Genomic DNA, 57,671 nt, shown 5'->3' on the forward strand with positions numbered 1-57,671 from the left:
CGAAAACCGGACCCTGTGTCCGGTTTTTTTTCGCCTTAATTCAACAAGTTAGCGTACCAACGCGGTTCACAAACATTCTTATTCCTATTAATTTTCATTTATTATTCAATTACTTAGGTTTGACAGGCTTGGTCATCAGGCTCAAACTTCCCTGTATTGGCACACTTCGACAGGGCAGGAACCCCAATGAAAGGCGACATCAGCGTCATCCAGCATCTCAACAAGATCCTCGGAAACGAGCTGGTCGCAATCAACCAGTATTTCCTGCATGCGCGCATGTACGAAGATTGGGGCCTGAACAAACTCGGCAAGCACGAGTACAAAGAATCGATCGACGAAATGAAGCACGCTGACAAACTGATCAAGCGTATTCTGTTTCTCGAAGGTATTCCCAATGTTCAGGACCTGGGCAAGCTGCTGATCGGCGAGCACACCAAGGAGATGCTCGAATGCGACCTGCGCATCGAGCAGAAAGGCCTGATCGACCTGAAGGCGGCCATTGCCCACTGCGAAACAGCAGGTGACTTTGGTTCGCGTGACGTCCTGGAAGATATCCTGGAGTCCGAAGAAGAGCATATCGACTGGTTGGAAACCCAGCTGGGCTTGATCGACAAGATCGGTATCGAAAATTACCTGCAGTCGCAGATGGGCGAAGAATAAGACGCCCAACACAAAAAAACCCGCCAATGGCGGGTTTTTTTATAAGCGCATTTTTACGCTTCGGCAGCCTTCGCCTTGGCAGCGGCATCCTTGATCAGGGTCTGCAGCTCACCCTTTTCGAACATTTCCAGCACGATGTCGCTACCGCCGACCAGCTCACCACCGACCCACAGCTGGGGGAAGGTTGGCCAGTTGGCATATTTGGGCAGGTTGGCGCGAATTTCCGGGTTCTGCAGGATGTCGACGTAGGCGAACTTCTCGCCGCAACCCATCACTGCCTGGGAGGCACGGGCCGAAAAGCCGCACTGCGGCGCATTCGGCGAGCCCTTCATGTAAAGCAGAATGGTGTTGTTGGCAATCTGCTCTTTGATCGTTTCGATGATATCCATGTAGCACCTCGGCTTGACTTTCCGACACGGGCGTCGGCACGGTGACGCATTGTAACGGAAAGCCGAGCTGCATGCTCGGCCTTGCCAAAGCTCAAGCGGCTTCCACGTGCACTGGAACGCCATTGAGCGCAGCATTGCCGCAGACCGAGTCGCGCAGCAGCTCGTCAGTGAGATCGTTGGCGCTGACGCCGGGCTGTGCCTGGGCGGTCTGAAGGCGCACACCGTAACGACCATGCCCGAAGCCATGGGGCAGGCTTATCACCCCTGGCATCATGCTTTCGCACGCCTGTACCTGCACCTGCACCGCCCCTGCTCGCGAGCTGACCCTGACCTGCTGGCCATCCTGCAGTTGGCGCTGGCGCAGGTCATCGGGGTGCATCAACAAGTGATGGCGCGGTTTCCCTTTGACCAGCCTGTGATAGTTGTGCATCCAGGAGTTGTTGCTGCGTACGTGACGCCGCCCTATGAGCAGCAGTTGCCCGGTTTCTGGCGGCGCCTGCCGGGCCAGGCGCTGCAGGTCATCGAGCAGCACACGCGGCGCTGCCTCGACGGTTTTGCTCGCCGTGCCCAGGCGATGGGCAAGGTTGGCCTGCAAGGGGCCCAGGTCCAACCCATGAGGGTGTGCATCGAGGGTTTCGAGTGACAGCTGCCAGGGCGTCGCCTGTCCATAACGCCCACCGCGCAAGGCTTTGTCGATCATCTGCGCTGGCGCTACGGTCGGCGGCAGCTCACGTCCGGCACGGCGCGCATACGCCTTGGCCAGGCCGACGAAGATTTCCCAGTCGTGCAGGGCGCCCTCGGGCCTGGGCAGAATCGCTCGGTTGAACCGGCTCACATTGCGGACCGCCAGCAGGTTGAAGGTGGTGTCGTAGTGATCGTTTTCCAGGGCTGAAGTCGATGGCAGGATCAGATCGGCATGGCGCGTGGTTTCGTTGATGTACAGGTCGATACTGAGCATGAAGTCGAGCGCCGACAGTGCCCTGTCCAATTGCCGCCCGTTGGGCGTCGACAGTACGGGATTGCCCGCGACCGTGACCAGGGCGCGGACCTGCCCCTCACCCGGGGTCAGCATCTCCTCGGCAAGCGCCGCCACCGGCAGTTCTCCGGCGTACTCTGGCAGGCCCGAGACCCGACTCTGCCAGGCGTTGAAGTGGCCACCCGAAGTGCTCGCCACCACGTCCACCGCAGGTTCGGTACACAGTGCCCCGCCCTTGCGATCAAGGTTACCGGTGACCAGGTTGATCAGTTGCACCAGCCAGTGACAGAGCGTGCCGAACACTTGGGTCGATACCCCCATACGCCCGTAACACACCGCCTTGTCGGCGGCGGCGAAATCACGCGCCAACTGGCGAATGGCCTGCGCCGAGATGCCGCACAGGCCGCTCATGTCCTCGGCCGTCATGGGAGCCAGGGCGGCGCGGACATCGGCCAGCCCGGTAATCGGCAGATGCGAGCCGCGTGTCAGGCCCTCCTCGAACAGGGTATTGAGCAGCCCGCACAACAAGGCCGCGTCGCCGCCCGGCCGAATGAATAAATGGTTGTCTGCGATGACCGCAGTTTCAGTGCGCCGCGGATCGATCACCACCAGACGTCCGCCCCTGGCCTGCAAGGCCTTGAGGCGTTTCTCCACATCCGGGACCGTCATGATGCTGCCATTCGAGGCCACGGGGTTGCCGCCCAGTACCAGCATGAAATCGGTGTGGTCGATGTCCGGAATCGGCAGGAGCAGCCCATGGCCATACATCAGGTGGCTGACCAGGTGCTGGGGCAGTTGGTCCACAGATGTGGCGGAATAGCGATTGCGGGTCTTCAACAGCCCTAAAAAGTAGTTGCCATGGGTCATCAACCCATAGTTGTGCACACTCGGGTTGCCTTGATACACGGCAACCGCATTATTGCCGTGGGCCTGCTGCACGCGCCAAAGGCGCTCGGCGGCCAGCTCAAATGCCTCCTCCCAGCCAATCGCCTGCCACTGGTCGCCCACGCGCCGGTGGGGTTGGCGCAGCCGGTCAGGATCATTCTGGATATCCTGCAGTGCCACCGCCTTGGGGCAGACATGGCCGCGGCTGAAGGGGTCCTGAGGATCGCCTTTGATGGACTCGATCCGGGCAGGTTCGCCAGGCGAGTGGCTCAGCACGATGTTCAAACCACAAATGGCTTCACACAGGTGGCAAGCACGGTGGTGCAGGGTACGGGTCATGGCCGCATGCCTCATTGTCTTGATGGCTCGACTATGAACTCAGCCTTGTACAGGAGCCAGCGTGCTTCGCGGTGTGAATTGGTCTTTATCACTCATACAGCAGGCCCTGCCCGTTTGCCAATGTGCCCTCAAGCCGTGTACAAACAGCCGTAGCAAATAAAACACAGCGATACAGTGCCCTGCGAAACCCCTTGCAACATCGCCGGGGGTGCCAAGCGGTTTCACCCCTTGGTTTCAGGCGACATTTAATTATAGTATTGCGCCTTTCCCTATTCGTCCGCCCCGTGCGGCTTACGCCGCAGGTCACCGCCGTTGTCAAAAAAAACCGCACGGTCGGCCTGCATACTGTTGCAGATAAGGTAGTCAATCATGAGCGCTAGGCACTTTCTCTCCCTGCTGGACTTCACCACCGACGAATTGCTCGGGGTGATCCGCCGCGGCATCGAGCTGAAGGACCTGCGCAAGCGGGGCGTGCTGTTCGAGCCGCTGAAGAGCCGTGTGCTGGGCATGATCTTCGAAAAATCGTCGACCCGCACCCGCGTGTCGTTCGAAGCCGGGATGATTCAGCTTGGCGGCCAGGCCATTTTCCTGTCCCCGCGCGATACCCAACTGGGCCGGGGCGAGCCGATCGGCGACAGCGCCATCGTCCTGTCGAGCATGCTCGACGTGGTGATGATACGGACCCACGCCCACAGCACCCTGACTGACTTTGCCGCCAAGTCCCGCGTACCGGTGATCAACGCCCTGTCGGACGAGTCGCACCCCTGTCAGCTTCTGGCCGACATGCAGACGTTCCTCGAGCACCGTGGGGCAATCGAGGGCAAGACCGTCGCGTGGATCGGCGACGGCTTCAACATGTGCAACTCGTACATCGAAGCGGCCCGGCAATTCGGTTTCCAGCTGCGCATCGCCTGCCCCGAGGGATATGAGCCCGACCCACGGTTCCTGGCCATCGGCGCTGAGCACGTGCAGATCGTGCGCGATCCCCGTGAAGCGGTAAAAGGTGCTCACTTGGTGACCACCGACGTCTGGACTTCCATGGGCCAGGAGGAGGAAACTGCTCGTCGCCTGGCGCATTTCGCGCCGTACCAGGTCACCCGCGACATGCTCGACCTGGCAGCACCCGACGTCTTGTTCATGCATTGTCTGCCCGCCCACCGTGGCGAGGAAATCAGCCATGATCTGCTCGATGACCCCCGTTCGGTCGCCTGGGATCAAGCTGAGAACCGTCTGCATGCACAAAAGGCACTCCTGGAATTTCTTGTCGAACCGGCTTACCACCACGCATGAGTCAACCTCTACTGCTCAACCTGCGCAACCTTGCCTGCGGCTATGGCGACCAGCGCATCGTCCAGAACCTGAACCTGCATCTGAATGCAGGCGACATTGGCTGCCTGCTGGGCTCGTCCGGCTGCGGCAAGACCACGACCTTGCGAGCCATCGCAGGTTTCGAGCCGGTGCACGAAGGCGAAATCCAACTGGCCGGCAACGTCATTTCCAAGGCCGGTTTCACCCTGGCGCCGGAGAAGCGCCGCATCGGCATGGTGTTTCAGGACTATGCCCTGTTCCCCCATCTGACGGTGGCGCAGAACATCGCCTTCGGCATCGCCAAGCACCCGCGCCAGGCGGCGGTCATCGACGAGATGCTGGACCTGGTCAAGCTGGGTGGGCTTGGTGGCCGTTACCCTCACGAGCTGTCCGGCGGCCAGCAGCAGCGGGTGGCACTGGCACGGGCGTTGGCGCCAGAGCCGCAATTGCTGCTTCTGGACGAGCCGTTTTCCAACCTTGACGTGGAGCTTCGTCGCAGGCTCAGCCACGAGGTGCGGGATATCCTCAAGCAGCGCGGTACCAGCGCCATCCTGGTCACCCATGATCAGGAAGAAGCCTTCGCGGTCAGCGATCAGGTTGGGGTGTTCAAGGAAGGCCGGCTTGAGCAGTGGGATACACCCTACAACCTGTACCATGAACCGCAGACACCTTTCGTGGCCAGTTTCATCGGCCAGGGCTATTTTATCCGTGGCCAGATGACCAGTGTGGAAGCCGTCAGCACCGAGCTGGGCGAGCTACGAGGCAACCGCGCCTATCGCATGGCTGCCGGCAGCTCGGTGGATGTGTTGCTACGTCCGGATGACATCGTGCATGCCCCCGACAGCCCGTTGCGCGCAGTGATCGTGGGCAAGAGTTTTCTCGGCGCCTCGACCTTGTACCGCCTGCAACTCCCCACCGGCAGCCAGCTCGAAGCGATCTTCACCAGCCATGTGGATCGTCAGCCAGGAGAAGAGGTGGGCATCGCAGTAAAAGCCGATCACTTGGTGGTGTTTCCGGTGCCAGGCAGCATTGCAACCCAGACGGTGCAGCAGGCAACAGGCGTTCGTCGCCACAGTGGGCCGAACTGACGCCAGGCCCGGGCTACGTCTTGAGCGGGCCCGCTACCGGCTCAACCCGAGCAGGTAGCAAGGATGAATGGGCATCACGTTCTGCCAATACTGGCAAAGGTGGCCTGGGTATGCTCGGCCAGGGTCGTTGCCGCCAGTTCCACCTCCAGCCCACGTCGTCCGGCGCTCACATGGATAGTCGCAAAACGCTGCGCCGCCTCGTCGATGAAGGTGCGCAGACGTTTCTTTTGCCCTAGCGGGCTGATCCCACCTACCAGATAGCCTGTTGCCCGCTGCGCCTTGACAGGGTCGGCCATCTCGCACTTTTTCACCCCCGCCGCATGCGCCAAGGCCTTGAGATCAAGGGTACCCACCACAGGCACCACCGCTACCAGCAACTCCCCTTTCTCGCTACAAGCCAGCAGCGTCTTGAATACCTGCTGCGGGTCCAGGCCGAGCTTATCTGCAGCTTCCAGTCCATAGGACGCTGTCTTGGGATCATGCTCGTAGCTGTGAACGTGATAGTGCGCGTGATGCTTTTTCAGCAGGTCCAGAGCGGGCGTCATACGAAGTTCCGGTGTAAGACAGATCGGCAGCTACTTTAGGTCAATTCCCACATTCCAGCCAAGAAGCCCGTGCGCCCCGCTCTACGATGGGGCATCACGCTGGTGGCCGTTGCCCAAAACGTGACTGACCGTTCACTTTCGACCTTTGACATCAGCGTTTCTTGTCTATATTTTTTCGTTTCTGAATGCCGGGGGTGCACCTTCACGGTGCACCTCATATCCGCCCAGGACCATCCGGAAGGTCCGGGCCTTGCTGTCGAGCCCCGCGCGACTCACAACAAAAACAACGAGGTCATACATGACAATTGCCCAAGGCCAACCCACGCTGTCCAGTCAGTGCCTGGCCGAATTCCTCGGTACTGCGCTGCTGATCTTCTTCGGTACCGGCTGCGTCGCCGCGCTCAAAGTCGCAGGCGCAAGCTTCGGACTCTGGGAAATCAGCATCATTTGGGGGGTGGGAGTCAGCATGAGCATCTACCTCACCGCCGGGATCTCCGGTGCACACCTGAACCCTGCCGTCAGCATCGCGCTGACCCTGTTCGCCGGCTTCGAGCGGCGCAAGCTGCCTTTCTACATGCTTGCCCAAGTGTGTGGTGCCTTCTGCGGCGCGGCGCTGGTCTACACCCTCTATAGCAGCCTGTTCTTCGATTTCGAACAAGCGCACGCCATGCTGCGCGGTAGTGAATCCAGCCTGGACCTGGCAGCGGTTTTCTCGACCTATCCCCATCCTTCCTTGTCTACGGCGCAAGCGCTGCTGGTGGAGGTGGTGATCACGGCGATCCTCATGGCCGTCATCATGGCCCTGACCGACGATAACAACGGCCTACCCCGCGGCCCGATGGCGCCGCTGCTGATCGGCCTGCTGATCGCGGTGATTGGCAGTGCCATGGGGCCCTTGACCGGCTTTGCCATGAACCCGGCACGCGACCTGGGCCCGAAAATCATGACGTTCCTGGCAGGCTGGGGCGAAATCGCCTTTACCGGCGGCCGAGATGTGCCTTACTTCCTGGTGCCGATATTCGGCCCTATCATCGGCGCCTGCCTGGGTGCTGCCACCTATCGTGGCTTGATTGCCCGCAATTTGCCCGCAGCTCCAACGTCCACGCCTGCGGCAAGCGATGGTCGCCAAGGCGATACGCAAGTCAACTGAGCACGGCAGACAGACCCGCCACGACCCCTATTTTGCAAGGCCAACACCATGACAGACACTCAGGACAAGCAGTACATCATCGCCCTGGACCAGGGCACCACCAGTTCGCGTGCGATCATCTTCGACCGCGACGCCAATGTGGTCGGCACCTCCCAGCGTGAGTTCGTCCAGCATTATCCGCAGGCAGGTTGGGTCGAGCACGACCCCATGGAAATCTTCGCCACCCAGAGTGCGACCATGGTCGAAGCACTGGCCCAAGCTGGCATCAGCCATGCCCAGGTCGCGGCCCTGGGCATCACCAACCAGCGCGAAACGACCGTCGTCTGGGACAAGGAAACCGGCCGCCCGGTATACAACGCCATCGTCTGGCAATGCCGGCGCAGCACCGAAATCTGCGCCCAGCTCAAGCGCGACGGCTTTGAGGACTACATTCGTGAAACCACGGGTCTGGTCACCGACCCGTACTTTTCCGGTACCAAGCTCAAGTGGATCCTGGACAATGTCGACGGCGCCCGGGAACGCGCCGAGCGTGGCGAGCTGCTGTTCGGCACCGTCGATACCTGGCTGATCTGGAAGTTTTCCGGCGGCAAGGTGCATGTCACCGACTACACCAACGCCTCGCGAACCCTCATGTTCAACATCCACACGCTGCAGTGGGATGAAAAGCTGCTCGACATCCTGGGCATCCCTGCGCAAATGCTGCCAGAGGTGCGCTCCTCTTCCGAGGTCTATGGGCATACCAAAAGTGGCATCGCCATCGCCGGCATCGCCGGGGACCAGCAATCGGCCCTGTTCGGGCAGATGTGCGTGGAACCGGGGCAGGCGAAGAACACCTATGGCACTGGTTGTTTCCTGCTGATGAACACGGGCGACAAGGCCGTCACTTCCTCCCATGGCCTGTTGACCACCATCGCCTGTGGCCCGCGCGGTGAAGTGGCCTATGCCCTGGAGGGGGCCGTGTTCAACGGCGGCTCGACGGTCCAGTGGCTGCGCGATGAACTGAAGATCGTCAATGACGCGTTGGATACCGAGTACTTCGCCAGCAAGGTCAAGGACAGCAATGGCGTCTACCTGGTGCCTGCCTTTACCGGCCTTGGCGCCCCCTACTGGGACCCTTATGCCCGCGGCGCGCTGTTTGGCCTGACCCGCGGCGTCAAGGTGGATCACATCATCCGCGCAGCACTGGAGTCCATCGCCTACCAGACCCGCGACGTGCTCGATGCAATGCAGCAGGACTGCGGCCAACGCCTGTCCGAACTGCGGGTTGACGGCGGCGCGGTGGCCAACAACTTCCTGATGCAGTTCCAGGCCGATATCCTCGGCACGTGCGTCGAGCGCCCCAAGATGCGCGAGACCACGGCGCTGGGTGCAGCCTACCTGGCGGGCCTGGCTTGCGGTTTCTGGAGCAGCCTGGACGAATTGCGCAACAAGGCGATCATCGAGCGGGAGTTCAGCCCGCAACTGGATGAAGCGCAGAAAGAGAAGTTGTACGGTGGCTGGAAAAAAGCCGTCGATCGCACCCGCGATTGGGAAGAACACGACGCCTGATCACCGTAGGCAACGGCGCAGTCCGCTCCATGGCCTGCGCCGGATCCACCCTTCGGACGCCACGCTGGTCGTCATCCCCGTCCTACGGCATCATTGCAGCATTTGTCAGGCTGCTCCGAAGGACGTCCATGAATTTGCCTCCACGCCAACAACAAATCCTCGAACTGGTCCGCGACCGCGGCTACGTCAGTATCGAGGAAATGGCGCAGCTGTTCGTCGTTACCCCGCAAACGATCCGCCGCGACATCAATCAACTGGCAGAGCTCGACCTGTTGCGCCGTTACCACGGGGGCGCAGCCTACGATTCAAGCGTCGAGAACACGGCGTATGCCATGCGCGCCGACCAGATGCGTGATGAAAAGCAGCGCATCGCCGAGGCTGTCGCTCGGCAGGTGCCCGATCATGCCTCACTGTTCATCAATATCGGCACCACCACCGAATCCATCGCGCGTGCCTTGCTCAACCACAGCCAACTGAAGGTCATCACCAACAACCTGCACGTCGCCTCCATCCTGGCGGCCAAGGATGACTTCGAGGTCCTGGTGGCGGGCGGTACCGTGCGCCGTGACGGCGGCGTCGTAGGCCAGGCCAGTGTCGACTTCATCAATCAGTTCAAGGTCGATTACGCCCTGGTCGGTATCAGCGGCATCGATGAAGACGGGAGCCTGCTGGATTTCGACTATCAGGAAGTGCGCGTATCCCAGGCGATCATTGCCAATGCTCGGCAGGTGATCCTGGCAGCGGACTCCAGCAAGTTCGGGCGCAATGCCATGGTGCGCCTGGGCGCCATCAGCCTGGTCGACTGCCTGGTGACCGATCAGACCCCAACCCCTGCCCTGGTCCAACTGCTCAATGAACACAAGGTGCGTGTCGAAGTGGTTTAGGTTGTCTCTACAGGCGCTGCAACCGTGGGTGCGGCACAAGCCCGCGCCCCTACGGGCTTTTTTCGTTAATGTTCATTTGCTTGTCACCTGATCAGTATTTTCTATGAATACGGACTGGCGAGTCGCGTTCGCTTGCGCTAGTATTTTCGGAAACGAACATAAATGTTCACTTTCGATACAAATTGCTCCAGGAGACCTCCCCTGTGTCCCAGCCCGATTCGACCAGCGCTCCCGTCGCCGATTGCTATGACCTGGTGGTGATAGGCGGTGGCATCAACGGTGTGGGCATCGCCGCCGACGCTGCCGGCCGCGGCCTGAAAGTCTTTCTGTGTGAAAAGGACGACCTGGCCCGGCACACCTCATCAGCCAGCAGCAAGCTGATTCACGGTGGTCTGCGCTACCTTGAGCATTACGAGTTTCGTCTGGTACGTGAGGCCCTGGCCGAACGCGAAGTCCTGTTGGCCAAGGCACCGCACATTGTTAAGCCCATGCGCTTCGTGCTGCCCCACCGCCCCCATCTGCGCCCTGCCTGGATGATCCGTGCTGGCCTGTTCCTGTACGACCACCTGGGCAAGCGCAAGCGCCTGGGCGCCTCGCGCAGCCTGCGATTTGGCGCGGGCTCCGCGCTCAAGCCGGCCATCACCCGCGGTTTCGAATATGCCGACTGCTGGGTTGACGACGCTCGCCTGGTGGTCCTCAACGCCATGGCCGCCCGTGAACATGGCGCGCATATTCACACCCAGACACTGTGCCTGGGCGCCAGGCGTGTCGGCGCCATCTGGGAAGTGGATGTGCAGCACGCCGACGGCAGCACCCGGATGGTGCGGGCCAAAGGGCTGGTGAACGCCGCCGGCCCATGGGTTGCGCAGTTCATCAAGAACGACCTGAAACTGGACGCTCCTTACGGCATTCGCCTGATTCAGGGGAGTCACCTGATCGTCCCCCGGCTGTATGAAGGCGAGCACGCTTACATTTTGCAGAACGAAGACCAGCGCATCGTTTTCTGCATCCCGTATCTTGATCGTTTTACGCTGATCGGCACCACTGACAGTGAATACACAGGCGACCCTGCCAAGGTAGCGATCACCGATCAGGAAACCGACTATCTGCTGAAGGTGGTCAACGCCCACTTCAATCACCAGCTGCAGCGCAGTGACATCTTCAGCACCTATGCAGGCGTTCGCCCCCTGTGCAATGACGAGTCGGACAACCCGTCGGCCGTTACCCGTGACTACACCTTGGCACTGTCCGCCGCCCACGGTGAAGCCCCCCTGCTCTCGGTCTTCGGTGGCAAGCTCACCACTTACCGCAAGCTGGCCGAATCGGCCATGGCCGAACTCAAGCCATTCTTCAGCCAGATGGGCGGCAGTTGGACGGCCGAAGCAACCCTGCCGGGCGGCGAGGACATGACCACGCCCCAGGCACTTGAAGAAGCCTTGCTTGCTCGGCATACCTGGCTCGCCCCGGCCATTGCCCAGCGCTGGGCACGCACCTATGGCAGCCGCGTCTGGACACTGTTGGCAGGCGTCGAAGGCCCGCAGGACCTGGGTCAGGCCATTGGTGCGGGGCTCTTTGCCCGCGAGGTGGATTACCTGTGCGAGCATGAGTGGGCAACCTGCCTTGAAGATATCCTGTGGCGTCGTACCAAGCTTGGGCTGTTTACCACGGAGGCGGAACAGAACACCCTCGCCCAGTACCTGAAAAAGGCAACGCAGCGCAGCCACGCCGCCTGACCCAGGTGCGCCGCCTGTCAGCCCATGCTCACAGGCGGTTGTAGGCCTCAATGGCGAGCTCATGGTAAAGCGCCTGCTCCTGGGCATCGAGTTCAGCCTTCAAGGCAGCAGCTTGCTGTAGATAGACCTGCTCCCCGTGCTCGCCGGCGGTGCGCTCGGCGGCCTCGAGCCGTTCGTGAAACGGTGCCGCCAGCGCCTCGAAACGTTCGCGATAATAGCTGCGCACAAACGACTGCCAGAACTCGCGTTGCGCCAGCGCTGCTGCCAGCACATCCAGACTTTCACCCGCCAGTACCCGGTCTCCGGCCAGCCTGACCTGCCGACTGATGACGTCGCTGAATTCCGGGTAGTTCATGTAGCTCGGCTGAGCCGGCAACCCCAAGCGACTCGCCAGATTGACCCGATAAGCCAGGTACACTTCGATGTCATCCACCATCGCATAGGGATCGCGTCGCATTTGCTCGATGTGCCGAGCGGCAATACTGTCCACCTGGTCCAGGCGGTACAGCGAACGGCCAAGTCGCAAGAGTTCGCGCTCAGTCTGCCCGGCACTCGTCCCAGCCGTATGCATGGCGATATGCGCCCTCACCTCCAGTTGACTGAGCAGCAGCAACAGACGGTCATCGCAGGTTTGCGGACCTTGGGTCTGCAAGTAGACCGATTCGCGGACATCCGTACTTTCAGCACACAACTCCAGGATGTGCCATATACGTGCGCGGTAGTACTGCGGCCGTTCGTCAAAATCGTCAGACTCGGCAAAGTCGGCGAGGAACCGGAACAGATCGGCCGACCCCTCATCGTCGAGCAAGGCGCTCCAGATGCGTTCATACCGATGGCGTATCTCTGGCTTGGCCGGCCCAATCCAGCTGTCTCGCAGTTCGTTGTCAACGGACACTCGGGCATGGTGGCGTGGGGCGCGTGAGCCCTCGTTTGCAGTGGCGAGTGCTTGCTGACTGGCTTCGTCCAACGGATTGTCGTGCAGGGACAGTTGCTGGATGCGGTCTCCAAGCGCGCGCAGGTGCTCGTTGACCTCACGAATCTGGTTTTCACGGATGTCCATCAGGCCGCGCCACAGCACTTGATGGGGCTGCGGGGGGTTCAACAGGCCCGTGTTGCGCAGTGAAATCGCACGCAGATGACGCAGGGCAGACAGGTTCGGTACGCGGCCGATCGGATTACCGCTCAAGCTGATGTGTTCAAGGTGGGTCAGCCCGGTCAGCACCGTGTCACTGTCGGGTTGCAGTACGATCCGATTGTCATCAAGGCGCAGTGTGCGCAACTGCCCCAGACCGCTGAGTCCTGTAGGCAGCTGCGTCAACTGGTTGCCGCGCAAATCGAGCACCTGCAAGTGCGGGAAGCGTCTGAGAAAGGCATCGCTGACATAGGTAAGCGCCAGGTTGCGCAAGGCCAGTTGCCGCACGTGATTGAAATCGATGTCACCAGGCAGGTCAGGTAGCGTGCCTACCTGCTCGCCCTCTAGACGCAGCACATACTCATCATTCTCGGACGCGACCGTCTTGCGTCGCCAAGCGCGACGAATGTGGGTGGCCACCCTGCGTCGGCGGCGCCGATCAATGAAGCCATTGCCCTGGCGCTCCCAGGAGGCGAGGGACTGACGCAGACGTTCCAGTCGCCCTTCGAGATCGCTCAGGTGGTCCCAAAGGTTCACGTCGCGCTCGATCAATTGCGCCAGATAAGCGTCCATCTGGTCATCGGTCAGTGTCGGGTAAATGCGGCGTATGCCCCGACGCAGTGCTTGCCGACTGCTCTCGCCCCGCCCGCTGAGGGGATAACCGACACGGCCATCCTGGAGTCGGCGAGGCGGATTGAAGCGACCACCCAGCGCCGTCATCCCCAGCGACTGGGCCGTCTTCCCACGGTCGGCAGCCGCCCTATGCAGCAGATCTGCCCCTAATTCGGCTGTCGTAACCGATGGGCCGCCGAAAGCGGTTTTCTGGGTTTCATCCAGGGTCTGCAGCAGGCATGCCAGCAGCCCTTGGTCCCGGGCCTGGATAGGATGTGCTTGCAACTGATATCCCCCGATGGTCTGCACGATCACCTCGGTGCGCTGTGCATCAGCCGGGCCGTGTGAGACCACTAGCTGGCCCTGAGCCTCCCCCAAACGCACCTCGATACGTGTTGACACGGGCCATGGCGATGTTTCATCGATCAGCGCCAGTGCCAGGCGCAGTGTGTCCAGGTTGGCGGCATGCTCATGCTCGAGCCCCAACAACGCGCGATCGATGCGGCTTTCACGCAAAGCCCAACGCGCTCGCTCAGCAAGCGGCAGGGGTACCTTGCCGCTCATCAGCGTCGCCAGTTGTTCGGTGGTGGCGCACTCCACGATTTCTTGCGCCAGTGGCACTGACAGGCCGGTGAAGTCGCGAGTGAGCGTATCCACGCCAACGCCTGGCTCGCCCACTGAAAGTGCCAGCGCTTGCTCGACCAACAGCTCGGAGGTCGGCCCTTGGCTATGCAGCAGGTGCCGTGCCTGCGCTTCCCTGAGCCGTGCTGGCGCCGGCTCCTCGTGTAAACGCAAGCTGCGCAAGTGTTCAGGCGACAGACCCGTGACCTGCATCAGCACGTCGGCATCCAGGTTGGATACCTGCTCAAGATCGGCGCCAAAACTGCGCATCAATTCACCCGGATGCTCCAGGCTGTGGGCCGACGCCGGCATCTTTTTCAGACGCAACCCCCTGTTGGCCACCCTCACCGGCGTGAGGCCGTCGACCAAACCGATGCGCTCTAGCGCGCCGCCGATCGTAGACTGCGCAGCCCCAAGCACTGCGCCCGTGGCCACGACCTGCGCCACATTGAACACATGGGCCAGCGCTTGCTGCCTGTCGCCTATCTGCCAAGCCTCGTAACCGTCGTAGACTTCGCGCGCGACGTCTACGGCTGCCGCTACGAACAAAACTTCGCCCAAGCCGGGAACGAACTGCGCGGCCAGGGTGAGCGCATCGAGCCCTGCCCCTTTCAAGGCGTCGATGCGCTCGTGCCGCTCAAGTTGAGTCAAATCGCCCGTAGGGACGGCCAGCACCCGGGCATCGTCGATCATTGTATTGAGCAAGCGTTTACGCAGGCAGGCAAAGACAGAGCCTTTTATTGCGAAATGGCGACCATCGATGGCGAGCGGTGTAGATCCACCAGAGGATTTGTTCAATTGCGCCAACTGGGCCAGGAACGCAGGCTGCTCGCGCTGGGCGATCAAGCTGACGAAATACCGTCTATATTGACGCTCACGCAGCCGCTTGCCGAGGTGCTCGTAAAATCCAGCCCAGTCCGCATGCCGCCCGATGGGCTCGGCCGGGTCATCGGAAAACCAGCTTATCAAGCCGTGCATGGGCCCATTGGCCGCTGCGCGAAGCTCAATGACCAGGCAACGCTGAACGGGCTTGCCTAGGACAAATAGCTCGAACGGCTGGAACCCCTGAGTCACGGCCGGTACGGTCGGCTTCTGGGCTATCAGTGGCAGAAGTGCCAGGTAGTCTTGCTCGGTCAACTGCCCTTTGAGCCTGGCCATCCTGACTGCAACATCGAGTGCCGCACGTAGACGCTCCTCGAAAATCTGTTCTACCGCACGCTGCCCAAAATCGGCGGGTGCTGGGGGGCGCGCCTTGGGGAACAAGCACGTACGCAGCTGCTGCTGGTACTGCCCGCCCAGGTCCAGCTGCCGGCAGAGCCGAGCAAACGCTTCGAAGGAGAGCGGCAATACAGTGCCGTTTGCCTCTTGCAAGTGAGCGCGCCGGTGCAGGCCGGGAAAGGTCTCGCTTTCATGAAAGTTGTGCAGCGCGGCCACCAGCAGCGACTCTTTGCTGTAAAGCGCTCTCATGGGTGTCTGCAGTCGAGGCGCGGCACTGGGTATCGCAACTTTGTCATGCAGCACCACCTGGGCGGTGTCTACATTCACCTCACCCAAGCCCCTGGCTCGCAGCGCCTCCTGAAGTAATGGGCGGGCAAAGGTCTCTAGCCCAGGCAACGTTTTCAAACGCGCCCTGACCGCCTCGCTCGACAACTGTTCAAGATCGAGCGCCCGGTGGAATGTGCTCAGCAGGTCCGGATCAGCGCTGGTCAGCCAAGCCGGCAACGCCTTCGCCACACATGCATCAACGGAAAGATGAGGTAGTGCGTTATCTGCCACAAATCTTCCTCTGGTCTGGAAAATGGCGTAGCAGAACATCGGGCTGTCATGGGCAGGTGTTACATATGGCTGGGTACACAAGCATGAACACTCATTCGGATAACCGAACATGAAATTGAAGGTCATTCGAATTTCCGACTCTGTTGAAAAACTCGAATTAGTCGAACAAGGCTAACGCCCTCGCTTTCAGCGGGGCTAACATGCTTCACGGACCTTGGCACGACTTCTGCTCATATCCATCAACCGGATGCAACAGCTGCCGTATCCGTTGAACGAAAGAGTCCGCCAACGGCTCCATAAAAAAAACAAACACGTCGAGGAAAATTTGATGCGTATCGTTCGTCAATTGCTGGGCGCCGCCATCGCGGCTGCTGTAATCGCTTCGCCGGCCATGGCCGAAGAACTCACCGGCACCCTGAAGAAGATCAAGGATTCAGGCACCATCACCTTGGGCCACCGCGACTCCTCCATCCCGTTTTCCTACCTGGCCGGCAAGCCAGAGCCTGTAGGCTATTCCCACGACATCCAGCTGGCCGTCGTCGAGGCCCTGAAGAAGCAACTGGGTACCGACATCAAGGTCCGCTATAACCTGGTCACTTCCCAGACCCGCATCCCGCTGGTGCAGAACGGCACCGTCGACCTGGAGTGCGGCTCCACCACCAACAACGTCGAGCGTCAGCAGCAAGTCAGCTTCTCGGTGGGTATCTTCGAGGTTGGCACCCGTCTGCTGACCAAGGTCAAAGACGGTCAGCCGGCCTACAAGGACTTCGCAGACCTGGCTGGCAAGAACGTAGTGACTACCGCAGGCACGACCTCCGAGCGCATTCTCAAGGCCATGAACGCCGACAAGCAGATGAAGATGAACGTGATCTCCGCCAAGGACCACGGTGAAGCCTTCAACATGCTCGAGAGCGGCCGCGCCGTGGCCTTCATGATGGATGACGCGCTGCTGGCTGGCGAAATGGCCAAGGCTCGCAAGCCGTCGGACTGGGTCATCACCGGTACGCCGCAATCCTATGAAATCTACGGTTGCATGGTGCGCAAGGGTGATGAGCCCTTCAAGAAGGCCGTGGATGATGCGATCGTTGGCTACTTCAAGTCCGGTGAAGTCAACAAGAGCTACGACAAGTGGTTCCAGCAGCCAATCCCGCCAAAAGGCCTGAACCTGCAATTCCCGATGAGCGACGAGCTCAAGAAGCTGATCGCCGAGCCGACCGACAAGGCGGCAGACGAGAAGAAATCCTGACCCCCAGCCTGGAGCCTGCCGCGCTGCAAGGCGCGAATTAAACCGGCAGGCTCCCCGTTAGTGTCTAACCTTTCATCCGAGGGCAGTTTGCCCTCGGAAGCTGGAAGGTGCCCGTGAAACAATCGTCTGAGGGGAAATCCCGATGAATTACAACTGGGACTGGGGCGTATTCTTCAAGTCCACTGGCGTGGGCAGCGAAACCTATCTGGACTGGTACATCACCGGCCTGGGGTGGACCATCGCCATCGCCATTTCCGCCTGGATCATCGCCTTGCTGCTGGGGTCGATCCTGGGCGTGATGCGTACCGTGCCTAACCGGCTCGTTTCCGGTATCGCCACCGCTTACGTCGAGCTGTTCCGCAACGTGCCTTTGCTGGTGCAGCTGTTCATCTGGTACTTTCTGGTGCCGGACCTGCTGCCAGAGGGGCTGCAGGAATGGTTCAAGCAGGACTTGAACCCGACCACGTCGGCCTTGATCAGTGTGGTCGTGTGCCTGGGCCTGTTCACCGCCGCACGGGTGTGCGAGCAGGTTCGCACCGGCATCCAGGCCCTGCCACGTGGCCAGGAATCGGCAGCGCGGGCAATGGGCTTCAGCCTGTCGCAGATCTACACCAATGTGCTGCTACCACAGGCCTTCCGCATCATCATCCCGCCACTCACCTCCGAATTCTTGAACGTGTTCAAGAACTCCTCGGTGGCTTCGTTGATCGGCCTGATGGAACTGCTGGCGCAAACCAAGCAGACCGCCGAGTTCTCGGCCAACCTGTTTGAAGCGTTCACCTTGGCCACGTTGATCTACTTCACCCTCAACATGGGCCTGATGCTGCTCATGCGCGTCGTCGAAAAGAAAGTGGCGGTACCTGGCCTGATCTCTGTAGGGGGCAAGTAAATGGACCTGGATTTCAGCGAAATCATCCCCGCCCTGCCCGCCCTTTGGGATGGCATGGCCATGACCCTGCAACTGATGGTGATGGGCGTCATCGGCGGCATCGTGCTGGGCACCCTGCTGGCGCTGATGCGCCTGTCGTCGAATAAACTGCTGTCCAGGTTGGCCGGCGCCTACGTCAACTATTTCCGCTCGATCCCCTTGTTGCTGGTGATCACCTGGTTCTACCTGGCGGTGCCGTTCGTGCTGCGCTGGATCACCGGGCAGGACACGCCGGTGGGGGCCTTCACCTCCTGCGTGGTCGCCTTCATGATGTTCGAGGCGGCCTATTTCTGCGAAATCGTGCGTGCCGGTGTGCAATCGATCTCCAAGGGCCAGATGGGCGCGGCCCAGGCATTGGGCATGACTTATGGCCAGACCATGCGCCTGATCATCCTGCCCCAGGCCTTCCGCAAGATGACGCCCTTGCTGCTGCAGCAAAGCATCATCCTGTTCCAGGACACGTCCCTGGTCTACACGGTAGGCCTGGTCGACTTCCTCAACTCGGCACGCTCCAACGGCGACATCATCGGGCGCTCCCATGAGTTCCTGATCTTCGCCGGCGTCGTGTACTTCATTATCAGCTTCTCCGCTTCGTGGCTGGTCAAGCGCCTGCAAAAAAGGATCACCGTATGATTTCCATCAAGAACGTCAACAAGTGGTACGGGGACTTCCAGGTGCTGACCGACTGCAGCACCGAGGTCAAGAAAGGTGAGGTGGTGGTGGTGTGCGGGCCTTCGGGGTCGGGCAAGTCCACCCTGATCAAATGCGTGAACGCGCTGGAGCCTTTCCAGAAAGGTGACATCGTGGTCGACGGCACTTCGATCGCCGATTCCAAGACCAACCTGCCCAAACTGCGCTCGCGCGTGGGCATGGTCTTCCAGCATTTCGAGCTGTTCCCCCACCTGACCATCACCGAAAACCTGACCATTGCCCAGCGCAAGGTATTGGGCCGCAGTGAAGCCGAAGCCACCAAGAAGGGCCTGGCCCTGCTCGACCGCGTCGGCTTGAGTGCCCACGCCAAGAAGCACCCCGGGCAGTTGTCCGGCGGCCAGCAGCAACGGGTCGCCATTGCGCGAGCATTGTCCATGGACCCGATCGTCATGCTGTTCGACGAGCCCACCTCGGCCCTGGACCCGGAGATGGTCAACGAAGTGCTGGACGTGATGGTCGAGCTTGCCCACGAAGGCATGACCATGATGTGCGTGACCCACGAAATGGGCTTTGCCCGCAAAGTGGCCAACCGCGTGATATTCATGGACAAGGGGCACATCATCGAGGATTGCCAGAAGGAAGACTTCTTCGGCAACCCCGAAGGCCGTCACGAACGCACCCAGCACTTCCTGAGCAAGATCCTTCAGCACTGATCCTGCCTCATCGAGCCGCTCGGCCCCGCCGCCCTTCCGGGCAGCGGGCGCTGGCCGTGACGAGGTCACTGTGATGAAATGCGACCCCTCGCTCCTGTTACCTGCCAAGCCTGCCGTGAAAGCCCGCCTTGTCCGCCAACTGCTGTTACCTCCGCTGATCATCTTGCTGATGATCGGGCTGGGCATGGCCGGGTTCCTGATCAGCGAGAGCAACGGCATACGCGTGCTCAGTGAAAATGGCGAGCGCCAGTTGGAATTGCATGCGCGTACGGTCGAGAGCGAAATCAGCAAGTACACCTACCTTCCCAGCCTGCTGGAACTCGAAGACAGCGTGTCGCACCTGCTGACAGACCCTGATGGTGGCTCACGGCAAACCGTCAACGAATATCTCGAAGGCCTCAACCGGCGCAGCCGCAGCCGCGCGATCTTCGTGCTCGATACCCAAGGGCGGGTGCAGGCCACCAGCAACTGGCGCGATACCGACTCGTTCCTGGGCGAGGACCTGTCGTTTCGCGCGTATTTCCAGACCGCCGTGCGTGGCGAACCCGGGCGCTTCTACGGCATCGGCAGCACCACGGGCGAAGCTGGCTACTACTTGGCCCACGGGCTTGAGGAGCACGGCAAAATCATCGGCGTTGCCGTGATCAAGGTGCGTCTCGATACCCTGGAGGAACGTTGGCAGCGGGCCCGCCTGGAAGCGTTCGTCAGCGACGAGAACGGGATCATCATTCTTTCCAGCGATCCGGCTCGACGCCTCAAATCGGTGCGTCCACTGACCCCGCAAACCAAGGAGCGCCTGGCGCGCAGCCTGCAATACTACTGGTGGCCGCTCAATGAGCTGCAACCGCTGGGGCGCGAGACCCTGGCCGACGGGGTAGAAAAGCTGACCTTCCCGGCCAACAGCGAAACGGCCCAGGGCAACCCCGATGAGGTGGCCTACCTGGCCCAGACACGTCGTCTGGTCGATACACCCTGGCACTTTACGCTGCTCACGCCGCTTCAGGATCTGCGTCGCGAATCCATGGTGCAGGGCATCCTGGTCGGTGTGGCGTTTGCCTTGCTGACCATTCTGGGCATCGCCTGGAACGAGCGACGCAAAGTCATCGCTACCCGCCTGGCAGCCCGCGAGGCGCTGGAGCAAGCCAATAGCCAGCTCGAGCGCCGCATCGCCGAGCGTACGGCCGACCTGCGGGCCAGCAACGAACGGCTCAAGGGGCAGATACGCGAGCGCCGTCATGCCGAGCAGACCCTACGCCAGGCGCAAGACGAACTGGTTCAGGCTGGGAAGCTGGCAGCCATCGGACAGATGTCCACCAGTATCGCCCACGAACTCAATCAACCCTTGGCGGCGCTGCGTACCTTGTCGGGCAACACCGTTCGGTTCATCGAACGCGGCGCACTGGAGACCGCCAGTACCAACCTGCGTACCATCAATGGCCTGGTCGACCGCATGGGCCGCATCACCGCCAGCCTGCGTTCATTCGCCCGACGCAGTGACGACAGCGGCCAGGCCGCGGTGGCCAAGGCGGTCGAAGCCAGCCTGCAGGTGCTGGCAGAACGGATCAACAGCAGCCACCTGCAGGTGCACCGCCATTACCAGGACCTGCAGTTGGCCATCGACCAGACCCGGCTGGAGCAGATCCTGGTCAACCTCATCGGCAACGCCCTGGATGCCATGGCTGTCCAGCCCCAACCAGCCTTATGGCTCGAAGGTGAACTGCAGGGGGACAAATACCGCTTGCAGGTGCGTGACAACGGCCATGGCATCGATCCAGAGGCACGCAAGCATCTTTTCGAACCGTTCTTCACCACCAAGCCGGGCGACAATGGCCTTGGCCTGGGCCTGACCCTCTCGGCCAGCCTTGCTGCGGCCGCCAAGGGCAGCCTCAGTGTCGAGCACCCTGCCAGCGGCGGCACAGCTTTCGTGCTGATCCTGCCCTTGGCCTCCACCCCCAGCGAATCGGCAGACTCTCCATGACCCAAGTGCCCCTTACCGTTCTGATCGTCGAAGACGACCCCCATGTCCTTCTTGGGTGCCAGCAGGCACTGGCGCTGGAGGACATCGGTTGCGAAGGCGTAGGCAGTGCCGAACAGGCGCTCGAGCGCATTGGCGATGACTTTGCCGGCATCGTGGTCAGCGACATTCGCCTGCCGGGTATCGACGGCCTGGAACTGCTTAACCGTCTCAAGGCGCGCGACCGCAGCCTGCCGGTGGTATTGATCACCGGGCACGGTGATATCGACATGGCCGTCGGCGCCATGCGCAACGGCGCGTATGACTTCATGGAAAAGCCCTTCTCCCCCGAGCGGCTGGTCGATGTGGTGCGCCGTGCGCTCGAGCAACGCGGCCTGTCCCGCGAAGTCTCGGCGCTGCGCCGCCAGCTTGCCGGGCAGAGCAGCCTGGAGGGGCGCATCATCGGTCGTTCGCCCGCCATGCAGCACCTACGCGAACTGATCGCCAACGTGGCCGATACCTCCGCCAATGTGCTGATCGAGGGTGAGACAGGCACCGGCAAGGAACTGGTGGCCCGCTGCCTGCATGACTTCAGCCGTCGCCAGGGCCAGCCCTTCGTGGCATTGAACTGCGGTGGCCTGCCCGAGAACCTGTTCGAAAGCGAGATATTCGGCCATGAAGCCAACGCCTTCACCGGTGCTGGCAAACGGCGTATCGGCAAGATCGAGCACGCCAACGGCGGCACGCTGTTTCTCGATGAAGTGGAAAGCATGCCGATCAACCTTCAGATCAAACTGTTGCGGGTGCTCCAGGAGCGCACCCTGGAACGGCTCGGCTCGAACCAGAGCATTCCCGTGGATTGCCGGCTCATCGCGGCGACCAAGGCCGACCTCGACAGCCTGGGTCAGAGCGGGCAGTTTCGCAGCGACCTGTATTACCGCCTGAACGTGGTGACCCTCGAACTGCCACCGCTGCGCGAACGCCGCGAAGACATCCTGCAGCTGTTCGAGCACTTCCTGCAGCAATCGGCGCTGCGGTTCGACCGGGAGACGCCCACCCTGGACAGCCAGACGCTGTCACGGCTGATGGCCCATGACTGGCCGGGCAACGTGCGCGAACTGCGCAATGTGGCCGAACGCTATGCACTAGGGCTGCCCGCCTTCAAGAAAGGCCCCACGGGCACCAGCAGCCAAGGGCTGGGCTTTGCCGAGGCCGTGGAGGCCTTCGAGCGCAACCTGCTCAGTGACGCCTTGCAGCGCACCGGGGGCAACCTGAGCCAAGCGAGCCAGGAGCTGGGCATGGCGAAGACCACGTTGTTCGACAAGGTCAAGAAATACGGTCTGGGTTGATGGACCGAGGCGCCGCAATAGATCAGTCAATGGGCAAGGCACAGTCGACAGCGGCGGTAACATGAGGGAAACTCAACTCCAAGATGTTTACCCTCAGCCCTACCCTCGGAGTTAGCTGTGCTGGAGATCCGCCACCTGAAAACCCTTCATGCCCTGCGTGAAGCAGACAGCCTGGTCGAAGCGGCCGAGCGGCTGCACCTGACCCAGTCGGCCTTGTCCCACCAGTTCAAGGAACTGGAAGAGCGCCTGGGCCTGACGTTGTTCGTGCGCAAGAGCAAGCCCATTCGCTTCACCAGCGCAGGGCTGCGCCTGCTGCAACTGGCCGACGCCACGCTCCCCCTGCTGCGTGGCGCCGAGCGGGATATCGCCAGACTGGCCGGCGGCACTGCCGGTCGCTTGCACATGGCTATCGAATGCCACAGCTGCTTCCAGTGGCTGATGCCCACCATCGATCAGTTCCGTGATGCCTGGCCTGAAGTGGAACTGGACCTGGCCTCAGGCTTCGCGTTCGCGCCCCTGCCCGCCTTGGCCCGTGGTGACCTGGACCTGGTGGTGACCTCCGATCCCCTGGACCTGGCCGGCATTACCTACGTTCCCCTGTTCACCTACGAAGCCATGCTGGCGGTGGCCAACCAACATCCGTTGGCCAGCAAACCCTACATGGTGCCCCAGGACCTGGCGGACCAGACCCTGATCACCTATCCGGTGGAGCGTGACCGTCTGGACATCTTCACCCGCTTCCTGGAGCCAGCCGACATCGAGCCTGCGGCCGTACGCACCTCGGAGCTTACGGTCATGATGATGCAGTTGGTGGCCAGCGGCCGCGGCGTGTGCGGCATGCCCCATTGGGCCTTGCACGAATACAGCTCGCGCGGTTACGTCAAAGGCAAGCGCCTGGGCGAAAAAGGCCTGTTCGCAACACTCTACGCTGCCGTGCGCACCGACATGCTAGATGCACCCTATATGCGCGATTTTCTGCTGACGGCCAAAGACACTTCGTTCGCCACCCTCGACGGGGTCAGTGCGGTGCGCTGAGCAACTGGCGGTACAGCGGCAGGATCAGGTCACGGGTCAGGGGCGCCAGGGGCATTTCTGGCGTCTGGTCAGCGGCCAACCAAGTGATCTCGTCGATTTCGGCCGCCGGCATTACCGATGCCGCGCAGTCCACCCGGAACAACTCGGCCTGCACCTCGAACCCTGGCTCATTGGCTGCCGGGGCGCTGAACTGACCAAGGCGCACGGCCTTGGCGGGGTCGATCTGCAGGCCCAGTTCCTCGTGCAGCTCACGGGCCAACGCTTGAACCGGGGTTTCTCCGGCATCGATCTTGCCGCCCGGCTGCATGAATGCCTGAGTGCCGCGCTTGCGCACCAGCAGCGTGCGACCTTGCGAGTCCAGCAATAAGGCGGCGGCAATGCGGATGGTATTGGCCATGGGTGATCTCCCTGAAAATGGGCGGCGAGCATCCCATGCCTCCCCAGCCGTGACAAGGCCACTGCCAGGTTTGGACGTGGGCAGACGAATGGCCACTTGCCAACCCGGCCGGGACCCTTCATAACCTTCCCAATGACGCTTGCTGCCGCCAACCATCCCGTATTCGAGCTGTTCCATCCAGGCGTTGCGGCCTGGTTCTCAGGCCGTTATCCGTCGGTGACCGATGCCCAGACTCAGGCCTGGCCGCTCATCCAGGCCGGTCAGTCCGTGCTGCTGGCAGCGCCGACCGGCTCAGGCAAGACGCTCAGTGCGTTTCTGGCGGTGCTCGACCGGCTGTTTCGCCAAGGGCTGGAGCAGGGCGGCACATTGCCCGCCCACACGCAGGTCGTCTACGTATCGCCTTTGAAAGCCCTGTCCAACGACATCCGCTTGAACCTGCAAATACCGCTGGAGGGCATCCAGCGCACACTCCAGGCGCAAGGGCACGCAGCCCCCACCATCACCACGGCGGTGCGCACTGGTGATACGCCCCAGAAAGAACGCATCGCCATGCGCAAACAGGCACCGCATATTCTGGTCACGACCCCTGAGTCCCTGTACGTGCTGATGGGTTCGGCCTCTGGGCGTGAAGGCCTGCGTACGGTGCACACCGTCATCGTCGATGAGATCCATGCCCTGGCCGGCAACAAGCGCGGTTGCCACCTGGCGCTGACCCTCGAACGCCTGCAAGCGTTGTGCGACAGTCCGCTGCGACGCATCGGCCTGTCTGCTACCCAGCGTCCGGTCGAGCGGGTGGCGCAGTTTCTGGTGGGCAGCGGGCGCGCCTGTGCCATCGTCGATGTAGGGCACGCCCGCCAGCGTGACCTGGCCATCGAAATCCCGCCGGTGCCACTGGGGGCGGTGCTCGACCAGGATGCCTGGGGGCTGGTGTACGATCGTCTGGCCGAACTGGCCCGTGCGCATCGCACCACCTTGGTGTTCGTCAACACCCGGCGGCTGGCCGAGCGCATCACCCGTCACTTGAGCGATCGGTTGGGCGCGGCTGCGGTGGCCGCTCACCACGGCAGCCTGTCCAAGGAAAGGCGCCTGAGCGCCGAGCAGCGCCTGAAGGCGGGCGAGCTGCAGGTGCTGGTGGCCACGGCCTCGCTGGAACTTGGCATCGACATCGGCGACATCGACCTGGTGTGCCAGATCGCCTCACCCGGCTCGATCGCAGCGTTCCTGCAGCGCGTGGGGCGTGCAGGACATCAGGTGGACGGGGTGCCCAAAGGACGGCTGTTCGCGACATCGCGAGACGACTTGATCGAGTGCGTGGCGCTGCTCGATTGCGTGCGCCGCGGCGAGTTGGATGAAGTGCAGGTACCGAAGGCCCCGCTGGATGTGCTGGCCCAGCAGATCGTCGCCGAGGCCAGCAACCAGCCCTGGCACGAGCGAGCGCTGTTCGACTGCCTGCGCCAGGCCATGCCGTTCGAAACGTTGGCGTACGAAGATTACGACGCCTTGCTTGGCATGCTTGCCGAAGGCTACAACGGCCGCCAGGGCGTGCGCGGCGCCTACCTGCACCGTGATGCCGTCAGCGCCATGGTGCGAGGGCGCCGTGGCAGCCAACTCACCGCCTTGACCAGTGGCGGGACGATTCCCGACAACGCCGACTACGCCGTCGTGCTCGAACCTCAGGCGCTGAACATCGGCAGCGTCAACGAAGACTTTGCCGTGGAGAGCATTGCTGGCGACATCTTCCAGCTAGGCAACGCGTCTTATCGCATCCTGCGCGTGGAGGCCGGGCGGGTCCGGGTCGAAGACGCCCACGGCCAGCCCCCCACGATTCCGTTCTGGCTGGGCGAAGCCCCTGGCCGCAGCCGCGAGCTCAGCGCCGCCGTGGCCAGGCTGCAAGGGCAGATCGATGAGCGCCTGCAACACGCCGATGGCTCGCTGGCGCATGTGCTGGCCTGGCTGCAAGCCACATTCGAACTGGACGCCAGCTGTGCCGAGCAGTTGCTGGACTACCTGGCCCGCACCCAGCAGGTATTGAGCGCCCTGCCCTCCCAGGACACCCTGGTGATGGAGCGTTTCTTCGACGAGTCAGGCGGCACGCAGCTGATCATCCATTCGCCGTTCGGTAGCCGCATCAACCGCGCCTGGGGTTTGGCCCTGCGCAAGCGGTTCTGCCGTACCTTCAATGTCGAGCTGCAAGCGGCAGCCAGTGAAGATGCCATCGTGCTGTCGCTGTCTACCAGCCACAGCTTTGCCCTCGACGAGGTGTGGCGCTACCTCGACAGCCGCAGCGCCGAGCAGGTGCTGATCCAGGCTGTGCTCGATGCCCCGCTGTTCGGTGTCCGCTGGCGCTGGAACGCGGGTGTGGCCATGGCCTTGCCGCGCTTTGCCGGTGGTCGCAAGGTTGCACCGCAGATCCAGCGCATGAAGAGCGAAGACCTGATCGCCTCGGTGTTTCCCGATCAGATCGCCTGCCTTGAAAATCTGTCCGGCGAACGGCACGTACCGGACCACCCGCTGGTTCGTCAGACCCTCGACGATTGCCTGCACGACGCCATGGATTGCGACGGTTGGCTGGCGTTGCTGCGGCGCATGGAAAGCGGTGCCGTGCGCCTGCTGGCGCGCGACCTGCCGGCGCCCTCGCCGCTGGCGTCAGCCATTCTCAACGCCAGGCCCTACACCTTTCTGGATGACGCCCCGCTCGAAGAGCGCCGTACCCAGGCGGTGCTCAATCGCCGCTGGGCGGATGTGCAGTCAGGTGATGAGCTGGGTGCGCTGGATGCGGACGCCATTGCGGCAGTGGCAGCCGAGGCCTGGCCGCAGCCGGTCAACGCAGATGAAATGCATGAAGCGCTCATGAGCCTGGGCGCCATCAGCCAGCCCGAAGCTCAGGCAGGCGCACGCTGGCGTACGCTGCTTGATCAGCTTGCCAAGCGGGGCCGAGCCGTCTACCTGCCCGAGCAGAAGTTGTGGCTGGCCCGTGAGCGCCTGACGCTGTTGAAAGCCGTCTACCCCGATTGCCGCCTGGCGCCCGTGGTCGAGCCACTGCCAGGCTTCGATCAGCCAGTGGACCATGACCTGGCGCTGCCCGAACTGCTGCGTGCCCGGCTCAGCGGTCATGGGCCTGCCACCGTTGCCCAGCTTGCGACGCCGCTGGGCAAGTCCATCGCTGATGTGGAGCAGGCATTGGCCCGGCTCGAGGCCCAAGGCCATGTGCTCAGGGGGCATTTCAGCCCAGATGCAATTGACACTCAATGGTGCGAACGCCACCTGCTGGCGCGTATCCACCGCTATACCGTCAAACGTCTGCGCCGGGAGATCGAGCCGGTCAGCCTGCAGGACTTCATGCGTTTCCTGTTCCACTGGCAACACCTTGATCCGGGGCAACGGTTGCAAGGGCCGCAGGCGCTGCCTGTTGTGCTGGCCCAACTGCAGGGGTTTCCAAGTGCGGCCGGGGCGTGGGAAGCCGAAGTGCTGCCTGCACGCGTGCGCGATTACAGCCCCAGCTGGCTCGACGAGGCCTGCCGCAGCGGGCAGTTCGCCTGGAGCCGGTTGGCAAGTACCGTGTCAGCCAGCACGGTGGCCAGCACGCCCGTGGTGTTGCTGCCTCGCGAACACCTGCAGCTGTGGCGAAGCCTGGCCCCACCCCCGTGCCTCGACACCTTGGGACCACGTGCCCAGCGGGTGCATGACGCCCTGAAAACCCGGGGTGCACTGTTTTTCGACGAGCTGGCCCAAGAGGCCCGTCTGCTCCCCGCCGAACTGGAAACGGCCTTGCAGGCGCTGGTTGGCGCTGGCCTGGCCAATGCCGACAGCTTCACCGGGCTGCGTAGCCTGATCGCGCCGGCCGCCCGGCGCACCGCGCGTCGGCCGCGCTTCGGTCACCTGCCCTTGTCCAACAGCATGGCTTATGCAGGGCGCTGGGCCCTGCTGCCGCGCAGCGAAGCCGCGCCGGATCAGGATCAGCACATCGAAAGCATCGCTCGCCTGCTGCTGCAGCGCTACGGGGTGATGTGCTGGCGCCTGCTGGCGCGTGAGAGCGATGTGCTGCCGCCCTGGCGTGACCTGCTGCGCTGCTACCAGCGCCTGGAGGCGCGTGGGGAAATACGGGGTGGGCGCTTCATTGCCGGGTTGTCCGGCGAGCAGTTCGCCTTGCCCGAGGCCGTGGCCATGCTGCGCCAGGTTCGCCGGCAAGCGGCGGACGGCACGTTGGTGCTGGTCAGTGCCAGCGATCCGCTGAACTTGATCGGCACGTTGCTGCCGGGGGCCAAGGTACCGGCCACCAGCGGCAACCGCCTGCTCTACCGCGACGGCGTACCGGTGGCTGCGCGGGTGGGCAAGCGCTACGTCTATCTGGTCGAAGCTTGCGCAGCGCAGCAAACGCAGTGGCGACAGCTGCTGCTGCGCGACACGGCCTTTGCAGCGACGGACAAGTTGGCTATGGTCGGGGCTCACCTCAGGCCGTGAGCCTGACCGAGCCATCGCAAGGACCCTGTATGAGCCTGTCACTTCTCAGCCGTTATGCGGTGTTCGCCGTCTGCATCGTGTTTACCCTGGCCACCCTGCCATTGATTCATCACCACTGGCTTTGGCCGTTCACCCTGACAACAGGCTTGCTCAGCCTGATAGGCCTGTTCGACCTGTTGCAAAAACGCCACGCCGTGCGTCGCAACTACCCGATCCTGGGCAATATTCGCTACCTGGTGGAAACCATTCGCCCGGAAATCCGCCAGTATCTGCTCGAAGCAGACAGCGACGCCCTGCCCTTCTCCCGTGCCCAGCGCTCGCTGGTCTATTCCCGGGCCAAGAACCAGGTCTCGGACAAGCCGTTCGGCACCCTGATCGACGTCTACGCGTCGGGCTTCGAGTTCATCGGTCACTCCATGCGCCCGGCGCCTCTGGCTGACCCGGCGAGCTTTCGCATCACCATCGGCGGCCCGCAGTGCAGCCAGCCGTACTCAGCCTCGATCTTCAACATCTCCGCCATGAGTTTTGGCTCGCTCAGCGCCAACGCCATTCGCGCGTTGAACCAAGGCGCGAAGCTGGGCAACTTTCACCACGACACCGGTGAGGGCAGCATCAGCCCCTACCATCGCGAGCACGGCGGCGACCTGGTATGGGAACTGGGCAGCGGGTATTTCGGGTGCCGTACCTCGGACGGTCGTTTCGATCCGCAGGCATTTGCCGCGCAGGCGCGCAGCCCGCAGGTGCGCATGATCGAGGTCAAGATGAGCCAGGGCGCAAAGCCTGGGCATGGCGGCATTCTGCCCAAGCACAAGGTTACCCAGGAAATTGCCGAAACCCGCGGCGTGCTGCTGGGTGAAGACTGCGTCTCGCCGTCGCGGCACAGCGCGTTTTCAACACCCATCGAAATGATGCAGTTCATCGCCCAACTGCGTGAGCTGTCGGGCGGCAAACCGGTGGGGTTCAAGCTCTGCCTGGGTCACCCGTGGGAATTCATGGGCATTGCCAAAGCCATGCTGGAAACCGGCATCCTGCCCGACTTCATCGTGATCGATGGCAAGGAAGGCGGCACCGGGGCCGCCCCCGTGGAGTTCACCGACCATATCGGTGTGCCGCTGCGCGAAGGCCTGTTGTTCGTGCACAACACCTTGGTGGGCTTGAACCTTCGCGACAAGATCAAGCTCGGTGCCAGCGGCAAGATCGTCAGCGCCTTCGACATTGCCAGCGTCCTGGCCATCGGTGCGGACTGGGCCAATGCTGCGCGGGGGTTCATGTTCGCCATCGGCTGCATCCAGTCCCAGAGTTGCCACACCAACAAGTGCCCCACCGGCGTGGCCACGCAGGATCCGCTGCGCCAGCGTGCCCTGGTGGTGCCGGACAAAGCCGAACGGGTGCTCAACTTCCATCGCAACACCCTGCGTGCCTTGGCCGAAATGCTGGCTGCTGCCGGGCTGGAACACCCGTCGCAGCTCGAAGCCAAGCACTTGGTACGCCGCATTTCAGCCACCGAGATCAAGCTGTTCTCGCAAATGCATGTGTTCCTAAAGCCCGGCGAGCTACTGACCGGCGAGGTCGATGGGCAATTCTATTCGCGTATGTGGCATCTGGCCCGGGCGGACAGCTTCGAGCCCAACAGCGAGGTAGCCGCCTGAATGCTTGAGCGCGGCCAAGCCGCGCACCCGCTTTATTGCGCAGTTTCCACAAAATTTTCACATACCCGGCGCAACGTCTAAGCTCCAGGCAAGCAAGATGAAAATACCTGGTTGGATAGACGATTATGGGCGCACTGTGGCAAACGGAACCAAACACCAAGCAAGCCCCCGCACAAACGCCTGCCGAGACGCCAGAACCCAAGTCCCCTCGTCAGCGCCGGCTATGGTGGCGCCTGATCATCCTGATTCTGCTGGTGGCAGCTGGCACGGTCGGCTTCGCGGCCTATGAAGAATTCCGCACCTCCGAGCTGCAATCGCGCGAGTTCAGCAAGCTGGCAAGCACCTTGACTTACTCGCTGCAGCCCGGCCCCAGCGATTCGATCGTGTACCCAGGCGAAGGGCCGTTCGACAAGCGCCTGGGCTACAGCTCGCTCGGCGAGTTCCTGCCTCGCCTGCTCAAGCGCGATTACCTGATCAGCCAACAAGTGCGGTTCTCGCCGGCGCTGGTCAACTACGTCGATCATGGGCTGTTCGCGCCCTACATCGAAAAGGTCCAGGCAGGCCTGGCGATCACCGATTGCCGGGGCGACATGCTGTACCAGTATCAGTATCCCCAGTACCTGTACCCGGACTTCGCCTCGATTCCCTCGGTGGTGGTCAACAGCTTGCTGTTCATCGAGAACCGCGACCTGCTCGATACCCGTGATCCGCGCAACAACCCGGCGGTGGACTGGCCCCGTTTCGCCAAGGCGGCCTACAGCCAGATCGCGCGCTACCTGGCTTTGCCTGGCCAATCTGCCGGTGGCAGTACCCTGGCTACCCAGCTGGAGAAGTATCGCCATTCACCTGACGGGTTGACCGTGTCGGGCGCCGAGAAGATCAGGCAGATGATTTCTGCCAGCGTGCGCGCCTACCAGGGCGGGCCGGACACCACCGAGGCGCGCCAGCGCATCGTGCGTGACTACCTCAACAGCGTGCCGCTGTCCGCCGTGCCGGGTCATGGAGAGGTGCACGGTATGGCCGAAGGCCTGCGCGTGTGGTACGGGGCAGACTTCGAGCAAGTCAACAAAGCGCTCAATGACACCGCCACGGACGCACAGAGCTTGGCGGCCCGTGGCCTTGCGCTGCGTCAGGTGCTGTCGTTGATGATCGCCCAGCGCCGGCCCTCGCACTACCTCTCCAAAGGGCGCCTCGAACTCGCCGAGCTGACCGACGCCCATGTCCGGGTGCTGGCCGCGAACCAGATCATCCCTCAGGCGCTGGCCGATGCCGCATTGGCCAGCAAGGCTGTCTACCGTGACTGGGTCGCGCAGCCGACCATCGTGCCGATCGTCACCAACAAGGGCATCAGCCTGGCCCGCAACCGTCTTTCGGCCATGCTCAACCGCCCGCTGTACGACCTCGATCGCCTGGACCTTTCTGCCACCAGCACCTTGCAGGCTGACTTGCAGCTGCAAGTCAGCGAGTACCTCAAGCATCTGGCCGACCCGGCCTTTGCCGCGCAGATCGGCCTGATCGGCGAACGTCTGCTGACCGCCAAAACCACCGACCAGGTCAGCTACAGTTTCACCCTGTTCGAACGCACGGCCGATGGCTCACGCGTGCGGGTACAGACGGACAGCACTGACCAACCCTTCGACATCAACGAAGGCAGCAAGCTGGAACTGGGGTCCACCGCCAAGCTTCGGGTGCTGACCACTTACCTGGAAATCGTCGCCGAGCTGCATGACAAGTACGCCGGCAAGCCTGTGGCCGAGTTGAAGAACGTCGAGGTCGCCGACCTGGATGTCATCAGCCGCTGGTCACTGGGCTGGCTGATGCAAAACAGCAAAAACCAGAGCCTGGATGCCATGCTCGATGCCGCCCTTGAGCGCAAGTACTCGGCCAGTACCGGAGAATCGTTCTTCACCGGGGGCGGTATGCACGTGTTCAACAACTTCCGCAAGGAAGACAACGGCCGCAACCCTACCCTCAAGGACGCCCTGCGCGAATCGATCAACCTGCCGTTCATCCGCCTGATGCGCGACGTGGTGCGCTACGTCACCTATCAGCAGCCACTGAACGCGGTGCCGCTGCTCAAGGATGATGCTGACCCGCGCCGACAGGAGTACCTGGCAAAGTTCGCCGACAAGGAAGGGACCAGCTACCTGATGCGTTTCTGGCGCAAGTACCAGCGCAAGACCTCGCAGCAACGCCTGGACACCTTCCTCGACAGTATGCGCGTGACCCCCCAACGTCTGGCGGCCGTGCACCGCTACCTGTTCCCCGAGGCCGGCCAGGTCACGTTCAATGCCTTCGTACGGGCCCATAGCAAAGACAGCAAGCTCGCACAAAGCAAACTGACCGACGATCGACTGGTACAGATGTACGATGCCTACGGCCCGGGGCGGTACAACCTACCTGACCAGGGCTTCATCGCCAAGGTTCACCCGCTGGACCTGTGGCTGCTGGGTTATTTGCTCAAGCATCCGGCATCGACCTTGAGCGAAATGATCAACGCCAGTCGCTTCGAGCGCCAGGAGGTCTACAGCTGGCTGTTCAAGAGCCGCCACCAGGGCGCACGGGACAGCCGCATCCGGACCATGGTGGAAATCGAGGCGTTTCTCGACATTCACCAGCGCTGGAAGCGGGTCGGCTATCCCTTCGATCACCTGGTCCCGTCGCTGGCGACTGCTATTGGCAGTTCCGGTGACCGGCCTGCCGCGCTTTCCGAACTGGTGGGCATCATCCAGAACGACGGTGTACGGCTGCCGACACTGCGCATCGATACCCTGCACTTTGCAGCGGATACGCCCTACGAAACCAAACTGATCAGCGACCCGGACCGTGGTGTGCGGATACTGCCGGTCGAAGTGGCGCGAGCCCTCAAGGGCGCCATGTCGCAAGTGGTGGACGCGGGTACCGCGCGGCGCATCTCCGGCAGCTTCATGCTCAAGGACGGCACGCCTCTGGTCATGGGCGGCAAGACCGGAACGGGCGACAACCGCATCGAAAGCTTTGGCGCCGGGGGCCGCCTGATAGGCTCACGGTCGCTGAACCGCACCGCGACGTTCGTGTTCTTCCTGGGCGACAACCACTTCGGCACCTTGACCGCCTTCGTGCCTGGGCGCTCGGCGGAGGCCTTCAAGTTCACGTCTGCATTACCGGTGCAGGTGCTCAAGGGCATGGCGCCGATCCTCATGCCGTACTTGCAGCCTGGCAACCCTAACGAATGCATCCCCCCACAGCGGTCAAACGCCGTCGCGGGTTCACCTGAGGATATATCGAACGGGTAGATAAGAATCATCAGCATTTGTGGCTTGCCGAAGAGACATCTTGAGTACTATCTTGAGATATATCTTGAGATATATCTTAAACAGGCACTTTCCAGCATGCGCGATTCTGAGTACTTCGAACGCAAACCCGGCCGCGGCGAACGCGGCCCTCGGGTGTTCGCCCCGGGCGATCTGAAACTACTGCTGCTCTCACTGTTGGGCGAACAGCCAGGACACGGTTACGACCTGATCAGGCAAATCGAAAAGCGCTTCGAAGGCAGCTATACGCCAAGCCCAGGTGTGATCTATCCCACGCTCAACTTTCTGGAGGAGGCCGAACTCATCCAGGGCCAACCTCAAGGCAGCAAGCGGCTGTACACCATTACCGACACGGGTCGCAGCGCCTTGACCGAGCAGGCCGTGGCACTGGACGGGTTACGCGTGCGTATCGAAGTCAGCAAGCATGCCCTGCGGGGCCACGACCGCCCTGCTGAGATTCACGAGGCCGTGGGCAATCTGCGCCACGCCTTGCACATGCACCATGGCCGCTGGACACCCGAGGAAATCGAGCGAGTCCGCGACCTGCTCAACGTGACCGCCAAGGCCATCGCTGGCGGCCCCCATGCCCCTGACCAGGAGAGCGTCGATGAGTGAAGCCATTCACCGCGTCAACCACGAGATTCGCCAGCGCCGCCTGAACGTGCTGCGCGTGACCGACCTGACCCCGCGAATGCGGCGCGTGACATTGGGCGGCGCTGAGCTGCAGGGCTTCATCAGCCTAGGCACGGATGACCATATCAAGCTGCTGTTTGCCGAGACTGCCGAGCAGCAGCAAGCCATTGATGCCCGGGCACTGGGTCGGGAAGGTGGCGAGCGGCCCATCATGCGCGAATACACCCCCCGGCGCATCGACTTGCAGGCCAACGAACTGGACATCGACTTCGTGCTGCACGGCGATGGCCCTGCTTCGACCTGGGCGGCGCAAGCGGCACCGGGGCAAACCCTGGATATCGCCGGGCCGCGCGCCTCGATGGTGGTCCCGGACATTTTCGATGCCTACCTGCTGATCGGCGATGAAACCGCCTTGCCCGCCATCGGCCGCCGTCTTGAAGCCCTGCCTGCGGGGCGACGGGTGGTGGCCGTCATCCAGGTTCACGATGAGCAGGAGCGTCAGCCCTTGCCGAGCCAGGCGCAGGTGGACGTGATCTGGTCGGTACGGGGGCGGGACGACCTGGTGGCCACGGTCGAGGCTTTGCCATTACCCGAAGGGGCCTTGTACGCCTGGGTGGCGCTGGAAAAGAGCCTGACGCGTGAGGTCAAGACGCTGCTGATCAGCAAAGGCGTAGCTCAAGACGCCCTCAAAGCCGCCGCCTACTGGCGCGCGGAAGGTTCAGCGAGCGATGACTGAAAGGGGCCGGGCCGGCCGGTCCGGCGCCTCGGCAATGTTCGTTGCGAAGCTCAAACCCCAGGGCAGCCTGAGAAGCTTGAATGACGGCATGCCCTTGCTCACCCCGCCCGCCACCTGTCCAGAATGAGCAGCACCCCGGCGATTGCCCAAAACCCTGCCAGCACACCCAGCGCATTGATCATCACCTGGCCGTACCCCAAGGTGGCGACGTCGATGAAAGGATAGGCGTAGACGCCAATCTCACTGCCGCGCCACAACGCATAGGCGAAATAGACGGCAGGATAGAACGCCCATAACCCAAGGTGGTGCAGCCGTAACCGCCCCGCGGGCACCTCGAACCACCAATACAAGACGTAAAGCGCTGGCATGACGTCATGCAACAGCTCGTCTGCCAACCATTGCCAACCCTCCGGCTGCCACAGATGGCGCAACAACAGGCTATACGCCAACGCCACCAGCACGATGCTCGCCGCCACTGCCGAGCTGACCACAGGAGACAGGAAAAAGCGCTTGCTCGCCCCTTCCCGGCCAAATGCGGCGTAGCTCAGGACAGTGGCCACCAGCGTATTGGTCAGCACCGTGAAGTAGCCGAACACGTTGATCAGCCCACCTATCAGACTCGCCTGCTCCTGCCATCGCCCCCACAACACCAGGTACACCTGCACGCTCAGGCCCAGCCAGCCCAGCATGGCCAGGGTGCTCAACCACGGGTGACGCCGCATGTCAGGCCTGGCGCTGCAGCTTGATGTACAGCTGCTCGACCTTCTCGCGGGCCCATGGGGTCTTGCGCAGAAAGGTAAGGCTCGACTTGACCGTCGGGTTGCTCTTGAAGCAGCGCACATCAATGCGCTCGGCCAGCCCCTGCCATTGATAGTGGGCGACCAGCTCGGTGAGGATCTGCTCGAGGGTCTTGCCGTGCAACGCGTTGTGTTGGGCAGTGCTCATGCCAAGGCTCCGGTACAAAGATGCGCACCTTACACCAGTGCAGGCATCGTCGCGCACCCTGCGCTGGACAAATAAGGCTGGCGGCGTGGGACACGGCTGTGCTGAAATAGAGATGTTATATTGTAACAATTAACATCTCTGCCAAGGATCGCTACAGCTCATGGTGCACTCACCGCTTCGCCTGTCTCCGCTTGCACTCGCACTTTGCATGGTCACCTCCTACAGTCAGGGGGTTGAACTTTCGCCCCAAGTCATCACTGCCAACCCGCTAGGCAGCGCCCAGTTGGCCAGCCCCAGCACGGTGCTGGAAGGCACCGACCTGCTGCAACAACAGCACAGCAGCCTGGGGGAAACCCTGAACCGACAGCCAGGTGTGGCCTCCACTTGGTTCGGGCCAGGGGCCAGCCGCCCGATCATCCGAGGCCTGGACGGGGATCGCATTCGCCTGCTGCGCAATGGCGTAGGCGCGCTGGATGCCTCGTCGTTGTCCTACGACCACGCCGTGCCCCTTGACCCCGTCACCGTCGAACGCATCGAGATCGTCCGGGGCCCCGCTGCCCTGCTGTATGGTGGCAATGCCATTGGTGGCGTGGTGAACACGTTCGACAACCGCATTCCTGATACCCCTATCGACGGCATCCAGGGAGCCGGCGAGTTGCGCTACGGTGGCGCCGACACCACACGCAGCAGTGCCGGCAAGCTGGAGGCCGGCAACGGCGCCTTCGCTTTGCACGTGGATGCCAATGCCCGTCAGTACAATGACTTGCGCATCCCAGGCTTTGCTCGCAGCGCTCAGGTACGCGATGCCGACACCCCAGGCAGCAAGCATCGCCTGGAAAACAGCGACGGTCGCCAGGACGGCGGCGCGCTGGGCGGTGCCTATCACTGGGACCACGGTTATGCTGGCCTGTCCTACAGCCGTTATGACAGTAACTACGGTTCGGTGGCCGAGCCCGGCGTTCGGCTGGACATGGAGCAGGACCACTATGCTTTCGCCTCGCAGTTTCGCGACCTGGACGGCCCGTTCAGCTCGGTGAAGCTCGATGCCGGGTATACCGATTACCAGCACCGTGAAATCGAAGAAGGCGAAGTCCACACCACGTTCAAGAACAAAGGCTACGAGGCCCGTGTCGAGGCCCGCCACCAACCCCTGGGTCCCGTCGAAGGTGTGCTGGGCGCGCAGGTCAGCCGCAACGAATTCTCAGCCCTGGGCGAAGAAGCGTTCGTGCCGCATACCGATACCGACACCCTTGCACTGTTCCTGCTGGAGCAATGGCACGCCACTGATCGGTTGGACGTGAGCCTCGGGGCTCGGATGGAACACACCCGCGTCGACCCGGACGGCAAGGGTAACGCGCAGTTTGCAGAAGCCGACAGCGCCAGTAGCTTCAATGCCTTTAGCCTGTCGTCGGGCGCCGTGTATCAACTTGACTCGATCTGGTCGCTCGCCGCCAACCTGGGCTACACCGAGCGGGCGCCCACCTTTTATGAGCTCTATGCCAACGGCGCGCATGTGGCCACCGGGGCCTATGAAGTGGGCGATGCCAGCCTGAGCAAGGAAAAGGCGTTCTCGGGGGACTTGGCACTGCGCTTTGACAACGGCACGCACAAAGGCAGCGTGGGCGTTTTTTACAGCCATTTTCGCAACTATATCGGCCTGATCGGCACCGGCAACCTGCGCGAAGGTCACGATCATGAGCATGAAGGCGAAGACCATGATCATGACCACGACCATGACGGCATTCCCGAATACCAGTACCAAGGTGTTCGAGCCCGCTTCTACGGCATCGAAGCGCAAGACCGGTGGCAGCTGGCGCAGAACCGCTATGGCAGCTTTGCGCTTGAGCTGTCGGGTGACTATACCCGTGCCAAGAACCTCGATTCCGGCGAGCCCCTGCCACGAATCGCACCGTTGCGCCTGAACAGCGGGCTGGTGTGGGAGCTTGACCGCTGGCAGGCGCGGGTGGACGTTGAGCATGCCGCCGCTCAACACCGCAAGCCGGCCAATGAAACCCGCACCGATGGCTATACCACCCTGGGCGCCAGCGTGGGGTATCGGTTCGACGTGGGCCACAGCCAGTGGCTGGCATTCGTGCGTGGCGAGAACCTGACGGATCAGACGGTGCGTTATGCCAGCTCGATCCTGCGCGATATCGCCCCTGCGCCGGGACGAAGCGTGGAAGTCGGCCTGCGCACCACCTTCTGAGGTAACCCGCTCGTCACGACGGGACACATGGGGCGTCATCCGCCCCATTCAGCCGCACTGTTACCCAAGGGGTAACAATGCACTGCGACATTTTGTCTTTTTTTCCCACGCTTTACCCTATATCCTCCCCGCCGCAAGCTGAATCGCTTCACCCACTCCCTTTTTCGTCAACCCATTGCCAGGGCTGCCTGTCGATGCGCTTGCCGTTTTTCCAACAACCAGAAGATAGCGCTACCTCATGCTTCAACTGCCAAAATCCTGCTACCTCGGCCTCGCTCTAGCGACCCTGGCCAACGCAGCCCATGCCAACGAGCCATTTGCCAGTGACTCTCCCTGGATGTTCGGTGACTGGGCCGGGCACCGTACCGCCTTGCTTGACCAGGGTTACGACTTCACCTTGGGCTACACAGGCGAAATGGGTAGCAACCTGCGCGGTGGCTACGACCACGACCGCACTGCCCGCTACAGTGATCAGTTCACCTTCGGCAGCCACATGGACCTGGAAAAGATCTTCGGCTGGCACGACGCCGAATTCCAGCTCACGGTCACCGAGCGCCACGGCCAGAACATCAGCAACGACCGCATCAATGACCCCCGCGTGGGTGGCTTCACCTCGGCGCAGGAGGTATGGGGCCGCGGCCAGACTTGGCGCCTGACGCAGCTATGGGTCAAGCAGAACTATTTCGACGGCGCGCTGGACGTCAAGTTTGGCCGCTTTGGCGAAGGCGAAGACTTCAATAGCTTCCCCTGCGACTTCCAGAACCTGGCCTTCTGTGGCTCTCAGGTGGGCAACTGGGTAGGCGGCATCTGGTACAACTGGCCCGTCAGCCAGTGGGCCTTGCGCGTGCGTTACAACCTCAGCGACAGCCTCTTCGCCCAGGTTGGCGTATTCGAGCAGAACCCGTCCAACCTGGATTCGGGCAACGGCTTCAAACTCAGCGGCAGTGGCACCCAGGGCGCCGTCATGCCAATCGAACTGGTGTGGAGCCCGCGCATCAAAGGCATGAAGGGGGAATATCGCGCCGGGTACTACTACAGTAATGCCAAGGCAAGCGATGTACTCAAGGATAACGACGGGCAGGCGGCAGCGATCAGCGGTGCCGCCTACCGCAGCAGCTCAAGCAAGCACGGCGTGTGGCTGGGCGCCCAGCAGCAGGTGACTGCGCTGGCATCGGACGGCTCGCGTGGTTTGAGCGTATTCGCCAACGCCACGATGCATGACAAGAAAACCAATGCCATCGACAACTATGTGCAGGCTGGACTGGTATTCAAAGGACCGTTCGACAGGCGGGCCAAGGACGACATCGGCCTTGCAATCGCCCGTGTGCATGTCAACCCGGCCTATCGCAAGAATGCTCGGCTGGCCAACCAGGCCGCTGGGCTTTACGACTATGACAACCCAGGCTTCTTGCCCGTACAGGACACCGAATACAGCGCTGAGCTGTATTACGGCATCCATCTTGCCGACTGGCTCACGGTGCGACCTAACCTGCAATACATCCGCCACCCCGGAGGCGTGTCGCAGGTCGACAACGCCCTGGTCGGCGGCTTGAAGATTCAAAGCACTTTCTAAAAACACATACCAAACGGAGAACATGCGATGAGCACTGAAGGTGCCAAAACGGGAAGCCGCTGGCTCCCCCGCCTGATCGGCGTCCTGCTGTTGTTGATGGGGCTGGCACTGCTGGCCGGCGGCATCAAGTTGAGTCAGGTGGGCGGGTCGCTGTATTACCTGATCGCCGGCATCGGCTTTGCCGTGTCTGGCGCCCTGCTGCTGGCCCAGCGCCGTATCGGCCTGGGTGTCTACGCCGTCGTATTGTTGGGCAGTACGGTCTGGGCACTGCTCGAAGTGGGCCTGGACTGGTGGCAACTGGTGCCGCGTCTGGCCCTCTGGTTCGCCATCGGCGTGGTGCTGTTGCTGCCCTGGTCGCGCCGCCCGTTGATCGGGCCAGCCAGCAAAGCCAACACGGCGCTGCTCACCGTTGCCGTGGTGGCTTCGGGTGCCTGCGCCGTCGCCAGTCAGTTCACCCACCCCGGTGAGGTGTATGGCGAACTGGGTCGCGACACCAGCGAAATGGCCAGCACCGCCCCGGCCATGCCCGACGGCGAGTGGCATGCCTACGGCCGCACCGAGCACGGCGACCGTTACTCACCGCTGCGCCAGATCACCGCGCAAAACGCCCACCGCCTTGAAGAGGCCTGGCGTATCCGCACCGGCGATTTGCCCAGTGACAACGACCCGGTGGAACTGACCAACGAAAACACGCCGCTCAAGGCCAACGGCATGCTCTATGCCTGCACCGCGCACAGCCGCGTGCTGGCCTTGGATCCGGATACCGGTGCTGAAATCTGGCGCTACGACCCGCAGATCAAAAGCCCGGTAGGCACCTTCAAGGGTTTCGCCCACATGACTTGCCGTGGCGTTTCGTACTATGACGAAAACCGCTACGTAAGCCTTGACGGTAGCCCTGCGCCTACTATCAGCGAGGCTGGCAAGGCCGTGGCTCAGGCCTGCCCGCGCCGTCTTTATCTGCCAACTGCCGACGCACGCCTGATCGCCATCAATGCCGACAATGGCAAGGTCTGCGAAGGCTTTGCCAACCAGGGCAGCGTCGACCTGACCACCGGCCTTGGGCCATTCACGCCAGGTGGTTACTACTCCACGTCGCCTGTGGCCATCACTCGCGATCTGGTGATCATTGGCGGTCACGTGACCGACAACGAATCGACCAGCGAGCCGTCCGGCGTGATCCGCGCCTACGACGTACACGACGGCCGCCTGGTGTGGAACTGGGACAGCAACAACCCCGACGACACCGCACCACTGGCACCGGGCAAGATGTACAGCCGCAACTCGGCCAACATGTGGTCGATTGCCAGCGTCGACGAAGACCTGGGCATGATCTACCTGCCACTGGGCAACCAGACGCCGGACCAATGGGGTGCTGACCGTACGCCAGGCGCCGAGAAATACAGCGCCGGCGTGGTCGCACTGGACCTGGCAACCGGCAAGGCACGCTGGAACTACCAGTTCACCCACCATGACCTGTGGGACATGGACGTGGGCAGCCAGCCTACCCTGGTATCGCTGAAGACCGACGATGGCGTCAAGCCAGCGGTCATCGTGCCGACCAAGCAGGGCAGCCTGTACGTGCTGGACCGTCGTGACGGTACGCCGATCGTGCCGATCCGTGAAATCCCGACGCCACAAGGCGCGGTCAAGGGCGATCACACCTCGCCAACTCAGGCCCGTTCGGACCTCAATCTGCTCGGCCCTGAGCTGACCGAACAGGCCATGTGGGGCGCCACGCCGTTCGACCAGATGCTGTGCCGCATCCAGTTCCGCGAACTGCGCTACGAAGGCCAGTACACCCCGCCGTCCGAGCAGGGCTCGCTGATCTACCCAGGCAACGTAGGTGTGTTCAACTGGGGCAGTGTCTCGGTCGACCCGGTGCGCCAACTGCTGTTCACATCGCCCAACTACATGGCGTTCGTCTCCAAGATGATCCCCCGTGAGCAGGTTGCTGACGGTAGCAAGCGTGAGAGCGAGACCAGCGGCGTGCAACCGAACACCGGCGCACCTTATGCCGTGACCATGCACCCGTTCATGTCGCCGCTGGGCGTGCCGTGCCAGGCGCCTGCCTGGGGCTATGTAGCCGCCATCGACCTGTTCACCAACAAGGTGGTCTGGAAGCACAAGAACGGCACCACCCGCGACAGCACGCCGGTGCCGATCGGCCTGCCGGTTGGCGTACCCAGCATGGGCGGCTCGATCGTCACCGCCGGCGGCGTAGGCTTCCTGAGCGGTACGCTGGACCAGTACCTGCGCGCCTATGACGTCAACAACGGCAAGGAATTGTGGAAAGCCCGCCTGCCAGCAGGCGGCCAGGCCACTCCAATGACCTACACCGGCAAGGACGGCAAGCAGTACGTGCTGATCGTGGCCGGCGGTCACGGCTCGCTGGGCACCAAGATGGGCGACTACATCATCGCCTACAAACTCGCCGAGTAACCGGCACGGTGTCACAAAAAGCGGAGCCTGACGGGCTCCGCTTTTTCATGCGCGCGCGCCACTGCCCGGCAGCGGCTTGAAACCCTTCCTGCCTTGCCCCATCTAAGCACCATAGTCATTCACGCAGGTGCCCCATGAGCGACCAGCAGGATTACCCTGAACACGCCGACGATTCCAACGAAGTCGAACACACCAGTAGCCAGCCGATAACCGGCCATGCCTTGGCCCTGCCTGGACAGCAACTGCCGGACAAGGTCTATGTGATCCCCATTCACAACCGCCCATTCTTCCCGGCACAGGTGCTACCGGTCATCGTCAACGAGGAGCCGTGGGCCGAGACGCTGGACTTGGTGGCCAAGTCTCCCGACCACTGCCTGGCGCTGTTCTTCATGGACACGCCGCCTGAAGACCACCGCCATTTCGACACCAAGGCCCTCCCGGAGTACGGCACCCTGGTCAAGGTGCACCATGCCAGCCGGGAAAACGGCAAGTTGCAGTTCGTGGCCCAGGGCTTGACGCGGGTACGTATTCGGACCTGGCTCAAGCACCATCGTCCGCCCTACCTGGTTGAAGTCGATTACCCGCGCCAACCGGCCGACCCCACCGACGAGGTCAAAGCCTATGGCATGGCCCTGATCAACGCGATCAAGGAGCTGCTGCCCCTCAACCCGCTGTACAGCGAAGAGTTGAAGAACTACCTCAACCGCTTCAGTCCCAACGACCCCTCCCCGCTGACCGACTTCGCCGCCGCACTGACCTCGGCGACCGGCAGCCAGCTTCAGGAGGTGCTCGACTGCGTGCCCATGCTCAAGCGCATGGAAAAAGTGCTGCCCATGCTGCGCAAGGAAGTCGAAGTCGCTCGCCTGCAAAATGAAATTTCCGCCGAGGTGAACCGGCAGATCGGCGAGCATCAGCGCGAGTTCTTCCTCAAGGAACAACTGAAGGTCATCCAGCAGGAACTGGGGTTGACCAAGGATGATCGCAGCGCGGATCTGGAGCAGTTCGAGCAGCGGCTCGAAGGCAAGACCCTGCCGGATCAGGCACGCAAGCGCATCGATGAAGAGATGGGCAAGCTGGCGATCCTGGAAACAGGTTCGCCCGAATACGCCGTGACCCGGAACTACCTGGATTGGGCGACAGCCCTGCCCTGGGGTATCTACGGCGATGACAAGCTCGACCTCAAGCACGCTCGCAAGCTGCTCGACCAGCATCATGCGGGACTGGACGATATCAAGGAACGGATCCTCGAGTTTCTGGCCGTTGGGGCATGGAAAGGCGAGATCAGTGGCTCCATTGTGCTGCTGGTAGGCCCGCCAGGCGTGGGCAAGACCAGCGTAGGCAAGTCCATCGCCGAATCGTTGGGCCGCCCATTCTATCGCTTCAGCGTGGGCGGCATGCGCGACGAAGCCGAGATCAAGGGGCATCGCCGCACCTACATCGGGGCCCAGCCCGGCAAGCTGGTACAAGCCCTGAAGGATGTGGAGGTGATGAACCCGGTCATCATGCTCGATGAAATCGACAAGATGGGACAAAGCTACCAGGGCGACCCTGCCTCGGCGCTATTGGAAACCCTGGACCCCGAGCAGAACGTCGACTTCCTCGATCATTACCTGGACCTGCGCCTGGACCTGTCCAAAGTGCTGTTCGTGTGCACCGCCAACACCCTGGACTCCATCCCCGGCCCGCTGCTTGACCGCATGGAGGTCATTCGCCTGTCCGGGTACATCACCGAAGAAAAATTGGCGATCGCCAAACGCCACCTCTGGCCCAAGCAACTGGCCAAGGCGGGCGTGGCCAAAAGCAGCCTGAGCATCACCGACAGCGCCTTGCGCCTGGTGATCGAAGGCTATGCCCGTGAAGCCGGCGTGCGACAGCTGGAAAAACAGTTGGGCAAACTCGTGCGCAAGGCCGTGGTGAAGCTGCTTGAAGACCCTACCGCTAAGCTCAAGATCGGACCAAAGGACCTTGAAGGTGCATTGGGCATGCCGGTGTTCCGCAGCGAGCAGGTGCTGGCGGGCAAGGGTGTGATCACAGGCCTTGCCTGGACGAGCATGGGCGGTGCGACCCTGCCGATCGAAGCGACGCGCATTCATACGCTAAACCGCGGTTTCAAACTCACCGGCAAGCTCGGCGACGTCATGAAGGAATCGGCTGAAATCGCGTACAGCTATGTCAGCTCCAACCTCAAGCAGTTTGGCGGCGACCCGGCGTTCTTCAACGAAGCGTTCATTCACCTGCATGTACCGGAGGGCGCCACGCCGAAGGACGGTCCGAGCGCCGGCATCACCATGGCCAGCGCGTTGCTGTCCTTGGCAAGGGATCAGGCACCGAAGAAAGGCGTGGCCATGACCGGCGAGCTGACCTTGACTGGGCAGGTGCTCCCTATCGGTGGGGTGCGCGAAAAGGTCATCGCGGCCCGTCGGCAGAAGATCCACGAGCTGATCCTGCCCGAACCCAATCGCGGCGATTTCGAGGAGCTGCCCGAATACCTGCGTGAAGGGTTGACGGTGCATTTCGCCAAGCGCTTTGCAGATGTCGCGAAAGTGCTTTTCTAAAGCCCAGGAACAGGGGCTGTGCCACAGCCCCTGGTTCATTCGTAACTTGGTATGACTGCCGTGGCGCTTAATCGGTTATCCTCGGGCGTTCGACAACCCGTGGAGCCCCTATGTCCACCTCACGCCTTCTTGCCCCATTGGGGCTGACCCTGCTAACCGCCTGCGCCCAACATGGGTTCGAGCCTGTCACTCTGGATGCCGACAGTGAGTGCCCGGTCTACCTTGAAAAAGGGCAGGTGTTGAACTTGACCCTACCCAGCAACCCTTCCACTGGCTACCGCTGGCGCGTGGAAGCCGCTGCCACGCCTGTGCTCGTCAGTCTCGGGCCCGAGGTCTACAGCGCGCCTGATCAGGAGGATGTGGTCGGCAACGAAGGCCTCTCGACGTGGCGTTATCAGGCTGACCAACCCGGCAAGGCAGCATTGAAGCTGGTCTACCAGCAGCCCTGGGCTACGCAGGTAGCGCCTGTGCAAACCTTCGATTGCACTGTCGTCGTGCGCTAACGCTCGGCGCTGACGTACGTGGGCGTGCCTGCTCTTACATACGCATGGTTCAGGCCAATCGGCGCCAAGCTGGCATGGCAAGATCAACCGCCATTCGATAAAATGCGCGCCCCGTTTTACCCAGCCCCGAGCCCGCCGTGACCACAGATCCCGATCGTCTTTTCGCCCAACCGTTGGCGCAGGTCCCCGACTTCGTTTTCAACGAGGATGTGGTGCGCGTGTTCCCGGACATGATCAAGCGCTCCGTGCCGGGCTACCCGACCATTGTCGAAAATGTGGGCGTACTGGCCGCGCGCTTCGCCAAGCCCGGTACGGCGCTGTATGACCTGGGCGCCTCGCTCGGTGCGGTAACGCAGGCCTTGCGCCGGCACGTGCGCGGGGAAGGTTGCCGAGTCATCGCCGTGGACAATTCCGCCGCCATGGTCGAGCGCTGCCGGGAATACCTCGCGGCCCAGGATTCGATGTTCCAGGAGTTGTTGCCTGTCGAGGTGCTGGAAGCGGACATCCTCAACCTGGCGTTCGAACCGGCCTCGGTGGTAGCGATGAACTTCACCCTGCAGTTCATCGCACCCCCTCAGCGCCTGGCGCTATTGACGCGCATCCGCCAGTCACTGCTACCCGGCGGTGCCCTGATTCTTTCGGAAAAGCTGTGCTTTGCCGACACCACCGCGCAGGCACTGCTCAATGACCTGCACCTGGACTTCAAGCGTGCCAACGGCTACAGCGAACTGGAAATTGCCCAGAAACGCAGCGCCATCGATAACGTGATGAAGCCCGACACCCTGGAAACCCACCGCCAGCGCTTGCTCGATGCAGGGTTCTCGACCGTGGTGCCCTGGTTCCAATGCCTTAACTTTGCCTCGTTGATAGCCCTACCATGATCGACCTTTCTCCTCTGGCACGCCGCCTGGCGGGCACCCCCCTGGCTGCATGGTCGCAAGGCCTGCAGGCGCAGCTCGATACCAAGCTGGAAAAAGGTCATGGCGACCTGGACCGCTGGCGCGGTGCACTGGACGCGCTTCCGGCGCTGCAACCGAGCGAAATCGACCTGGTAAATGGATTACGCCTGGACTGCGACTGCGATGACGCCAGCCGTGTGCAGATGCGCCAGGCATTGATGGGGCTGTCGCCCTGGCGCAAGGGCCCCTTCGATCTGTTTGGCGTGCACGTCGATACCGAATGGCGCTCGGACTGGAAGTGGTCTCGCGTCGCACCGCACCTGGACCTCAAGGGCAAGCGGGTACTGGATGTTGGCTGCGGTAATGGCTATTACCAGTGGCGCATGCTAGGCGCCGGCGCCGACATGGTCATCGGGGTCGACCCGAACTGGTTGTTCTTCTGTCAGTTTCAGGCGGTGCAACGGTACTTGCCGGACCTGCCCGCCTGGCACCTCCCCTTCGCCCTGGAAGACCTGCCTGCCAGCCTCGAAGGCTTCGACACGGTGTTTTCGATGGGGGTGTTTTATCACCGCCGCTCGCCTATCGAGCACCTGCTGGCGCTCAAGGACTGCCTGGTGAAGGGCGGCGAGCTGGTGCTGGAAACATTAGTGATCGAAGGCGACACACAACAGGTGCTGGTGCCCGAGGACCGTTACGCGCAGATGCGCAACGTGTGGTTCCTGCCCTCGGTCCCAGCCTTGGAGCGCTGGCTGCGCCGGGCTGGGTTTAGTGATGTGCGCTGCGTGGATGTCAGTGTCACGAGTCTGGAAGAACAGCGCAGCACCGAATGGATGCGCTACCAGTCGCTCAGTGATTTCCTCGACCCCAGCGATTCAGGCAAAACCATCGAGGGCTTGCCTGCCCCGCGTCGCGCCACGCTGGTGGCGCGCAAGTAACCACTGGCTCAACGCGAGGCCGCGAGGATCAACGTCTTCATTTCTGAAACGGCGGCCTTGAAGCCCACGAACAATGCGTGGGCGACCAGTGCGTGGCCGATGTTCAGTTCGTTGATGCCCTTGATGGCCGCCACGGCCTCGACGTTATGGTAGTGCAGACCGTGACCGGCATTGACGATCAGGCCCTGCCCGATGCCAAACGCAACGCCATCGACAATGCGCTTGAGCTCTTCGGCCACTCCGGTAGGTGATTGCGCGTCGGCATAACGGCCGGTGTGCAGCTCGATGGCCGGCGCGCCCACCCGGTGCGAGGCCTCGATCTGGCGTTCGTCAGCATCGATGAACAGCGACACTTCTGCGCCGATGCGCGACAGGCGTTCGACGGCCGCCTTGATCCGCGCTTCCTGGCCTGCCACATCCAACCCTCCTTCTGTGGTGAGTTCCTGACGGGTTTCAGGTACCAGGCAGATGTGTGCAGGGCGGATCTTTTCGGCAAAGGCCATCATCTCTTCGGTAACGCCCATTTCGAAGTTCATGCGCGTCTGCAATACATCCTTGAGCAGCAGCACGTCGCGCTCCTGGATGTGGCGGCGATCCTCGCGCAGGTGCACGGTGATGCCGTCGGCACCCGCCTCTTCAGCATCCAGCGCCGCCTTGACAGGGTCTGGATAGCGCGTACCCCGGGCCTGGCGCAGGGTGGCCACATGATCGATGTTCACGCCGAGAAGCATGCGGTTGCTGTGAGTCACGAAAGGCTCTCCTTGGATTGAGCCCTACAGCATACGTCGTGATCAGCGCTTGCGAAACAGTTCGCGGCTGACCAGCGGCTTGCCACCCAGATGAACGGCCAAGGCCTGGCGCATCAAGCGCTTGGCCGCCAGCAAAGCACCTGGCGTTTCCCAGTCCGCCTCGGCCAGGGCCAGCAACTCGGTGCCACCGAACAGCCCAGGCTGGGACAGTTCGACCCGCTCCAGCCCAGCGTCCACGCGCAGGCGGTACAGCCCCTCGGCGGCAATGGGCTGATCAACGACATCCCTGTGCAGCGAGAAGGCGTAACCCAGCTCATCGAGCAGCCGCCATTCAAAAGCCCGCAACAGCGGCTCAAGCGGGCGGCCGGCGAGTAGGGCTTGCAAGGTTTGCGCGTAATGATCGAACAATCCAGGCGAAGGTGCCTCTGCCGGTAGCAGGCGCATGAGCAACTCATTGAGGTACAAACCGCTGAAGACAGCGTCCCCGTGCAGCCAGGGTGCCATGCCGACCGTTTCCAGCCTGCCAACGTTCTTCAGCTCCCCTCGCCCGCGCAGCTCAAGCTCCAGTGGCACGAAGGGGCGCACCAGGCTGCCACCCTTGCCACGCGCACGGCGCAACACGGCACGCACGCGCCCCTGGGGGGTGAAGAAGTCCACCAGCGCGCTGGTTTCCTTGTAGGCACGGCTGTGCAGCACGTAGGCTGGCTGACCGACAGGTTGTTCCATGAAATTCACCAGCCCGCGTGAGGCAGACGCTGGCGAGAACGCACCGACCGGGGCGTACTCGCATCAGGCCGCGTGAGCCTTAGAGGTCGCCGTAACCCAGCGAGCGCAGGGCGCGCTCGTCATCGGACCAGCCGCCTTTGACCTTGACCCAGAGGTTGAGCATCACCTTGGCGTCGAACAGCACTTCCATGTCCTTGCGCGCGTCGGAACCGATGCGCTTGATGCGCTCACCCTTGTCGCCGATGATGATTTTCTTCTGCCCGTCGCGTTCGACCAGGATCAGTGCATGGATATGCAACACATGCCCCTGCTGCTTGAACTCCTCGATCTCGACCGTGATCTGGTAAGGCAGCTCGGCGCCCAGTTGGCGCATGATCTTTTCGCGCACCAGCTCGGCAGCCAGAAAGCGGCTGCTGCGATCGGTGATCTGATCTTCCGGGAAGAAATGCTCGTTTTCCGGCAGGTGCTTGGCAATCAGCGCTTCGAGCGACTCGAGGTTGTGGCCCTGCTGTGCGGAAATGGGCACGATCTCGGCATTGGGCAGCTGGCCTTGCAGCCACTGAAGGTGCGGAATGAGCTCGGCCTTTTCATCCATGCGGTCAGTCTTGTTCACCGCCAGGATCACCGGGCCGGTCACATACTGGACGCGCTCGAGCACCAACTGGTCCTCATCCGTCCAGCGGGTGCGGTCCACCACGAAGATCACCACGTCGACGTCCTTCAAGGCCGCCGAGGCGTTGCGATTCATGTAGCGGTTCAGGGCCTTGTCGTTGGCTTTGTGCATGCCGGGGGTATCGACGTAGATGGCCTGCACCTGGCCTTCGGTCTTGATGCCAAGCATGTTGTGGCGCGTGGTCTGTGGCTTGCGCGAGGTGATGGCCAGCTTCTGACCGAGGATGTGGTTCAACAGGGTCGACTTGCCGACGTTGGGGCGACCGACAATGGCGACGTAGCCGCAACGGGTAGTGGTGTTCTCAGTCATTGCCATTCTCCACGCCCAGGGCGATCAATGCGGACGCAGCGGCTACCTGCTCGGCGATACGCCGGCTGACACCCTGGCCACGACTCTTGTTATTCAGCAGCGCCACTTCGCATTCGACGAAGAACGTACGGCAGTGAGGTTCGCCCTGGATATCCACCACTTCGTAACGCGGCAGCTCGCAACTGCGCGATTGCAGGAACTCCTGCAGGCGCGTTTTAGGATCTTTGTTGGTATCGACCAAGGTCAGCCCTTCGAACTCGTTGGCCAGCCAGGCAAGCACGCGCTCGCGGGCCGTGTCCATGTCGGCGTCCAGGTAAATGGCCCCGATCAAGGCCTCCAGCGCATCGGCCAGAATGGACTCGCGGCGAAAGCCCCCGCTCTTGAGCTCGCCGGAACCCAGGCGCAGGTATTCGCCCAGGTCGAACCCGCGGGCCAGACGGGCCAGGGTCTCGCCCTTGACCAGGCGGGCGCGCAGCCGTGACAGCTGCCCTTCACGGGCCTGAGGGAAGCGCTCGAACAACGCCTCGCCGGCGACGAAGTTGAGAATGGCGTCACCGAGGAATTCCAGACGCTCGTTATTGCGTCCGGCATAGCTTCGGTGGGTCAACGCCAGGAGCATCTGGTCCTGGTCCTTGAAGGTGTAACCGAGCTTTCGCTCCAGGCGGGTAAGGGAAGCAGTCATGCGGCCACCCGATCGTTGTTAAACGCGTTGTTCAAATCAGCATCCTGAAAGACGGTTTGGCCATGGTCACCGCACGCTGGGCGGCAAATCTCCCATCCCTGAGACACAGCCTATGTCAGAAAAGCATTCGGCGCTGTATGGACAGCGCCGAAGGGTATCAATGGATCAGTCCGACCCGCGACAAGTTAGGCAGGTGGCTGAGTTTCGGCTCAGGCCAGCTCATCCATACGGCGAAGGCCTTGCCGACGATGTTGCGGTCCGGAACCATGCCGTGCAGTTCCTTGGGAATATTGGGGTCATCCCAGTAGCGGCTGTCGTTGGAGTTGTCGCGGTTGTCGCCCATCATGAAGTAATGGCCGGCTGGTACCGTCCATTGCTGGTCCGGCGGCATGCGATAACGGCTCATCTCCTTGCGAATCAGGTGCTCTGCAGCACCGAGCTTCTCCTTGTACAGCTGAGCGCTGCCCAGGGTCCCAGGCTCGGTACCCACCAGTTGCTCGGCGACCCGCTGACCGTTGACAAACAACTGCTTGTCGTTGGTGTAGCGGATCTGGTCACCGGGCAAGCCGACGACGCGCTTGATGTAGTTGACGTTCGGGTCGCTGGGATAGCGGAACACCATGACGTCGCCGCGCTGCGGGTCGCCCACCTCGATGACTTTCTTGTCGATCACCGGCAAGCGGATGCCGTAGGAGAACTTGTTCACCAGGATGAAGTCACCCACTTCCAGCGTGGGTTTCATCGACCCCGACGGAATCTGGAACGGTTCGACCAGGAACGAGCGCAGCACCAGCACGATGAACAGCACCGGGAAGAACGACTTGCCGTATTCGACCAGCAAGGGTTCCTTGTTCAAGCGCTCGACCACCGCCGGTTCCGGCTGGCTGACACTGCCCTGGTAATTGGCGATCGCCGCACGTCGGCGCGGCGCCAGGAACAAAAGGTCGATCAGGCCCAACAGACCGCACACGAACACGGCAATGACGAGCAACAGCGGGAAATTTAGCGACATAGGACCTAACTATCCAACCTGAGCACGGCGAGGAAGGCTTCTTGTGGAATTTCCACGTTGCCCACCTGTTTCATGCGTTTCTTACCGGCCTTCTGCTTCTCGAGCAGCTTCTTCTTACGGCTGACGTCGCCGCCATAACATTTGGCCAGTACGTTCTTTCTGAGCGCCTTGACAGTGGTACGCGCGATGATCTGGCCACCAATGGCTGCCTGGATCGCCACATCGAACATCTGCCGCGGGATCAGCTCCTTCATTTTCTCGGTCAACGCGCGGCCTTTGTAGGCAGCGTTGTCGCGGTGCACGATCAATGCCAGGGCATCGACCTTGTCGCCGTTGATCAACACATCCAGCTTGACCAGGTTGGCCGACTGGTAACGATCGAAGTGATAGTCCAGCGAAGCATAGCCACGGCTGGTGGACTTCAAGCGGTCGAAGAAGTCCAGTACCACTTCGTTCATCGGCATGTCGTAGCGCACTTGCACCTGGCTGCCCAGGAACTGCATGTCGCGCTGAACGCCACGCTTCTCGATACACAAGGTGATCACGTTACCCAGGTGTTCTTGCGGCACCAGGATGGTCGCGGTCACGATCGGCTCGCGGAAGTCGGTGACCGACGAGACGTCTGGGAGCTTCGACGGGTTGTCGACGACAATGGTTTCACCCGTCTTGAGTTCCAGCTCGTAGATCACGCTGGGCGCGGTGGTGATCAGGTCCAGGTCGTACTCGCGCTCCAGGCGCTCCTGGATGATCTCCATGTGCAGCATGCCCAGGAACCCGCAGCGGAAGCCAAAGCCCAGGGCGTCGGAGCTTTCGGGCATGTACTGCAGGGACGAATCGTTGAGGGTCAGCTTCTGCAGGGCATCGCGGAAGTCTTCGAAGTCATCGGAACTGACCGGGAACAGGCCGGCGTATACCTGCGGCTGGATCTTCTTGAACCCAGGCAGCACTTCGACTTCCGGAGTGGACGACAGGGTCAGGGTATCGCCAACCGGGGCACCGTGGATGTCCTTGATGCTGGCAATGATGAAGCCTACTTCGCCGGCCTTGAGGTCGGCGGTCTGGGTGTGCTTGGGCGTGAATACGCCCACGCTGTCGACCAGGTGCAGCTTGCCGGTGGACTTGACCAGAATCTTGTCGCCTTTCTTGACGCGACCGTGGCGCACGCGCACCAGCGAGACCACCCCCAGGTAGTTATCGAACCAGGAGTCGATGATCAGGGCTTGCAGCGGCGCGTCGATATCGCCAGTCGGGGCGGGAATGGTATGCACCAGGCGCTCGAGCACCTCGTCCACCCCCATGCCGCTCTTGGCACTGCAGGCCACAGCGTCGGTGGCATCGATGCCGATGATCTTCTCGATCTCGTCCTTGACGCGATCGGGATCGGCCTGTGGCAGGTCCATCTTGTTCAGGACCGGCATGACTTCCAGGCCTTGCTCGATGGCCGTGTAGCAGTTGGCGACGGACTGAGCCTCGACGCCCTGACCGGCATCGACCACCAGCAACGCCCCTTCGCACGCCGCCAGCGAGCGCGAGACTTCATAGGTGAAGTCGACGTGGCCGGGGGTATCGATGAAGTTGAGCTGGTAGACCTTGCCGTCCTGGGCCTTGTAGTTGAGCGTGACGCTGTGGGCCTTGATGGTGATCCCGCGTTCGCGCTCCAGGTCCATGGAGTCGAGCACCTGGGCTTCCATTTCGCGCGCTGTCAGGCCACCGCACAGTTGAATGAAACGGTCGGCCAGCGTCGACTTGCCATGGTCGATGTGGGCGATGATGGAGAAATTGCGGATATGACTCAAATCACTCACGGGTCAACACTCGGAAAAGGCTGCGAGCCGGACGCCCGCCGAAAAATAGCCGGCAATTGTACCTGAAGCTGCCAGGATGTGGGAGATTCCTCTGCCCGGCCGTCACCTGCAGCTTGGCAAGGAAGTCTCACTGCACATGAAAAAGGGCAGCTGTCGCTGCCCTCCTCCCGTATCCGCCGCGCTTACTCGGCGAGCTTGAAGGTAATGAAGCTGGCGCGCCCCTGGCGCAACACGCGCATGGACACAGAGCGGTTCTTCGGCAGTTCCTTGGCGATCTGCGTGAATTCCTTGGCCGAACCGATGGCCTGGTTGTTCAGGTGACTGATGACGTCACCCGGACGCAGGCCGATCATCGCGGCCGGACCATCCTGCACTTCCTTGATGACCACGCCGCCCTTGAGCTCCAGGGACTTCTTCTGCTCGGCAGTAAGGTCGGCCACCGAGACGCCCAGGCGATTGCTGCTGCGCTCGACATTGCTGTCGCCGGCACCGGCACCGATGTCGGCATCGTCGTCTGGCAGTGCGCCAACGCTGACATCGAGGGTTTGACGCTTACCGTTGCGAATGATGTCCAACTTGGCCTTGGCACCATCCTTCAAGCCACCTACCAGGTGCGGCAGGTCGGCCGACATGATGATTGGCTGGCCATTCATGCTCAGGATGACATCACCGACCTGCAGGCCGCCTTTGGCAGCAGGCCCATTTTCAAGCACCTGGGCGACCAGCGCACCGGCCGGTTTGTCCAGACCGAAGGATTCAGCCAGGTCCTTGTTGACCTCCTGGATGACAACGCCCAGCCAGCCGCGGCTGACCTTGCCGTCCTTCTTCAACTGATTCGAGACATCGATGGCCACGTCGATCGGGATCGCGAACGACAGGCCCATGAAGCCACCGGAGCGCGTGAAGATCTGCGAGTTGATCCCCACCACTTCGCCGTTCATGTTGAACAGCGGCCCCCCGGAGTTACCCGGGTTGATCGCAACGTCGGTCTGGATGAATGGTACGTAGGTGTCGTTAGGCAGCGTGCGGCCTTTGGCACTGACGATACCTTTGGTCACCGAGTGGTCGAAACCGAACGGCGAACCGATGGCCAATACCCATTCGCCGACCTTGAGCTTTTCCGAATCCCCCAGCTTGACGGTAGGCAGGTTCTTGCCCTCCACCTTCAGCAGCGCGACGTCGGTGCGCGGGTCGGTACCGACCAGCTTGGCTTGCAACTCGCTACGGTCGGACAGGCGCACGATGATTTCGTCGGCGTCGGCGATTACATGGTTATTGGTCAGCACATAGCCGTCGCTGGAGATGATGAAGCCCGAGCCCAGTGACTGCGCTTCACGCTGGCGATCACCACGCGGCGCACGCGGTTGCTGCGGAAGGTTGCGCTCGAAGAATTCGCGGAACATTGGCGGCAGGCCTTCAAGATCCGGCATTTGACCCGCAGCGATGCGACGGTCCGGAAGCTTCTGCTTGGTACTGATGTTGACGACCGCAGGCGAGGCTTGCTCGACCAGTGTCGTGAAATCCGGCAAGGCTTCTTCAGCCTGGACCGTCAGCACTTGCCCGAGCATCAGCACGGCCGCGAAGAACGATAGATAGGGTTTCAAGCGAGGTATTGACATACGGCTCCCGTCACAACGAGCGGTAATTAAAAAACGACCCTGCACAACGCAGCAATGGCCAGACTCCCAGAAGCCTGACCTATAGAAAATTTGCCGTCAGATTGCAAATGACAATGCTTTAATTTCATTTCAAAAAGCCACGCTCTGCGCAAGAACGCTCGCCATCAGCCTTCGATCAATGACTCGCCTGGGCATCTTGAGGACGCATCGACAAGGCGACGCGTTCGGCCGTGCCGAGCGGGATCTCGCCAACAACGGTCACCATCATCTGGCCCTTGGGTGTACTCAGACGCCGCGATACCGCCGATGTCGGGCCCAACTGGGTACGCACATCGGCGCCAGCCTCGCCTTTCACAGGCTCGATGAAAACAGAGAACCGCGCCAGACCGTCGTCATACATCAAGGTGCTGACCGGGCCACCCTGCCCAGGTTCGCGGCGGATGGTGCTATTGACCACTTCAAACCCCGAAGGCAGCCAATCGGAACGCCACCCAGACACAGCCCCGCCGGCAGGGGCTGCCGCCACCACGGGCTTGCAGGCGGAACTGGGGCGCAGATCGTCGTCGGTTGGCACACGCGCTTCGAGCCGAGTCATCTGGAAGCGCTCCAGCAACTGACCTTTCTCGTTGAGCATCAGCGAGCGCAGCGGCAAGCCCGTCACACGGTCCAGGTGCAGTTCGTAGCCATAGCGGTGCTGATCACGCGGCGAGAGTGACACGACCACCGCGTCCCGGCCTGCAACGCGAGATTTGCCGGACACGGACAGGTCATACCAACTCATGAGCTTGAGGGGGTCAAGGCGGCGTGGCGCACTGTCGGGCGGCGCCGAGATACCCTCGGCAAGCCCGCCACTGACGCACTGTACCTTGCCATCGACGCGCACGATTTCCTGGGCGGTGCCATCGAGCTGCAGCAGCCGCTCGCTGACCTTGCCCTCTTGGACACGGTGCCAGATATCGTGGGTTGAAAAGCTGCCGTTGCGTTCGTAAACGAAGGCGCCCAGGTAGCTCTGTCGTTGCTCGGCCTGTGCCAGCTTGTTCAGCCACTCGTTCGCCTCTGGCGAAGAATTGGCTGCCAATGCTGGCACCGTCATGCAGCTGCCGAGCAGCAGCGACAGGAGAGGTAGCGCGCGCATGAGCCTCCCTAATTAGCGGTTTTCCAGGCTGGCGGCGCGGGCGTAAGGCAAAGCGGTTTCAGAACCCTTCAGAGCGGACTCCTGGGCATGTTGACGCAGGTAACCTGGCAGGCGCTGATCCCAGCCAGCCTGGTTCTGCAGCACGCCGTTGGCCATTGGGCCGGTCGGCTGATCACTGCTTTCGCTATAGCCGGCCAGCACGGCAGGGCCTTGGGCCTGAGGCACGGTCACACCCTGCTGAACAGGCTGCTGGGCAGCCAGCTGAGCACCGGTGATATCGTCCTGGTTGTACAGGCGCACACCTGCCAGTACGGCGAGGGTAACCGACGCGGCAACGGCCACACGGCTTACAGTGCGCCATGGGCCTTGCTTGGCCTTGGCAGGTACGGCCTCATCGGCCAGTGCCGCGGATACCGCCGAGGCGATGTCCAGGTTAGGCAGCAGCAGCTCCTTGTGCATGGCTGCGCGGGCTACCTGGTAACGCGACCAGGTGGCACGGGTTTCGGCATCGTCGACGGCGTTCAATACCCGACGCAATTCCAGTTGGTCCGCTTCGTTATCCATTACCGCGGACAGCGATTCCTGCAAAGCTTCACGACTCATGGCGGTTCCTCTTTTGGCTGTAGCCGCTGTCTCAGGTTTCCTGCAGCAAAGGCTGCAAGGCTTTGTCAATGGCCTCCCGAGCGCGGAAGATCCGAGAGCGCACGGTACCCACTGGACATTGCATGACGCTGGCAATGTCTTCGTAACTCAGGCCATCGAACTCTCGCAGGGTCAGCGCCGTACGCAAGTCTTCTGGCAGTTGCTGAATGGTGCGATGGACAGTGCCTTCGATCTCATCCCGCAACAACGAGCGCTCCGGGGACTCAAGATCCTTGAGGCCATGATCGCCGTCGTAAAACTCCGCATCCTCGGAGCTCACATCGCTGTCTGGCGGCCGTCTTCCACGGGACACCAGGTAGTTCTTCGCCGTGTTGATGGCGATGCGGTACAGCCACGTGTAAAACGCACTGTCACCGCGGAAATTACCAAGCGCACGGTACGCCTTGATGAACGCTTCCTGTGCTACGTCCTGGGCTTCGTGGGTGTCATGGACAAACCGCACGATCAACCCGAGAATCTTGTGCTGGTACTTCAGCACCAATAGATCGAAAGCTCGCCTGTCGCCGCGCTGTACGCGCTCGACCAGTTGCTGATCTTCTTCCTGGGTTAGCATGAACACTCCTCGGTGAACTCGAAGGAGTGTTGCAGCGGCCATTGCTCAGGCTTGCAACCATAGACTCGGGCTTTGCGCAAAAGTTCTCCCCTCCAAGCAAGTTTCCTGCAGACCTTGAGCGGCGTGCACGGAAGACGCGGTACGGCAGCAGCCGACAACGTCGATAATCAGGTTACGAATACGCAGGTGAGCCCAATGTCGAGCTACCGCCCTGCGTCGCCGCGGCAAATTGTTGGCGTGCGGGCAGCCTTCATAGGATTTCCAGGCACGCTGGAAAGTTCCCACAATGCCTGCCGTTACCGGGCGAGCGGCATGGAAAAGGGCCACCCGAGGCTGCTATAAAGGCTACCCGGCCAGTAAACGATAGTTTCACAATGCCATCGACGCGTGGCTATTGTGCCGTGCCCCTTCCGAAGATTACTAGTGTCCTGACATGAGCCAACAATTCCAACATGATGTCTTGGTTATCGGCAGCGGCGCAGCGGGCCTTAGCCTGGCCCTGAACCTGCCTGCGAATCTGCGCATTGCGGTGCTGAGCAAAGGTGACCTGGCCAGCGGCTCGACCTATTGGGCCCAAGGGGGCGTAGCGGCGGTGCTCGATGGCGCCGACACGATTCAGTCTCATGTAGAGGACACCCTCAATGCTGGTGGCGGCCTGTGCCACGAAGACGCCGTTCGCTTTACCGTTGAGCACAGCCGCGAAGCCATCGAGTGGCTGATCGAGCAAGGCGTGCCGTTCACCCGGGACGAGCCCCACGGCGTGGTCGACGCAGGCTTCGAATTTCATCTAACGCGTGAAGGTGGCCATAGCCACCGGCGCATCATCCATGCCGCCGATGCCACGGGCGCGGCCATCTTCAACACCTTGCTGGCCCAGGCCAGGCAGCGCCCGAACATCGAGCTGCTGGAGCAGCGTGTGGCCGTGGACCTGATCACCGAGCGGCGCCTGGGCCTGGACGGCGAGCGCTGCCTGGGCGCCTACGTGCTGGACCGCAACAC

Annotated in this window: 44 protein-coding genes (1 of these 44 only partly in view); 27 read left to right on the plus strand and 17 right to left on the minus strand. The window is 61.9% G+C overall.

What is annotated here, in order from left to right; translation table 11 throughout:
- The first annotated feature begins 186 nt into the window (after positions 1–186).
- Positions 187–660: a bacterioferritin gene (gene bfr, locus ACF8E5_RS16865; protein WP_058605176.1), complete on the plus strand. Its 474-nt coding sequence runs from the start codon at positions 187–189 to the stop codon at positions 658–660.
- 53 nt (positions 661–713) lie between these two features.
- Here the strand turns inward: bfr and grxD are convergent, their stop codons facing one another.
- Both grxD and ACF8E5_RS16875 read right to left on the minus strand, forming a co-directional pair.
- A complete protein-coding gene (gene grxD / locus ACF8E5_RS16870; RefSeq protein ID WP_023535214.1) occupies positions 714–1,049 on the minus strand; it encodes a Grx4 family monothiol glutaredoxin in 336 nt (111 codons plus the stop codon).
- Between the two features lie 91 nt (positions 1,050–1,140).
- Positions 1,141–3,249 (minus strand): molybdopterin-dependent oxidoreductase, encoded by a 2,109-nt coding sequence (locus tag ACF8E5_RS16875; RefSeq protein ID WP_392475563.1) that lies wholly within the window; start codon positions 3,247–3,249, stop codon positions 1,141–1,143.
- 369 nt (positions 3,250–3,618) lie between these two features.
- On the opposite strand from ACF8E5_RS16875, the gene argF reads away from it, so the two are divergent.
- Together argF and ACF8E5_RS16885 are read left to right on the plus strand one after the other, a co-directional pair.
- Positions 3,619–4,539, plus strand: a complete 921-nt coding sequence (gene argF / locus ACF8E5_RS16880; protein ID WP_058605178.1) for an ornithine carbamoyltransferase — start codon at positions 3,619–3,621, stop codon at positions 4,537–4,539.
- Positions 4,536–5,645, plus strand: coding sequence for an ABC transporter ATP-binding protein (locus tag ACF8E5_RS16885; protein WP_058605179.1), 1,110 nt, complete (start codon positions 4,536–4,538; stop codon positions 5,643–5,645). The genes argF and ACF8E5_RS16885 overlap by 4 nt, the downstream gene beginning before the upstream one ends.
- Positions 5,646–5,719: 74 nt before the next feature.
- Here the strand turns inward: ACF8E5_RS16885 and ybaK are convergent, their stop codons facing one another.
- Positions 5,720–6,190 (minus strand): Cys-tRNA(Pro) deacylase, encoded by a 471-nt coding sequence (ybaK, locus tag ACF8E5_RS16890; protein ID WP_058605180.1) that lies wholly within the window; start codon positions 6,188–6,190, stop codon positions 5,720–5,722.
- A gap of 298 nt (positions 6,191–6,488) precedes the next feature.
- Between ybaK and ACF8E5_RS16895 the strand changes: the two genes are divergently transcribed.
- The 4 genes from ACF8E5_RS16895 to glpD all read left to right on the plus strand — a co-directional run bounded on the left by ACF8E5_RS16895 (position 6,489) and on the right by glpD (position 11,505).
- The gene (locus tag ACF8E5_RS16895) at positions 6,489–7,340 is read left to right on the plus strand and encodes an MIP/aquaporin family protein (protein WP_058639698.1); all 852 of its coding nucleotides are present in this window, start codon (positions 6,489–6,491) and stop codon (positions 7,338–7,340) included.
- Positions 7,341–7,388: 48 nt separating this feature from the next.
- Positions 7,389–8,888 (plus strand): glycerol kinase GlpK, encoded by a 1,500-nt coding sequence (glpK, locus tag ACF8E5_RS16900; RefSeq protein ID WP_058639697.1) that lies wholly within the window; start codon positions 7,389–7,391, stop codon positions 8,886–8,888.
- A gap of 128 nt (positions 8,889–9,016) precedes the next feature.
- Positions 9,017–9,772 carry a DeoR/GlpR family transcriptional regulator gene (locus ACF8E5_RS16905; RefSeq protein WP_058639696.1) on the plus strand — a complete coding sequence of 252 codons (756 nt, stop codon included), beginning with the start codon at positions 9,017–9,019 and terminating at the stop codon, positions 9,770–9,772.
- Positions 9,773–9,975: 203 nt separating this feature from the next.
- Complete coding sequence (gene glpD / locus ACF8E5_RS16910) at positions 9,976–11,505, plus strand: glycerol-3-phosphate dehydrogenase (protein ID WP_392475564.1); 1,530 nt, start codon at positions 9,976–9,978, stop codon at positions 11,503–11,505.
- Positions 11,506–11,533: 28 nt separating this feature from the next.
- On the opposite strand, the gene ACF8E5_RS16915 is transcribed toward glpD, so the two are convergent.
- Positions 11,534–15,604, minus strand: a complete 4,071-nt coding sequence (locus ACF8E5_RS16915; RefSeq protein ID WP_392475565.1) for an NEL-type E3 ubiquitin ligase domain-containing protein — start codon at positions 15,602–15,604, stop codon at positions 11,534–11,536.
- Positions 15,605–15,974: 370 nt separating this feature from the next.
- Here ACF8E5_RS16915 and ACF8E5_RS16920 point away from each other — a divergent pair, with 370 nt between their 5' ends.
- The 7 genes from ACF8E5_RS16920 (at position 15,975) to metR (ending at position 23,522) form a co-directional block, all read left to right on the plus strand.
- Positions 15,975–16,892, plus strand: a complete 918-nt coding sequence (locus tag ACF8E5_RS16920) for a glutamate/aspartate ABC transporter substrate-binding protein (RefSeq protein WP_058639693.1) — start codon at positions 15,975–15,977, stop codon at positions 16,890–16,892.
- Between the two features lie 142 nt (positions 16,893–17,034).
- The gene (locus tag ACF8E5_RS16925) at positions 17,035–17,781 is read left to right on the plus strand and encodes an amino acid ABC transporter permease (RefSeq protein WP_058605186.1); all 747 of its coding nucleotides are present in this window, start codon (positions 17,035–17,037) and stop codon (positions 17,779–17,781) included.
- Entirely contained in the window at positions 17,782–18,453 is a 672-nt protein-coding gene (locus ACF8E5_RS16930) for an amino acid ABC transporter permease (RefSeq protein WP_023535230.1), read from the plus strand.
- Positions 18,450–19,184 carry an amino acid ABC transporter ATP-binding protein gene (locus tag ACF8E5_RS16935; RefSeq protein ID WP_058605188.1) on the plus strand — a complete coding sequence of 245 codons (735 nt, stop codon included), beginning with the start codon at positions 18,450–18,452 and terminating at the stop codon, positions 19,182–19,184. Before ACF8E5_RS16930 ends, ACF8E5_RS16935 begins: the two co-directional genes overlap by 4 nt.
- 73 nt (positions 19,185–19,257) lie before the next feature.
- Positions 19,258–21,162, plus strand: a complete 1,905-nt coding sequence (locus tag ACF8E5_RS16940; protein WP_058639300.1) for an ATP-binding protein — start codon at positions 19,258–19,260, stop codon at positions 21,160–21,162.
- Positions 21,159–22,487, plus strand: a complete 1,329-nt coding sequence (locus ACF8E5_RS16945) for a sigma-54 dependent transcriptional regulator (protein WP_144966341.1) — start codon at positions 21,159–21,161, stop codon at positions 22,485–22,487. Before ACF8E5_RS16940 ends, ACF8E5_RS16945 begins: the two co-directional genes overlap by 4 nt.
- 117 nt (positions 22,488–22,604) lie before the next feature.
- Positions 22,605–23,522 (plus strand): transcriptional regulator MetR, encoded by a 918-nt coding sequence (gene metR, locus ACF8E5_RS16950; RefSeq protein WP_023535218.1) that lies wholly within the window; start codon positions 22,605–22,607, stop codon positions 23,520–23,522.
- On the opposite strand, the gene ACF8E5_RS16955 is transcribed toward metR, so the two are convergent.
- Positions 23,506–23,919: an NUDIX domain-containing protein gene (locus ACF8E5_RS16955; protein ID WP_196121821.1), complete on the minus strand. Its 414-nt coding sequence runs from the start codon at positions 23,917–23,919 to the stop codon at positions 23,506–23,508. The two genes, metR and ACF8E5_RS16955, sit on opposite strands and share 17 nt — an antisense overlap.
- A 132-nt stretch (positions 23,920–24,051) precedes the next feature.
- Here ACF8E5_RS16955 and ACF8E5_RS16960 point away from each other — a divergent pair, with 132 nt between their 5' ends.
- The 5 genes from ACF8E5_RS16960 (at position 24,052) to ACF8E5_RS16980 (ending at position 34,691) form a co-directional block, all read left to right on the plus strand.
- Positions 24,052–28,380 carry a DNA glycosylase AlkZ-like family protein gene (locus ACF8E5_RS16960; protein WP_392475566.1) on the plus strand — a complete coding sequence of 1,443 codons (4,329 nt, stop codon included), beginning with the start codon at positions 24,052–24,054 and terminating at the stop codon, positions 28,378–28,380.
- Between the two features lie 29 nt (positions 28,381–28,409).
- Complete coding sequence (locus tag ACF8E5_RS16965) at positions 28,410–30,029, plus strand: FMN-binding glutamate synthase family protein (protein ID WP_392475567.1); 1,620 nt, start codon at positions 28,410–28,412, stop codon at positions 30,027–30,029.
- Between the two features lie 125 nt (positions 30,030–30,154).
- The gene (locus ACF8E5_RS16970; protein WP_392475568.1) at positions 30,155–33,304 is read left to right on the plus strand and encodes a transglycosylase domain-containing protein; all 3,150 of its coding nucleotides are present in this window, start codon (positions 30,155–30,157) and stop codon (positions 33,302–33,304) included.
- 96 nt (positions 33,305–33,400) lie between these two features.
- A complete protein-coding gene (locus ACF8E5_RS16975; RefSeq protein ID WP_078478089.1) occupies positions 33,401–33,937 on the plus strand; it encodes a PadR family transcriptional regulator in 537 nt (178 codons plus the stop codon).
- A complete protein-coding gene (locus tag ACF8E5_RS16980; protein ID WP_078478088.1) occupies positions 33,930–34,691 on the plus strand; it encodes a siderophore-interacting protein in 762 nt (253 codons plus the stop codon). Before ACF8E5_RS16975 ends, ACF8E5_RS16980 begins: the two co-directional genes overlap by 8 nt.
- Positions 34,692–34,789: 98 nt before the next feature.
- On the opposite strand, the gene ACF8E5_RS16985 is transcribed toward ACF8E5_RS16980, so the two are convergent.
- Positions 34,790–35,413: a Pr6Pr family membrane protein gene (locus tag ACF8E5_RS16985; RefSeq protein WP_197843666.1), complete on the minus strand. Its 624-nt coding sequence runs from the start codon at positions 35,411–35,413 to the stop codon at positions 34,790–34,792.
- A gap of 1 nt (position 35,414) precedes the next feature.
- Entirely contained in the window at positions 35,415–35,636 is a 222-nt protein-coding gene (locus ACF8E5_RS16990; RefSeq protein ID WP_027915371.1) for a VF530 family DNA-binding protein, read from the minus strand.
- Positions 35,637–35,796: 160 nt separating this feature from the next.
- Between ACF8E5_RS16990 and ACF8E5_RS16995 the strand changes: the two genes are divergently transcribed.
- From ACF8E5_RS16995 to cmoB, 7 genes are all read left to right on the plus strand, one after another.
- Positions 35,797–37,842 (plus strand): TonB-dependent receptor, encoded by a 2,046-nt coding sequence (locus ACF8E5_RS16995; protein ID WP_392475569.1) that lies wholly within the window; start codon positions 35,797–35,799, stop codon positions 37,840–37,842.
- Positions 37,843–38,080: 238 nt separating this feature from the next.
- The gene (locus ACF8E5_RS17000) at positions 38,081–39,415 is read left to right on the plus strand and encodes a carbohydrate porin (RefSeq protein WP_145256658.1); all 1,335 of its coding nucleotides are present in this window, start codon (positions 38,081–38,083) and stop codon (positions 39,413–39,415) included.
- 27 nt (positions 39,416–39,442) lie between these two features.
- Positions 39,443–41,854 (plus strand): glucose/quinate/shikimate family membrane-bound PQQ-dependent dehydrogenase, encoded by a 2,412-nt coding sequence (locus ACF8E5_RS17005; RefSeq protein ID WP_058639309.1) that lies wholly within the window; start codon positions 39,443–39,445, stop codon positions 41,852–41,854.
- Between the two features lie 134 nt (positions 41,855–41,988).
- Positions 41,989–44,409, plus strand: a complete 2,421-nt coding sequence (lon, locus tag ACF8E5_RS17010; protein WP_058605200.1) for an endopeptidase La — start codon at positions 41,989–41,991, stop codon at positions 44,407–44,409.
- 110 nt (positions 44,410–44,519) lie between these two features.
- Positions 44,520–44,912, plus strand: a complete 393-nt coding sequence (locus tag ACF8E5_RS17015; protein ID WP_058639310.1) for a protease inhibitor I42 family protein — start codon at positions 44,520–44,522, stop codon at positions 44,910–44,912.
- Positions 44,913–45,049: 137 nt separating this feature from the next.
- Positions 45,050–45,793, plus strand: coding sequence for a carboxy-S-adenosyl-L-methionine synthase CmoA (cmoA, locus tag ACF8E5_RS17020; RefSeq protein ID WP_058639311.1), 744 nt, complete (start codon positions 45,050–45,052; stop codon positions 45,791–45,793).
- The gene (cmoB, locus tag ACF8E5_RS17025) at positions 45,790–46,746 is read left to right on the plus strand and encodes a tRNA 5-methoxyuridine(34)/uridine 5-oxyacetic acid(34) synthase CmoB (RefSeq protein ID WP_167339820.1); all 957 of its coding nucleotides are present in this window, start codon (positions 45,790–45,792) and stop codon (positions 46,744–46,746) included. The genes cmoA and cmoB overlap by 4 nt, the downstream gene beginning before the upstream one ends.
- Before the next feature lie 8 nt (positions 46,747–46,754).
- Here the strand turns inward: cmoB and pdxJ are convergent, their stop codons facing one another.
- The 10 genes from pdxJ to rpoE all read right to left on the minus strand — a co-directional run bounded on the left by pdxJ (position 46,755) and on the right by rpoE (position 56,672).
- On the minus strand, positions 46,755–47,477 hold the full coding sequence (pdxJ, locus tag ACF8E5_RS17030) for a pyridoxine 5'-phosphate synthase (RefSeq protein ID WP_392475571.1): 723 nt from the start codon (positions 47,475–47,477) through the stop codon (positions 46,755–46,757).
- Between the two features lie 60 nt (positions 47,478–47,537).
- Positions 47,538–48,221: a DNA repair protein RecO gene (recO, locus tag ACF8E5_RS17035; RefSeq protein ID WP_058639314.1), complete on the minus strand. Its 684-nt coding sequence runs from the start codon at positions 48,219–48,221 to the stop codon at positions 47,538–47,540.
- A 79-nt stretch (positions 48,222–48,300) separates the two neighbouring features.
- Positions 48,301–49,203, minus strand: a complete 903-nt coding sequence (gene era, locus ACF8E5_RS17040; protein ID WP_058605208.1) for a GTPase Era — start codon at positions 49,201–49,203, stop codon at positions 48,301–48,303.
- The gene (gene rnc, locus ACF8E5_RS17045; protein WP_078478083.1) at positions 49,196–49,885 is read right to left on the minus strand and encodes a ribonuclease III; all 690 of its coding nucleotides are present in this window, start codon (positions 49,883–49,885) and stop codon (positions 49,196–49,198) included. Before rnc ends, era begins: the two co-directional genes overlap by 8 nt.
- A gap of 157 nt (positions 49,886–50,042) precedes the next feature.
- Entirely contained in the window at positions 50,043–50,897 is an 855-nt protein-coding gene (gene lepB, locus ACF8E5_RS17050; RefSeq protein WP_058605209.1) for a signal peptidase I, read from the minus strand.
- A gap of 5 nt (positions 50,898–50,902) precedes the next feature.
- Complete coding sequence (lepA, locus tag ACF8E5_RS17055) at positions 50,903–52,702, minus strand: translation elongation factor 4 (RefSeq protein ID WP_058639316.1); 1,800 nt, start codon at positions 52,700–52,702, stop codon at positions 50,903–50,905.
- Positions 52,703–52,884: 182 nt separating this feature from the next.
- On the minus strand, positions 52,885–54,270 hold the full coding sequence (locus ACF8E5_RS17060; protein ID WP_372239223.1) for a DegQ family serine endoprotease: 1,386 nt from the start codon (positions 54,268–54,270) through the stop codon (positions 52,885–52,887).
- A 226-nt stretch (positions 54,271–54,496) separates the two neighbouring features.
- The gene (locus tag ACF8E5_RS17065; RefSeq protein ID WP_058639318.1) at positions 54,497–55,456 is read right to left on the minus strand and encodes a MucB/RseB C-terminal domain-containing protein; all 960 of its coding nucleotides are present in this window, start codon (positions 55,454–55,456) and stop codon (positions 54,497–54,499) included.
- A 12-nt stretch (positions 55,457–55,468) separates the two neighbouring features.
- A complete protein-coding gene (locus tag ACF8E5_RS17070; RefSeq protein WP_023535291.1) occupies positions 55,469–56,059 on the minus strand; it encodes a sigma-E factor negative regulatory protein in 591 nt (196 codons plus the stop codon).
- 31 nt (positions 56,060–56,090) lie between these two features.
- A complete protein-coding gene (gene rpoE / locus ACF8E5_RS17075; RefSeq protein ID WP_003252049.1) occupies positions 56,091–56,672 on the minus strand; it encodes an RNA polymerase sigma factor RpoE in 582 nt (193 codons plus the stop codon).
- Between the two features lie 433 nt (positions 56,673–57,105).
- Here rpoE and nadB point away from each other — a divergent pair, with 433 nt between their 5' ends.
- Positions 57,106–57,671, plus strand: the 5' end (the start) of a protein-coding gene (gene nadB, locus ACF8E5_RS17080; RefSeq protein ID WP_392475570.1) for an L-aspartate oxidase. It continues 1,042 nt past the right edge of the window; the window shows 566 of its 1,608 coding nt (coding positions 1–566); its start codon is at positions 57,106–57,108; its stop codon lies beyond the right edge, outside the window.

This window comes from Pseudomonas sp. WSY_20 (assembly GCF_043104335.1).
Lineage (GTDB): Bacteria > Pseudomonadota > Gammaproteobacteria > Pseudomonadales > Pseudomonadaceae > Aquipseudomonas > Aquipseudomonas parafulva_B.

Coding starts and splice junctions, on each gene's coding strand:
- ACF8E5_RS16960 (WP_392475566.1), top strand. CDS start 24,052: ATGACGCTTGCTGCCGCCAACCATCCCGTATTCGAGCTGTTCCATCCA.
- glpK (WP_058639697.1), top strand. CDS start 7,389: ATGACAGACACTCAGGACAAGCAGTACATCATCGCCCTGGACCAGGGC.
- bfr (WP_058605176.1), top strand. CDS start 187: ATGAAAGGCGACATCAGCGTCATCCAGCATCTCAACAAGATCCTCGGA.
- ACF8E5_RS16955 (WP_196121821.1), bottom strand. CDS start 23,919: ATGGCCAATACCATCCGCATTGCCGCCGCCTTATTGCTGGACTCGCAA.
- lepB (WP_058605209.1), bottom strand. CDS start 50,897: ATGTCGCTAAATTTCCCGCTGTTGCTCGTCATTGCCGTGTTCGTGTGC.
- ACF8E5_RS17065 (WP_058639318.1), bottom strand. CDS start 55,456: ATGCGCGCGCTACCTCTCCTGTCGCTGCTGCTCGGCAGCTGCATGACG.
- pdxJ (WP_392475571.1), bottom strand. CDS start 47,477: ATGCTTCTCGGCGTGAACATCGATCATGTGGCCACCCTGCGCCAGGCC.
- ACF8E5_RS16920 (WP_058639693.1), top strand. CDS start 15,975: ATGCGTATCGTTCGTCAATTGCTGGGCGCCGCCATCGCGGCTGCTGTA.
- ACF8E5_RS16995 (WP_392475569.1), top strand. CDS start 35,797: ATGGTGCACTCACCGCTTCGCCTGTCTCCGCTTGCACTCGCACTTTGC.
- ACF8E5_RS16925 (WP_058605186.1), top strand. CDS start 17,035: ATGAATTACAACTGGGACTGGGGCGTATTCTTCAAGTCCACTGGCGTG.
- rpoE (WP_003252049.1), bottom strand. CDS start 56,672: ATGCTAACCCAGGAAGAAGATCAGCAACTGGTCGAGCGCGTACAGCGC.
- era (WP_058605208.1), bottom strand. CDS start 49,203: ATGACTGAGAACACCACTACCCGTTGCGGCTACGTCGCCATTGTCGGT.
- ACF8E5_RS17015 (WP_058639310.1), top strand. CDS start 44,520: ATGTCCACCTCACGCCTTCTTGCCCCATTGGGGCTGACCCTGCTAACC.
- ACF8E5_RS16985 (WP_197843666.1), bottom strand. CDS start 35,413: ATGCGGCGTCACCCGTGGTTGAGCACCCTGGCCATGCTGGGCTGGCTG.
- ACF8E5_RS16975 (WP_078478089.1), top strand. CDS start 33,401: ATGCGCGATTCTGAGTACTTCGAACGCAAACCCGGCCGCGGCGAACGC.
- cmoB (WP_167339820.1), top strand. CDS start 45,790: ATGATCGACCTTTCTCCTCTGGCACGCCGCCTGGCGGGCACCCCCCTG.
- lon (WP_058605200.1), top strand. CDS start 41,989: ATGAGCGACCAGCAGGATTACCCTGAACACGCCGACGATTCCAACGAA.
- ACF8E5_RS16980 (WP_078478088.1), top strand. CDS start 33,930: ATGAGTGAAGCCATTCACCGCGTCAACCACGAGATTCGCCAGCGCCGC.
- ACF8E5_RS16940 (WP_058639300.1), top strand. CDS start 19,258: ATGAAATGCGACCCCTCGCTCCTGTTACCTGCCAAGCCTGCCGTGAAA.
- rnc (WP_078478083.1), bottom strand. CDS start 49,885: ATGACTGCTTCCCTTACCCGCCTGGAGCGAAAGCTCGGTTACACCTTC.
- ACF8E5_RS16885 (WP_058605179.1), top strand. CDS start 4,536: ATGAGTCAACCTCTACTGCTCAACCTGCGCAACCTTGCCTGCGGCTAT.
- ACF8E5_RS16970 (WP_392475568.1), top strand. CDS start 30,155: ATGGGCGCACTGTGGCAAACGGAACCAAACACCAAGCAAGCCCCCGCA.
- ybaK (WP_058605180.1), bottom strand. CDS start 6,190: ATGACGCCCGCTCTGGACCTGCTGAAAAAGCATCACGCGCACTATCAC.
- ACF8E5_RS17070 (WP_023535291.1), bottom strand. CDS start 56,059: ATGAGTCGTGAAGCTTTGCAGGAATCGCTGTCCGCGGTAATGGATAAC.
- ACF8E5_RS17005 (WP_058639309.1), top strand. CDS start 39,443: ATGAGCACTGAAGGTGCCAAAACGGGAAGCCGCTGGCTCCCCCGCCTG.
- ACF8E5_RS17060 (WP_372239223.1), bottom strand. CDS start 54,270: ATGCTCGGGCAAGTGCTGACGGTCCAGGCTGAAGAAGCCTTGCCGGAT.
- ACF8E5_RS16990 (WP_027915371.1), bottom strand. CDS start 35,636: ATGAGCACTGCCCAACACAACGCGTTGCACGGCAAGACCCTCGAGCAG.
- grxD (WP_023535214.1), bottom strand. CDS start 1,049: ATGGATATCATCGAAACGATCAAAGAGCAGATTGCCAACAACACCATT.
- recO (WP_058639314.1), bottom strand. CDS start 48,221: ATGGAACAACCTGTCGGTCAGCCAGCCTACGTGCTGCACAGCCGTGCC.
- ACF8E5_RS16895 (WP_058639698.1), top strand. CDS start 6,489: ATGACAATTGCCCAAGGCCAACCCACGCTGTCCAGTCAGTGCCTGGCC.
- ACF8E5_RS16875 (WP_392475563.1), bottom strand. CDS start 3,249: ATGACCCGTACCCTGCACCACCGTGCTTGCCACCTGTGTGAAGCCATT.
- argF (WP_058605178.1), top strand. CDS start 3,619: ATGAGCGCTAGGCACTTTCTCTCCCTGCTGGACTTCACCACCGACGAA.
- ACF8E5_RS16930 (WP_023535230.1), top strand. CDS start 17,782: ATGGACCTGGATTTCAGCGAAATCATCCCCGCCCTGCCCGCCCTTTGG.
- ACF8E5_RS16965 (WP_392475567.1), top strand. CDS start 28,410: ATGAGCCTGTCACTTCTCAGCCGTTATGCGGTGTTCGCCGTCTGCATC.
- ACF8E5_RS16945 (WP_144966341.1), top strand. CDS start 21,159: ATGACCCAAGTGCCCCTTACCGTTCTGATCGTCGAAGACGACCCCCAT.
- ACF8E5_RS16935 (WP_058605188.1), top strand. CDS start 18,450: ATGATTTCCATCAAGAACGTCAACAAGTGGTACGGGGACTTCCAGGTG.
- ACF8E5_RS17000 (WP_145256658.1), top strand. CDS start 38,081: ATGCTTCAACTGCCAAAATCCTGCTACCTCGGCCTCGCTCTAGCGACC.
- ACF8E5_RS16905 (WP_058639696.1), top strand. CDS start 9,017: ATGAATTTGCCTCCACGCCAACAACAAATCCTCGAACTGGTCCGCGAC.